This is a genomic window from Mesorhizobium sp. M7A.F.Ca.US.010.02.1.1 (assembly GCF_004023085.1).
Lineage (GTDB): Bacteria > Pseudomonadota > Alphaproteobacteria > Rhizobiales > Rhizobiaceae > Mesorhizobium.
In genome coordinates this window covers 1-45906 of the sequence record NZ_RZRV01000046.1, presented here as the reverse complement: position 1 = coordinate 45906, position 45906 = coordinate 1, and the positions used below count along the sequence as shown (strand labels likewise).

The window sequence follows — 45906 nt, the reverse complement described above, 5'->3', positions numbered from 1 at the left end:
CTTGTGGGGAGGGGCTAGGGGTGGGGGTATAGCGCTGACGTGGCAAATGAAAAACAATCATACTTTCAGCCCCGCTGCCGCGTAGCGCTCGGCCAGACGGTAGAGCTGGTCGCGCCCGGGCAGATAGGGATCTGGCCATTTGACGCCACGGTCGCCGAGCGTGACGGCGGCATGTAGCGTCCAGTAGGGATCGGCGAGATGCGGCCGTGCCAGCGCCACCAGATCGGCGCGGCCGGCCATCAGGATCGAGTTGACATGGTCCGGCTCGTAGATGTTGCCGACCGCCATGGTGGCCATGCCGACCTCGTTGCGGATGCGGTCGGAAAACGGCGTCTGGAACATGCGGCCATAGACCGGCTTCGCCAGTGCCGAGGTCTGGCCGGCCGAGACGTCGCAAATGTCGACGCCGGCCTCATGCAGCAGCCGGGCGATCTCGACCGCATCGGCTGGCGTCACACCTTCGATGCCGACCCAGTCATTGGCCGAAATGCGCATCGAGATCGGTTTTTCCGCCGGCCAGGCGGCGCGCACCGCGCGGAAGATTTCGAGGGGATAGCGCATGCGGTTCTCCAGCGAACCGCCATAGGCATCCGTGCGCCGGTTGGTGACCGGGGTGATGAAGGACGACAAGAGATAGCCGTGCGCGGCGTGGATCTCGAGCATGTCGAAGCCGCAGCGACCGGCCATTTCCGCCGAAGCCACGAATTCGTCACGCACCCGGTCCATGTCGGCACGGTCCATCGCCCTCGGCACCTGGTTCTCAGGCGACCAGGCAACGGCCGAGGCCGCCATGATAGGCCAGTTGCCGGAGGTCAGCGGCACGTCGGTGCCCTCCCAGCCAAGCCGGGTCGAGCCCTTGGCGCCGGAATGGCCGATCTGGGCGCAGATCTTCGCTTCGGTCTCGGTGTGGACGAAGTCGACCAGCCGCTTCCACGCCACCTCATGTTCGGGCGCGTAGAAACCGGGACAACCGGGCGTGATCCGCCCTTCCGGACTGACGCAGGTCATCTCGATATAGATGAGCCCGGCGCCGCCCTTGGCCCGCTCGGCATAGTGGGTGAAATGCCAGTCGGTCGGACAGCCGTCGACGGCCTTGTACTGCGCCATCGGCGAGACGACGACGCGGTTCTGCAGCCTCATGTCGCGCAGCTTGAACGGGGCGAACATCGGCGCGCGGCGCAGGCTGTTGCCGCCGGCGCCTGCCTGGCGCTGGAACCATTCTTCCGCGCTTTCAAGCCATTCGGCATCGCGCAGCCGCAAATTCTCGTGGCTGATGCGCTGCGAGCGGGTCAATAGCGAATAGTTGAACTGCACCGGATCGAGGCCGAGATAGCGCTCGACCTCCTCGAACCATTCCAGCGAATTGCGCGCCGCCGATTGCAGCTTCAGCACCTCGGTGCGGCGGGCATCCTCATATCTACGGAAGGCGGCGTCCAGGTCCGGCTCGGTTTCGACATATTCGGCCAGCGCCACAGCACTTTCCAGTGCCAGCTTGGTGCCGGAGCCGATCGAGAAATGCGCGGATGCCGCCGCATCGCCCATCAGTGCCAGATTCTTGTAGGACCAGCGCTCGCACAGCACGCGCGGAAAATTGATCCAGGCGGAACCACGGATGTGGTTGGCGTTGGTCATCAGCGCGTGGCCGCCGAGATGTTTTTCGAAGATCCGCTCACAAACGGCGATCGATTCCTGCTGCGACATCGCACCGAAGCCGAAGGCAGCCCAGGTCTGTTCGCTGCACTCGACGATGAACGTCGCGGTGTCGCTGTCGAACTGGTAGGCGTGCGCCCACACCCAGCCATGCTCGGTCTTCTCGAAGATGAAGGTGAAGGCGTCGTCGAACTTCTGGTTGGTGCCGAGCCAGACGAACTTGCATTTGCGGGTGTCGATGTCGGGCTTGAAGATGTCGACGAAACTGTTGCGCGCCCTGGAGTTCAGGCCGTCGGCCGCGACGACCAGATCATGCGTCGCCATGTAGGGCTTGGGATCTGCGATGTCGGTCTCGAACATCAGCTTGACGCCGAGTTCGCGCGCCCGGCGCTGCAGCAGGACCAGCAGCCGCTTGCGGCCGATGCCGCAGAAACCATGACCTGACGAGACCGTGCGCACGCCGTCATGGATGACGGCGATGTCGTCCCAGTAGGCAAAGTGCTTCTTGATCCAGACGGCGCTGACCGGGTCGTTTTTCGACAGATTGTCGAGCGTCTCGGCCGAAAGCACGACGCCCCAGCCGAACGTGTCGTCGGCGCGGTTGCGCTCGAACACCGTCACATCATGCGCGGCGTCCCTCAGCTTCATCGAAATGGCAAAGTAGAGGCCGGCTGGTCCGCCGCCGAGAACCGCAACCTTCATGTCTGCGATCTCCTCTTCGCTTGCTGGAGTTCAGTATCGCGCCGGCGACAAGATATTTCAAGCTTAAAGTTTTATATCAAAACGATTGTCCTGACATGGCGAAAGCGCGCCTGCGTGTGATCACGCAAGCGCGCTGCCGGATCAATTTTCCGGGTTCTTCGGGCTCCACAGCACCGTCTCGGCGTCCTTCTCATAGGCCATTCCGTCGGGATAACTGATCGCTTCCAGTTGCAGCCCCCACGGCGCCTGGAAATAGAGGATGGTCTGGCCGGCGGCCGGCCCTTCCTTGACCGGCAGCGGCCCCATCCGCGTCTTGACGCCCTTGCCTTCGAGATAGGCTTTGGCGGCAGCGACGTCGTCGACATAGAAGGCTATGTGGAAGCCGCCAATGTCGCTGTTCTTCGGCGTCAGGTCCTTCTGGTCCGGTGCTGTGTATTTGAACAGCTCTATGTTCGATCCATAGCCGCAGCGGACCATGGTGACCTCTTCGATCACCGCCTTCGGGTCGACGCCCAGGAGATCCTGCATGAAGGTGCCCTTGTCGTCGGCGAACGGACCGAACGACATCGCCTTCTTGCAGCCGACCACTTCGGTGAAGAAGTCGACCGCTTGCTTCATGTCGGGAACGGTGATGCCGGTGTGGTCGTGGCCGCGCATGCCCGGGATCGAATCCGCCGAGGCCATGCCGGCGCTGCCGAGCACCGCGGCGGCCAGCGTTGCAATTGCGATTTTGGTCTTCATGTCAGTCCTCTCCATTTGGCGGGACTTGGGTCTTTTGGTCGCACGCCCGAGGCCCGCTCTTCGGCGTGCGTATGCATTCATGTCGGCGCCTTGGCGGCGGAAGGAATGTCCAGCCAGCTCGCATCGATCTCGGGCAGCGGAATGGCCGCGATGAGATCGCGCGTGTAGGCCTGCTGCGGCTTGTCGAACAAGGCGTCGGTGGCGCTCGCTTCGACGATCACGCCTTCGCGCATGACGATCACTTGCCGGCACAGCCGCCGGATGACCGACAGATCGTGGCTGATGAAAGCGACGGTCAGCCCCATTTCCGCCGCCAGCTTTTCCAGCAGCGTCAGGATCTGCGCTTGCGTCGACACGTCGAGCCCTGAGACGATCTCGTCGGCCAGCACGAATTTCGGCGACAGCGCCAGCGCCCGCGCAATGCCGACGCGCTGGCGCTGGCCGCCCGACAATTCGTGGCGATAGCGGCTGGCGAAACTTTGCGGCAGGCCGACACGCTGCAGCGCCTCAGCGACGCGCGCCTTGAGATTGTCGCCGAGGCCATTTTGCTTGAGTGGCGCGGCGATAATGCTTGCAATGGTGCGGCGCGGGTTGAGCGACGACATCGGATCTTGGAAAATCATCTGCAGATTGCGGCGCAGTGGCCGCAGTTCCGCCTCCGGCAGATGCGTGATGTCGCGGCCCTCGAAAGTTATGCTGCCGGCGCTCGGTTCCAGCAACCGCACCAGAGCACGGCCGAGCGTCGATTTGCCGGATCCGGATTCGCCGACGATGCCGGTCACCGAGCCCCTGGGCAGGTCGAAATCCAGGCCCTTCAGGATTTCGACCAAGGGCGCGCGGCCGATCAGCGGCTTGCGCGTCATGTCGGGCAGCGCGACCTTCAGCCCGCGCACGGAGAACAACGGTTCAACCATGCGACCGCCTCCAGGCCTGGTCTGCGGCAGCGATCTCCGAAGCAAGCCCGGCCAGCACCGCCTCGTCCACCGGCTTCAGCGAGGCGAAAGGATCGGTGTAGCGTGGCGTCGCCGCCATCAGCGCTCGCGTGTAGGGATGCTGCGGTGCTGCGAAGAGGGCAGCCGTGTCGGCCTCCTCCACCACCTTGCCGGCATAAAGCACCGAGACCCTCTGGCTGATCTTGGCGACGACGCCGAGATCATGGGTGACGAACAGGATCGCCGTGCCATGCTCGCGCTGCAATTGCACGATCAGCCGCAGGATCTGCTTCTGCACGGTGACGTCGAGTGCCGTCGTTGGCTCGTCGGCGACGATCAGCCTTGGCTCGGCGGCGAAGGCGGCAGCGATCAGCACGCGCTGGCGCATACCGCCTGACAGTTCGTGCGGATAGCTTTTCAGCACACGGTCGGGATCGCGGATTTGTACCTCGTCCAGCAACTGGCGAATGCGGCTATCGGCCTTTTGCCCTGCCCAGCCGAGGATCCGCACCAATCGGTCGGTCATCTGCGAGTCGATGCGCCGCGACGGGTTGAGCGCTGTCAGCGGGTCCTGCGGGATCAGCGCCGTGCGTGCCCCGATCAGCGTGCGCCGTGCCTTGGGCGGAAGCTTGCCGAGGTCTTCGCCTTCAAGCCGCATGTCGCCTTCGACAATGCGCACACTCGAAGGCAGGACGCCGAGCACCGCCTTGCCGATCATCGTCTTGCCGGCGCCGCTTTCGCCGACCAGCGCGCGGACTTCACCGGGCTGGACCGCAAGCGACACCGATCGCAGCACGCGCTGGCCGTTGGGCAGCACCGCGCTCAGATCCCTGATGTCGAGACAGGCGCTCATCGCAGCACCGGATCGAAACGCGTCTTCAGCGCCTCGCCGAACTGGCTGAACGACAGCACGGTCACGATCAGCGTGATCAGCGGGAACACCAGCACCCACCATGCCTGATGGATCGACAGCCGGCCCTCGGCGATGATGCCGCCCCAGGTCGGATCGTCGGTCGAGATCGACAGATTGACGAAGGACAGGATCGCCTCGACGATGACGGCGATGCCCATTTCCAGCGACAGCAATGCGACGATCGACGGCACCACATTGGGCAGCACTTCGCGCAGCATGATGCCGATGCGGCCATAGCCGGCGATGCGGGCGTTCTCGACATAGTCCATGCGCGACTGACCCATCGTCTCGGCACGGATCACCCGGCAAAAACGCGTCCAGTCGATGATGGCGATGGCCAGGATGACGGAACTCAAGCCCGTGCCAAGCACCGCCACGAGCAATATGGCGAACAGCACCGGCGGAAACGCCATCCAGACATCGACGATGCGCGAGATGATGCGGTCGGCCCAACCGCCGAAATAGCCTGCGATCAGGCCGAGCGTCGAACCGACCAGGCACGCAGCGATGGCTGCGGAAAAGGCGACGATGAAGGCGATGCGGCCGCCGAAGATCAGCCTCGACAACAGATCGCGGCCGAGGCTGTCGGTGCCGAGCCAATAGCCGGGTTCGGCGCCATTCATCCAGAATGGCGGCAGCCGTTCCAGCATCAAATCCTGCGCCAGTGGGTCCTGCGGCCCGACCAGCGGTGCGAAGATCGCGGCCAGCAGCGCCAGCAGCAGCCAGCCGCCGGCAAGCCACAAACGTGGCGACACACCTCGCCTTTGAGCACGACCCTCATCCATGGCGTAGCCTCGGATTGAGCAGCGCGTACATCATGTCGACGCTGAGGTTGATCAGCACGAACAGCAGTGCGAAGACCAGTACGATGCCCTGGATCAGCGGCAGGTCGCGGTTGATGACCGCGTCGATCGCCATGTTGCCGAGGCCCTCATAGGAAAACAGCCGTTCGACGATGACCGTGCCGCCGATGAGGAAGGTGAACTGCACGCCAACCAGCGTCAGTGTCGGCAAAGCGGCATTCTTCAAGGCCTCGCGCAGGATGACCTGCGTTTCCGAGAAACCCTTCACCCGTGCCAGCACGACATAGTCGAGATCGAGCACTTCCTTCAGCGACTGTTTCAAGAGCTGCGAGATGATTGCCGCCAGCGGCAGCGCAAGCGCCACGGCCGGCATCAGCATGTGCTTCAGGAGATCCCAGGTGAGGTCGAGGCGCAGGCGCAACAGGCTCTCGAACAGATAGAACTGGGTGACGAAGGGCAGGTCCAGTTGTGGCGACACCCGGCCGGAAATGTCGAAGATCGGCACCAGAACGCCGAACAGAAGGATCAGCACCAGACCCCACAGGAAATCGGGAATGGACAGCGCCGCGCCACTGGCGATGTCGATGCCGGCCTCGACCGCCGTGCCGCGCTCGCGCGCGCCGATCACCGCCGTCGTGCCGCCGAGCGCCACCGCCATGATGAGCGCGACGATGGCAAGCTCCAGCGTCGCCGGCAGCCGGTTGAAGACGAGGCCGAGCACGTCTTGCCGCAGCGAGATCGAGGTACCGAAATCGCCCTTGGCCAGGCCGGAAAGCCAGATGAAGAATTGCTGGACGATGGTCTTGTCGAGCCCATAGAGCGCCCGCAGCCGGGCGATGTCGGCATCCGTCGCGCCGGGCGGCAGCATCATGGCGATCGGATCGCCGGGCGCGACGCGGATCACGACAAAGACGACGACGGCCACGCCGAACAGCGTGATCAGCATCGTCAGAAGGCGGATCAGGAATCTTTGCAGGAGCATGTAAATCTTTGCAGGAGCCTGTTGGCTCGTATCCCGGATAGAAATGCGCGCCGTCGCTATGGACGGCGCGCCGCAATTCCAGGCCGATATCAGGCCGGGGTCATCAGAGCCGGCAAAAGCGCGCCGGACACATGCTGCACCACATTGACACCCTTGGCATGCACGATCGGCTGCGCATACTGCATCAGCGGCAGCACATAGGCCTGCTCGGCGATGTATTTGTCGACCGCTTTCCAGCCGGCGATGCGCTTGGCCTCGTCCTTTTCGCCCCACAGCGGATTGATCATGTCGATCAAATCCTGGCTGTCCCACACCGAATGCGGGCTCGGGCCGTACATGGCAAAGCCGGTCGAGGTGGTCGGATCGCCGATGGCATTGCCCCAATTGTAGAAGGCCGCCGGCGCCAGCTTGTCGGCGGCGCGCAGTTCGTAGTGCTTGGCGATCTCGTAGACTTCGATCGTCGCCTCGATGCCAACCTTGCGCCACATGCCGACGATCGCCTGGACCATCTCATAGTCCTTGGGTTTGAAGCCCTTGGTCGTCTGGATGGTGAACTTGACCGGCTTTTCCGGCGAATAGCCGGAAGCGGCCAGCAATTCCTTGGCCTTTTCCGGATTGTGCTCGACCTTGATCGACGCGTCGTAGGATGCGTATTCCGGCGTTTCCAGCGTATCGATCGGCTGGCCGTAGCCGCGCAGCAGGCGATCGACCAGCAGCTTCTTGTCGATGGCCATCACGGCGGCCTGGCGGACGTTCTTGTCCAGCATCGCCTCGATGTCGTTGAAGAAGATCATGCCGATGTCGGAAACGTTCTTGCACGAGCCGGCCAGCCCGTCCTTGGCGATCAGCCGGTCATACTCCTCATAGGGGATTTCGAGCGTCACCTGCGAGGAGCCGGATTCGATCTCGGCGACGCGGCTTGCCGCATCGGCGACGAACTTGATCGTCACATTCTCGAAGGCCGGCTTGCCGCCCCAATAGTTCGGGTTTGCCTTGAGCCGCAGGAAGGCGTTGCGCTCGAACTTTTCCACCATGTAGGGGCCGGTGCCGATCGGCGCCTTCTCGAAACCTTCGGCGCCGACCTTTTCGTAGTAGGCTTTCGGCATGATGTATCCGGTCAGGAACGACATCCATTTGAAATAGACCGGGTCGAACTGCACGACGTCGCCGGTGATCTTGTTGCCGTCGATCTTGAAATTGTTGACGTTCTTCCAGACGAACTGGATAGGGTTGCCGGTCTTTTCGTCGCCTGCCCGCTGCAGCGACCAGACAACGTCCTCTGGCGTGAACGGCGAGCCGTCATGCCAGGTCACGCCTTCGCGCACCGTCATCGTGATCTTGGTGCGGTCGTCGTTCCAGCCCCATTCGGTCAGCAGGCCCGGCGCGAAGGACAAATCGGGCTTCTGCGGAATGAACTGGTCGAACACCGACTGGTAGAGGCCCTGGATCGTCGGGTTGACGGCCGAAGGGCCGGTGGTCGGATCCCAGGACGGCAAGTTGACATTGTAGGCGATGGTCAGTTCGCCGGCGGCTGCCTTGGCGATCTGCGGCAGGCCGACAGCGGCCACCCCGAGTGCCGCGGCGCTGTATCCCAGCAATTCCCGTCTGTTGATTGTCATGGTCGTTCCCCTTGTTGGTTTTGTTTCTGCGCGGCGTCTTCAGGCCATTGGTTCAGGCTTCTTGGGCAGCAGCGCCTTGCCCCTCGTAGCCTCAAGGAAATCTCCGGCTCCTACCTCCCGCCAAGCTGTTGTGCGAGCATGAAGCCCGACGCCGCACCTGTGCCGGCGCCCGGCCATGTCGCGGCTCCGGTGAGGTGCAGATGCGCCACCGGCGTGTTCCAGCCGGCATAGCCGCGCGCAGGGCGGAACAAGAAATTCTGCGCCAGATGATGGCTGCCGCAGACCTGGTCGCCACCGACGAGGTTCGGGTTCTCGCGCTCGAGATCGATGGGCGAGAAGACGGCGCGGTCGAGGATCTTGTTGCGCAGGCCGGGCGCATAGGTCTCGATGATGTCGAGCACACGCTCGGCATAGGTTTCCTTCACCTTGTCCCAATGGTCCGGTGCGATCTTGCCGGCGGCATCGCCCAGGATTTCGGCGGGCAACATGCGCACTTGCACCCACAGCACATGCTTTCCCTCAGGCGCTCGCGAGGGGTCGATCGCCGTCGGCTGGCCGACGACCAGCACCGGCTCGTCCGGCAGCATGCCCGCCATTGCCTGCTGATAGGTGCGCGACATGGCTTCGAGCGAGGGCGACAGATGCACATAGGCGAACTGCCGAAGCTCCGCTCCGGCACGCCAGTCCGGCAGATCGTCGAGCGCCAGATGGATCATCATCGTGCCCGGCGCGTGGCGGAACTTTTGCATCGCCGTGTCGAAGCCGGCGTTACCCGAACCATTGGGCAGCAGCTTGCCGGTCAGCGCCTTGGGCGCGACGCCGGCAATTACCGCTTTGGCGGCGGTATGCGTCTCGCCCGAAGCGAGCCGGACGCCGGTCGCCTTGCCGGCGGAGATCGTGATCTCGGCCACTTCGGCGCCGGTGACAATCTTGCCGCCGGCGGAGGTCACCATGCCCGACAGGGCGCGGATGATGGTGTCGGCGCCGCCCTTGCCCAGCACCATGCCAAAGCTCTGGTTGGCCATTGATTCCAGATAGGGGAACACCGCACCCCCGGCGATGTCGGGCGCGAAGTCGAGATGCATGCCCCAGGTGGCGAGCGTTGCCCTGATATGCAGCGACTCGAAATTTTCCTCCAGCCAGGCGCGGGGTGAGGACAGCAACAGCCGGCCTGTATCGAGCGCCCCAGACATGCCCTTCTTGCGCCACAGGTTCCACGCGATGCCGGCAAGCGCGCGGGCGCTCATCGGCGAGCCCAGCAGCCGGAACAGATGTTCGGCCTCCGCCGGGAAGGCGGCGACCAGCCTGCGCCATGTCGTGGCGTCAGTGGCGGAGAAGGCGGCCATGCGCGCAGTGGTCTTTTCCATATCGTTGCTGACGCCGAACCAGCGTCCGTCCGGGAACGCGCTGGCAAAACAGTCGGCAACGGGCGCGAACTCCAGCCCCTGCGCTTTCAATTCATTTGCATATTTCCGGTGGAAGGCCGAGCCGGCGAACAGGCTCAGATTCATCGCGCCGAAATCGTGGCGGAAGCCGGGAAGGGTGAATTCGCGCGTCTGGACGGCGCCGCCGATCGCTGCGTTACGCTCGAAAATCCCGGTTTTCCAGCCTTTGAGCGCCAAATGCGCGGCGCATGCCAGACTGTTGTGGCCCGCCCCGACAAAGATGGCGTCGAACTCGCTCACGCCTCGTCCCCATTTCCTTTATGCTTAAAGATAATTGCAGATGCATATGTTTTCGTCTAGTAGGATATTAAGGGCCGAGACGAGCCTTGATCATCACACGAAAGAGGGAACTTCAGACCATGGACACCCAAAAACTCCTCGGCGAAGTCGCCAGCCAGCTTCTTTCAGGCGCCATCAAGGTGGTCGACCTGTCGGCGCCACTCGGGCCGGACACGCCATTGATCAAGCTGCCGCCGGAATTGGCCGTCGACACGCCGAAGGTCGAGATCCACAACATCTCCCGTTACGACAAGAACGGTCCGTGGTGGGCCTGGAACTGGCTGAAGCTCGGCGAGCATTCGGGCACGCATTTCGATGCGCCGCAGCACTGGATCTCCGGCAAGGATTATCCGGACGGTGCCACCGACACCATTCCGGCGCAGAACTTCGTCGGCCCGGTCAATGTCATCGACTGCTCGAAGGAAGCCGCCGCCGACCCTGATTTCCTGCTCACTGTCGACCACATCAAGGCATGGGAAGCCAAGCATGGCGCGATCAATGCCGGCGAATGGGTGGTGATGCGCACCGACTGGTACAAGCGCAACGGCTCGGAAGCCGAGTTCCTCAACGCCAACGAGACCGGCCCGCACACGCCCGGCCCGACGGCCGAAGCCATCCAGTTCCTGATCAGCAAGGACATCAAGGGCTGGGGCTCGGAGACGATCGGCACGGATGCCGGCAAGGCCGGCGGCATGGAGCCGCCATTCCCGGCGCACACGCTGATGCACAAGGCCAACCGCTACGGTCTTGCCAGCCTTTGCAACCTCGACCAGCTGCCGCCGAAGGGCGCTATCCTGATCGCGGCGCCGCTGAAGATCGAACACGGCACCGGCAGCCCGATCCGCGCGCTGGCGCTGGTGTCGAAGGGCTAAGCGAAAGCGTTTGCCGTGACCCAGCCGGATCACATCATCGTCGGCAGCGGCATCAACGCGCTGGTCTGCGCGGCGATGCTCGGCGGCAAAGGGGCGCGTGTGCTCGTCCTGGAGCGCAACGACCGCATTGGCGGTTGCATGCGCACCGAGGAGATCACCGCGCCCGGCTTCATCCATGATGTGATGGCGACGACCTTCGTGCTGTTCATCACCTCGCCGGCCTTTGCGGCGCTGGGCGCCGACCTTGCACGGCACGGGCTGGAGTTCTGCCACACGGGCACGCCGACCGGCGTGCTGCGGCCGGACGGCAGCCACGCCGTGCTGCGCACCGACCGCGCTGCCAACGTCGCGGCCCTCAATGCGATCGCGGCAGGCGACGGTGACCGGCACGCGGATGATGTCGGCGGCATCGAGCGCAATGCCGGCCTGCTGTTCGGCTTGCTCGGCGGCAGCCTGTGGTCCTATCCGACCGCCAAGCTGCTGGCCGGCGATGGCTGGCGGCGCGGCCCGCGCGGTCTTGCCGCCTTTCTCGGCGAGGCACTGGTGCCGGCGCGCGGCTGGCTGGAAAACACCTACCGGTCCGAAACCATCCGCGCGCTGTGGGCGCCCTGGGTGCTGCATGCTGGATTAGGCCCTGAAGATGCATTCTCCGGCCAGATCGCTAGGGTTATCGCCTTCGCGCTTGAGGCGGCGGGCGCGCCGATCGTCAAGGGCGGGGCAAAAAACCTGCTGGCGGCCTTCGAGGCTTTGATCCGGGAACGCGGCGGCGACATCCGCACCGGCGCCGATGTCGCTTCGATCGTTCAAAGCAATGGCCGCGCGACCGGCGTGCGACTGGCCTCGGGCGAAACGGTCCATGCCAACAAGAGCGTCATCTGCTCAGTCACGCCGACGCAGCTCTACGGCAGGCTGCTTGGAGCCGACGCTCCCCAAGCCGATGTCGAGGCGACGCAGAAATACCGATACGGCAAGGGCAATTTCCAGATCCATTATGCTCTGAGCAAGCCGCCCGCGTGGCGCGGCGAAGGCCTGGACAAGGTGGCGCTGCTGCATCTGACGCCGGGACTGGATGGCGTCTCGAAAGCCTGCAACGAGGCGGCGCGCGGCATGTTGCCGGAGGTGCCGACCATCTGTGCCGGCCAGCCGCATGCGCTCGATCCGTCGCGCTGCCCCGAAGGCAAGGCGATCCTGTGGCTGCAACTGCCCGAGGCGCCTCGCCACATCAAGGGTGACGCAGCCGGCAAGCTGCAGGCACCGGCAGACGGGCAGTGGACCGTTGCGCTACGCGAAGCCTATGCCGATCGCGCCGAGGCCATCCTCGCCGGCCATATCGAGGGCTTCAAGGCCAGCGTGATCGCGCGCCGTGCCTATTCGCCGGCCGATCTCGAGGCGATGAACATCAACCTGGTCGGTGGCGACCCCTATGGCGGTTCCTCGACCATCGACCAGTCGTTCCTGTGGCGGCCGTTCAAGAGCAGCCGCAACCATCAGACCGGCATCAAGGGCCTCTACCATATCGGCGCCTCGACCCACCCGGGGGCCGGCCTTGGCGGCGGTTCCGGCTTTCTCCTTGCGGGGAGGCTGTGATGGAAGAGAAGGTCACCGAGAAGCGCCAGCGCATTTCGACCCTGGGGCAGATCGGCCTGCAGCAATTCGCGCCCTATCTGATGAACCGCATCATGGGCCGCTACAACGCCACCTTGCGCGACGATTTCCGCAAGCAGGGCCTGACCATTCCGCAGGTGCGCACGCTGGCCGTGCTGTCGGTCACCGACGGCATCACCGTCAACGACCTCTCGGTCTATACGGTCATCGAGCAGTCGACCTTGAGCCGGACGCTCGACTCGCTGGAGGGCCAAGGCCTCGTGCGGCGTGAGCAGGGCGTCACAGACAGCCGCATCCGCCATGTGTTCCTGACCGATGAGGGCCGCGCCGAGTTTACCCGCGCCTGGCCGGCCATGCATGACGCGTTCGAGGCGATGTTCGACGATATCGATGACGCCGAATATTCCGCACTCATCGCCACGCTTTTGAAGATGCTGAAGAACATTCGCAAGCACGACATCTAGACCTACGCGCCGCCAAACCCCGGGCGGTACCGGAAGGAGAAAAAAATGGCCGAACGCTCTTTTGCCAAGGAAGTCGAAAAGCTTCGGCTGGGTGCCGGCGAGGAATTTGCCGGCGAAGGCATCCTCGCCATCACTAAAGCGCTGCTGCAATGCGGCGTCGGCTATGTCGGCGGCTACCAGGGCGCGCCGATCAGCCATCTGATGGACGTGCTCGCCGACGCGCAGGACATTCTGGGCGAGCTCGGCGTGCATTTCGAGGCCAGCGCCTCCGAGGCCACCGCCACCGCCATGCTGGCCGCCTCGGTGCATTACCCGATCCGTGGTGCGGCGACCTTCAAGTCGACGGTCGGCACCAATGTCGCCTCCGACGCGTTGGCCAACCTCGCCTCCGGCGGCGTCACCGGCGGCGCGCTGATCATTGTCGGCGAGGACTATGGCGAAGGCTCCTCGATCATGCAGGAACGCAGCCATGCCTTCGCCATGAAAAGCCAGGTCTGGCTGCTCGACCCGCGCCCCAACCTGCCGTCGATCGTCAAGGCGGTGGAGGATGGTTTCGAACTGTCCGAGATTTCCAACACGCCGGTCATGCTGCAGGTGCGTATCCGTTGCTGCCACGTCCACGGCCATTTCATCGCCAAGGACAACAAGCGGCCGCCTATGACGGTCGCCGATGCGCTCGACGCACCGCGCCGCGACACCGGCCGCATCGTGCTGCCGCCTGCTTCCTTCCTGCATGAGAAGGAGAAGGTGCAGAAGCGCTGGCCGGCGGCGGTCGATTTCATCCGCAAGAACAAGATCAACGAATTCTTCGGGTCGGATCATGGCTCGGTCGGCATCGTCATGCAGGGCGGCATGTACAATTCGGTCATCCGCGCGCTGCAGCGGCTCGGCCTCGCCGACACCTATGGCGACACCGATGTGCCGCTCTATGTGCTCAACGCCGTCTATCCGCTGATCGATGACGAGTTCCTGTCGTTCTGCGAGGGCAAGCAGTCGGTGCTGGTCGTCGAGGAGGGCCAGCCCAACTATATCGAGCAGGCCTTCGCTTCGATGCTGCACAAGGCCGGGCGCGGCACCAGGCTGGTCGGCAAGGAACATCTGCCGATGGCCGGCGAATACACCGGCCAGGTCATGCTCGACGGCATCGGCGCCTTCCTGCGCGCCGAGGCGCCGCATCTGCTGCCCGGCGAAGTGCGGGCGCCCAACAAGGTCGGCGATGGCGTCGACGCAGCCGACCTGATCAACGTCGTTCCAGGACGACCGCCCGGTTTCTGCATCGGCTGCCCGGAACGGCCGATCTTTGCCGCGACAAAACTGGTCGAGCAGGAACTCGGCAAACATCACATCGCCTCCGACATCGGTTGCCACCTCTTCTCGATCATGCCGCCCTTCGAACTCGGCGCCACCACCATGGGCTACGGGCTGGGGCCCGCCTCGGCCTCGGCGTTCAATTCGCCGGATGCCAAGCGCCGCTCGATCTCCTTCGTCGGCGATGGCGGCTTCTGGCACAACGGCCTGACCTCCTCGATCGGCAATGCGGTGTTCAACAAGAACGACGGCGTCATCGTCATCGTCGACAATTTCTATTCGGCTGCGACCGGCGGGCAGGACATCCTGTCATCGCGCGCGGGCAACAAGACCAAGTCGACGAAGCACCCGATCACCGAGGCGGTGAAAGGCATGGGCGTCAAATGGTTGCGCCATGTCGACCGTACCTATGATGTGACCAGGATGCAGGACACGCTGCGTGAGGCGCTGACGACGGAAGAGAAAGGGCCGAAGGTCATTGTCGCCTCGTCCGAATGCATGCTCAACCGGCAGCGCCGCGAAAAGCCGCTGGTCGACAAGGCGATCAAGGGCGGGACCCGTGTCGTGAAACCGAAGTTCGGTGTCGACGAGGATATCTGCACCGGCGACCATGCCTGCATGCGTCTGTCCGGCTGCCCGTCGCTGTCGGTGAAGTCGCTCGACGACCCGTTGCGCGACGATCCGGTGGCGCATATCGACCAGAGCTGCGTCGGCTGCGGCAATTGCGGCGAGGTCGCCGATGCGGCGGTGCTGTGCCCGTCCTTCTATCGCGCCGACGTCGTGCACAATCCGAGCCGCTGGGATCGCTTCCTGGAAGCCGCGCGCCGTGCCACCATCAGCCTGTTGCAGCGCCGCCGCGAAAGCCGGCGCCTGACCTTCGCCGATGCTTGACGCCGTCCCCCCACTTCGCGCCCGCGCCGGCGCTCAGGATAGCGAGCGTGTCATCAAGCTCGCCGTGCTGGCGGTCGGCGGCCAGGGCGGTGGCGTGCTCGCCGACTGGATCACCGATGTCGCCGAGCGCAACGGCTTTGTTGCGCAATCGACCTCGGTCGCCGGCGTCGCCCAGCGTACTGGCGCCACCATTTACTATGTGGAGATGGCCCGCGACACCGGCCGGCTGCCGGTCTTCGCGCTGTCGCCGTCGCAGGGCGACGTCGACATCCTGATCGCCGCCGAATTGATGGAAGCCGGCCGTGCCATCATTCGCGGCTTCGTCACGCCCGAGCGGACGACGCTGATCGCCTCCTCGCACCGCATCGCCGCCGTGTCGGAAAAGATCGAGCCGGGCGATGGCCGGGCCTCGTCCTCCAAGGTTCATGCGACGGCGGAAGCAGCATCGAAGCGCTTCATCGCTTTCGACATGGAAAAGATCGCCGCCGACAATGGTTCGATGATCTCGGCCAGCCTGCTTGGCGCGCTGGCGGGGTCCGATGCGCTGCCCTTCACCCGCGAGAGCTACGAACAGGCGATCGGTGCCGGCGGCCGGGGCGTCAAGGCCAGCCTCGCTGCCTTCGGCGCTGCGTTTGACCGCGCGCGCGGCACGGCAGCACCGGCGCCGAAGCCGGCCGAGCCCGCGATAGTCGAATCTGCCCTGGGCACAGGACAGGTGAGTGGCCCGCAAAACCTGCTGCAGGGCTGGCAGACCTTGGCTGCCCGCATCGACCTGTTGCCGGTGGCCGTACGCGACATGGCACTTCGGGGCTTGAGAAAGGTCGTCGACTATCAGGACATCGCTTACGGGCGCGAGTATCTCGACTGGCTGGACGAGGCCGTCGCGTTGGACGGGCCGGATCGCGGCTATGGCCTGTCGATCGCTGCCGCCAAGCATCTGGCCAACGCGCTATGCTACGACGACATGATCCGCGTCGCCGATCTCAAGACGCGCTCGACGCGCGACAAACGCGTGCGCCGTGAGGTCGGCGTCAAGGACGGCTCGATCCTGCAGGTGACCGAGTATTTCCATCCGCGCATCGAGGAATTCTGCGGCACGTTGCCGGCGGGTCTGGGCAGCTACATCGAAAGCCTGCCGAAGCTCGCCGCCTTTCTCGATCGTCGCATCAACCACGGCCGCCGCATCCGCACCGACAGTTTCGCCGGCTTTGCAGCGCTCTGGTTCATCGGCGGCCTGCGCCGGTGGCGCCGCAGCCTGCTGCGTCACAAGGTCGAGATCGCGCATCTCGATCGCTGGTACACGCTGGCGCTCGACCATGTGCCCCAGGATTATGCGCTGGCTGTCGAAATCCTCAACTGCCGCCGGTTGATCAAGGGCTACAGCGACACCCATGTTCGTGCCCAATCGAAATTCGACCGGGTGCTGTCGGCGCTCGATCTGGTCAAGGGCCGAGCGGACGCCGCCGACTGGATCCGCCGCCTGCGCGAGATGGCACTGAAGGACGAGAAGGGCGACATGCTCGACGGCGCGCTGAAGACCGTGGCGACGCTGGGGCCGGATACGATCTAGCGGGCGTCCACAGATTGGACCGGCACCAGCCCACGCAACGGCACCGCCTCCGGGAACAGATGCAACAGGCCTGAATCGACGCGCCGTCGCAAATGCGCATCCACTTCGGCCCGATCCTGACAACCATGGAACCTGCCGCCGCAATGGTCCCGCAGGCGCACGAGATCGGCCATGACAGGCGACATCGGCAGGCCGGCGGCGTCGAGCAGGCTTGCGCTGAGGAAGCCGACGTCGAGCGGCGCCAGGTCAGGCATCGGATGGCGCAAAGGATGGTTGAAGGTGGTGAGCGTGTAGAAGGTGCGGTAGGCAAGCGAGCCAGGGGTCGCCAAGGCGTCGTCCCCGGCGATCGCGTCGACGAACGGCTTGGTCGCCGACGACTGGTGATCGCCGAACTCGAGCACCACGGCGCCGCGTTCACCGGCATCCGCTTCCCTCTTGTCGAGGAAATGCTGGAAATCGCCGCGCGCTACCGCCATCCGGCGCAGATACTCATTGGCCTGGAAATCGCCCGAGAAAGGCTCACCCTCGACCTTCAGCTCGGGCTCCATCCGCCCCTCATAGGGTGAATGCGGAAACATGGTCTGGATTTCGAGGAACAGCGGCCGGCCGTCTTCCTTGCGGTGCCGGGCGATGAACGCCTCGGCTGCGCGATAGTAGAAGTTGTCGCGCAGATGATAGAAGGGCGCGGCAATGTCCTTGATGTCGAGCACGGTCTCGAAACCGATCGATTGCAGGAACGGCCCTTCATTGACGAATGAAAAGTCCATCGGCGTCATCACGACAGTTCGATAGCCGCAGCGCGCCAGCACCTCTGGCAAGGCTCCGGCGACCTTGTCCTGCAGGGTGATGGTCAGATAGGGGCTTCGCCAGCCGAAATCGGTGGCCGACAGGCCGGTCATCGGCGACAGATTGGTGATCCAGGTGCCGCCGCCAAATGTCTCGACCTGCATCGGATGCGGCGTGCCGGCTTTGGGTGCGAATCTCTGCAGGAATCCCGCGCCATTGCCGACCTGCGGAAAATAGCCGGGATCGGATTGGCTTTCGCTGAGCACGAAAAAGACGTCGGGAAGATCAGCCCGGTCGCCGCAATCGACCGTGTCGGCAAAAGGCGGCTGTGGCGCGACGGCTTGCAGCCGCTTTTCGAAGCCCGATTCAACAACGAGGTTGTGCAAATCCAGCAGCGAAACGAAGAAGGCCGACATGTGCCGGCCCTGCATGTAGTAGAAATAACGGTCCTTCGAGGCCTCGGCCGGAAAGGTCAGCGGCACCAGAACGACGAGCGCCGCCATGACCAGGACGCGTGCCGATACCGGCCAGCCGATTTTTCGATCGATCCGGAACAGAAGCACCGCCGCCGTAATGCCGAGCACCAGGGCAACAACGACCGGCGCGATCAGATGGAGGTAGGAGCCGAGCAGGAAGCGGTACACTTCCGGATCCTTCGACACGAAGACCGTGTCGTAGAAGTGCAGCGAAAACCCCTTCATCCTGAATTTGATCGCTGACACCACTGTGATGAAAGCGATGCCCATCCAGGCGAGATAGACGGAAAAGACAAGGCGCCCCGAAGCCAGGAAGAGAAGTCCGGCAAGGGCAGCCACCAGCGCCAGCGAGAACGGCACCGACAGCCATTCGTGCTCGGCCCGTCCGGCGGCGAAGACACCGGCTAGGCTGACCACGACCAGCGTCAGCGGATGACAGAGCACCCGCCCAAGGATTTGAAGCTGAGCCACAGATTTTCCCATGAATATGCCTGAGCATAGTTTCGGGAAACTCTTCGATTATTCGTGGGCTGAGAACAAATGTATAGTGAATTTAACCTTAATTCCGGGGATCGCGCTGTCCGCAACGGCGGGACCAGGTTTCACAAGCGCCTGGCCCTACCGTGCTTCGATCAGTAGTGGTGCCAGCGATGCCAGCGATGGTGCGGATGCCAGACGTGGACCGGAGCGTGCCAGTAGTGGTAGCGCGGGCGCACGATGACGACGCCGCTCGGCACGCAACGTCCCCATCTGTTCGGATGCCAGCCGATGCCGCAGCCCCAGCGGACATGCTCGACCGATGCCTGGGCGGCCGGCTGGGCAACGGACACGATGGGCATTGCGCTGGACGCGGTGGCTGTCACGACCGTTCCGCTGAGGGCCAGCATAGCGGCTGCTGCGTAGTTTTTCAGGCGACTCATAATTGGACTCCGAGTGCTTTCGAGTTTGAAGATGGCCGCCCTGCATGGTGCGATCGGGCAGGCTTGTCCCTTCGCATCGTTAAACGGCGTCTCCGGCCTTTTCCGTCGGTCGTCATGGCGATTTTTTCGGCGCAACGGCGGCGCGGCGTTCCATATGGCGCAGCAATGCCTGTGCCAGCACGCTCCGGTTTTCGTGTGACGTGTTCGCCGCGAAGTCGACAATGGCCTGTTCAAGCCGGCTGCGCACCGTCACATCGGCATTGCGTGCCCGCTCCAGCGCGGCGGACAAGGCGGCCTTGTCCATGACAGGCTGCTGCAACAGGTCCGCTGCCTCCTGCCTCGCCTGCTGGCCATCTAGAATGATCTGCCGGGACTCCACGCGAACCTGGCGCAGCGCCAGGCGGAACGCCTTGCGGTCCTGGTTGGGAAGCTGTCGGCCAGCCGATTCCAGCGAGACACCCGCGCCCGCTTTGGCATTTCTCAGCCAGACCGCACCGCCGGCAAATGCGCCTGCAAGAAAGACGTTCAGCACCACGGAAGCAATGACCAGACCACGGATCCAGCGCGGGCTCATAGGTTTTCCTCACCGTTCTCGGCATCCGGGCCGGCATCGCCAAACGCCGTCACATTGGCATCCAGCACATAATGGTCCGGCTGGACCTCCGGCGTGACGATGGTCACCAGGGCCAGTCCTGCCACGGCACCGGCCAGACCAATGCCGGCAAGTCCAAGTCCCAGCCACCAGAACCACTGACGCCGGCGCTGGCCGAGGTGCCGGCCGGCAGCCTGCAGAATGCTGCTATGCAGTACCTTGTCCGGGGCGTCGACGCGGTAGCTGTCGAGCAGCGCGTCAAGTGTCCCGGCCTGCCTCAAGATGGCCTTGCCCGCGCCGCTCGCGGCAAAGGCCGTGCCGGCCATTCGCTCAGCCTCGGGCCATCGCCGCAAGTCGCCGCCATAGGCCTGGGCCAAGGCGGCAAAGCGCCTGGCATCCATTTCGTTTCTGGACCCTTCAGCCATGTGTCTCCTCCTTGCCCGTAGGCGCCGAGCGCCAGGCGGCACCAGCAAGGCGCAATGGCCGTAGTGCGTTGGTGCTTGCCCGGTGCTTACTCATCGGCGCCATCCCCCGTCAGGATCGCCTGCAGCGACCGCCGGCCGCGCGCAAGCAGGCTCTCCAGGGCATCGACGCTGATCTGCAAGGTCGCTGCCGCCTCGATATTGGACATCTCCTGATAATAGACCAGAACGATCGCTTCGCGCTGACGCGGCGCTATGGCTTGCAGTGCCCGTTCGACCCGAAGCGCGTCCTCTTGGCGAGGGGCGTCGGGAAGTGCCGCAGGGTCGACCACGTCCGGCAGGTCGCCGGTCACCCACTCGCGCCTGCGACGCAGCCGGTCGTAGCAAAGGTTGAGCGTCACCCGGTGGATCCAGCTGTCGAAGCGCGCATTGCCGCGCCGCCAGCTCGCGGCATGGCGCCAGATCCGCACGAAGGTTTCCTGCGCGACATCCTCGGCCTCCGCCGCATCGCCGAGCATGCGCACGGCAAGCGCCAGTATACGTGGCAGCTTGCGCGCGACGAGCGTTTGCACGGCTGCGGGCTCGCCGGCGCCAACACGGCGAACCAGCTCCTCGTCCGGATCCGCAGCCATCAGTCTGCGCACTCCCGATGTTCATCGCGCGTCATTGCCTCTTGGTCATTGTTCCTGCTTGGGAGCGGTTTTGTGGCCCGGCAGTTCGTCGGCCGTTAAAATGCCGTCGGCATTCTTGTCCAGCCGGGCGAAGCGCCTGGCGAAGAATGCATCGAGTTCGGCGCGATCGATGAAGCCGTCATGGTTGGAATCGATCCGCGCGAAGGATTTGGCGGCGTCGCCTTTGGCGTTGCGCTTCGTCTGAAAGGCCTCCCACTCCAGCAGGCTGATCTTGCCGTCGCCGTCGGTATCGGCCGCCATGATCGCCTTCTCGCGCCGCTTCTGGAATTTGGCCAGCGTGATGTCGGACCTGGTCCCCGAAGCGCCTGGCGCGGCAAGTGGCGCGGCCGTTGGCGGTGCAGGCGGCGTCGCTGCCTGGGCGAAAGCCGCAACGGTCTGCAAACTCAAGGCAACGACTGATATCGAACGACTGATCATGTTGTGCGTCTCCAGGTTGGCGCGACGCAGACGGCTTGTGCCGCAATCGCGCTTCAACCGTTAAACGCCGCGACCCGGAAAATCCGTCGGTCGCGCGTGCTGATCCGTTCATGCCCGGACAACAGAGGGTGCCCATCCCGACCTGATCGGGATGGAAGAAACTCTAGTCCGACTGGTCGGCCGCAATCAGTTGTTCGGGCTTGAACCCGGCATGTTGCGGGGTCCACACCTCGCCCTCGCGATTGAACCAGTGGCACAGATACATGCCCGAGGCTGCGCCATCGCTGATCGTCATCCTGGGGCCTCCGGATTTCAGCCTGACGACGTCTCCGGTCTTGAAATTGTTGGGCATTTTTTGACCTCCCATGCTGAGGCCATGAGTTTCACACCAAACCGGGGTCTCGACAATGGCAGATCTGCCAGGCCGGCGTCGCAGTCCTTTGCACCAGCTGCGAAGGGGCAGACGACAAAACGGAGGAGGAATGGTGCCGCTTGCGTGACTCGAACACGCGACCCCCGCATTACGAATGCGGTGCTCTACCAACTGAGCTAAAGCGGCCCGGGAAGCCAAGGCCTCCAAGATGCGGCGGTGATAGACGCAACCGGGCGCGAATTCAAGATGCGACTTGGCAATTCCTGCGTCGGCGTCATGGCACCCTCGAAAGCCGGCCGCCGCCGCCTTGTCCGCGAGTCAATCGCCAAGGGAATACGGCGCACGGTGCGTGCGCTCCCTGTGCGCGAAAATCGGCGAAGCATGCTGATTTTGTTGCCGGAACAGCGCCGGAATGGACTTTGCACACCTCTGCGAGGCAGAATACGCCGCTCGCCCGTTGATTGATTGGTCGCCTGCGGCTAACGATCACGGCAAGGTTGGCAAAGACAGAGGGACCTGCTTGGACGCGATCGAAAAAGCGATCCGGAACGCCTTGGAGAAAGGCAATGCCGAGGACCGCGCGTTCCGCGAGAGAGTCTATCGCTCGGCTTTTGCCGCGCTCGATCGCGCGCTCCAGGCCAATCCCGGTGTGACCGTTGAGGTCGCCATCAAGCGCCGCAAGGCAATCCAGGCGAAAATCACCGAAATCGAATCCGAGTTCCTGCCGGCGGTGCCGGATGCCGGCCCGCAGGGCGATGCACCGGCGGTCGAACTCGGAGCGGACCCGGCGCCCGCGGTCGAAACCGGCCGACAGGCATCGTCCCCCGATGTCGTCGTCGACGGACCCGTGCAATCCGCTGCCGATGCGCCGCGCTCCCGCGTCCTGCCCGTCGTTCCCGATATCATGCCGGACGCCACGCTTCCCGATGCTCCGGCCATCGACATGTCGGTTCCGGCCTCGGCCGGTGCGACGACGGAAGTGGCGCCCGACCGCGATGAACGGCGCATAAGGGGGCGTCGCCTGCCGCTGACCGCCATCTTCCTGACCGTGACACTGCTCGCCGCGGTTGGCATCGGCCTGTTCTTCGCCGTGCAGACCGGCGTGTTCAAGACATCCGCGCAACTCGACACCGCCCCGCCGCAGGCACCGCCGACCGTCGAGGACGACGATTTCACACCGGCCGACGGCGGTCCGGCAAAACCCGGCGCCGCGGACCAGGCGCGCGACTGGATCAATGTGTTTTCGCCGGCCGATGCATCCCATGTCAGCGCGCCGTCCGACGCCAGGGCCGAGGTGATGAAGGACGATACCGGTTCGTTCCTGCGCATCCGTTCCGGCGCGTCCGGTTCGGCGATCAGCTTCGACGTCGGACAAGGCGTGCTGGAGAAACTGGCCGGCAAACATGCCGTGTTCGACATCATCGCCCGCTCCGAGGAAGGCAAGGAGACGCAGATTTCGGTCGACTGCAATTTCGGCGAACTCGGCGATTGCGGCCGCAAGCGCTATGCGGTCGGCCAGCAGCAGAACGAATATCTGTTCGATGTGCAGTTTCCGGACAAGCGTCCGGGCTCGGCCGGCACCATTGCCATCAATTCCGACTTCGACAAGCAGGGCAAGGCCGCGGACATCTACGAAATCCGCGTTTCGATCGAGCCGTAAGAGCGCCGAACGGTCTAGCGGTCGAGCAGCGCCTGCAGCGTCTCGATGCGGTCGGCCTCGTTGGCCGGCTTGTCCCAGCGCAGCCGCGAAATGCGGGGAAAGCGCATGGCGACGCCGGATTTGTGCCGGGTCGAGCGGTTCAGCCCTTCGAAGGCGACTTCCAGCACCAGGCCGTTGTCGCGGTCGGCCCGCACCGAGCGCACCGGCCCGAAACGCTCGATCGTGTTGTCGCGGACATATTTGTCGATCTGCTTCAACTCCTCGTCGGTGAAGCCGAAATAGGCCTTGCCGACCGGCACCAGTTCCTCCTCGCCTTCGGCACCTGTCCAGACACCGAACGTATAGTCGGAATAGAAGCTCGAGCGTTTGCCGTGGCCGCGCTGGGCATACATCAGCACCGCGTCCACCGTGTGCGGATCGCGCTTCCATTTGAACCACGGGCCTTTCGGGCGGCCGGCGACATAGGCTGAGTCCCAGCGCTTGAGCATGACGCCTTCGATAATCGGATGCGGTGGCACCCGGCGCAGTTCCTCCAGCGTTTGCCAATCCGTGAAGTCGACGAATGGCGAAATATCGAAACGGCTCGGGTCGAGCGTCCCGACAAACGCTTCCAGCCGGCCGCGCCGCTCGCGAAACGACAGCGCGCGCAGATCCTCGCCGCCGACCTGGAGCAGATCGTAGCAGCGCATGAAGGCCGGGTATTGCTGCTGCATCTTCGGTGTCACCGTCTTGCGGTTCAGCCGCTGCTGCAGATCCGAGAACGTTCCCGTCGCCTGCCGGGGATCGCCGACAAGCAGTTCGCCGTCCAGCGTTGCGGAAAAATGCATGGCATCGGCGAGGTCCGGAAAGGCACCCGAAACGTCATCGCCGGTGCGCGAATAGAGCCGGCGGATGCCGCCCTCGGCCACCGCCTGGACACGGATGCCGTCCCATTTCCATTCGGCGGCATAATCAGCCGGATCGAGCTTTTCGAGATCGCCGTCACCGACCGGGTTCGACAGCATCACCGGGCGAAACAATGCCAACGCCGTGTTCCTGGGCTTTTCGGCCTTGCCCTCCAGCCACGCGAACAGCGCTGTGTAAGGCGGCGACAGCCCGTGCCAGAGCTCTTCGATCTCGGCGACTTCGACCTTGCCGAAATCCGCCAGCGCCTGTTTGGCCAGACGCGCCGACACGCCGATGCGCAGCCCGCCGGTGACCAGCTTGATGATGGCAAAGCGCGCCGAGATGCCGGCACTGTCGAGCAGCCCTGCCAGCACCTTCGGCCCGTCGGAGCGGCTTGCCGCCTGCAGCCTGGCAACGACTTCGCCAAGCGTCGGCTCGCGGTTCGCGATGTTTCCGGGCGTTTGCGGCCAGACCAGCGACACCGTTTCGGCGAGATCGCCGACATAGTCGTAGGAATAGCCGAACAGCACCGGATCCATGCGTTCGGTGACCAGCATGCGCAGCATCGCCGGCTTGACCGCGGCAATGTGGAGATCGCCGGTGATGGCGGCCAGCGCCAGGCCGCGATCGGGATCCTCCACGGTGCGGAAATAGTCGGTCAGCAAGGTCAGCTTGCCGTTGCGCGACGGCGTCAGCACCAGGCGGTCGAGAAGTTCGGCGAAGCGGTTCATGGTGACACTACTGGATGGGCTTGGCACTTCGGCACACCCCCCTCTGTCCTGCCGGACATCTCCCCCGCAAGGGGGGAGATTGGCAGCTTCGATGCCAGCACTCTCCTTGCGCGGTTGGTGATTAGCGAAAGCGGCGGTGACATCTGATCTCCCCCCTTGCGGGGGAGATGGCCGGCAGGCCAGAGGGGGGTGTGAAGGATCGCGGCGCCGGTGATTGGTGGATCAGCAACTAGCATCAATCGCCCTCGTCCTCGTACCCCACCAGGTGCAGTGGTCGCGCCGCGATGCCTTCGAGCTCGCACCAGCGCACCAGCGCTTCCTCGCGGCCATGCGTCACCCAGATCTCCTCGGCTCCGGTCTCCTTGACGGTGGCGGTCAGCTCATCCCAGTCGGCATGGTCCGAGATGATCAGCGGCAGTTCGACGCCGCCTTGCTTGGCGCGCTGGCGAATGCGCATCCAGCCCGACGCAAAGCACGAGATCGGATCGGGAAAGCGCCGCGCCCAGCGGTCGGCGAAGGCCGATGGCGGGCCGACGACGATGGCGCCGGTAAAATCATCCTTGCCCCCGCTTTCGACGGTTGCCGGCTCCAGTTGCCCAAGGTCTATGCCTTGGCTCTGGTAATACTCACTGAGTTTGGCCAACGCGCCATGGATGTAGAGCGGCCTGTCGTAGCCGGCGTCGCGCAACAGCCGCATCACCCGTTGCGCCTTGCCCAGCGCATAGGCGCCCACCAGATGTGAGCGTTCGGGGAACTGAGCTGCCGATTTCAGCAGGCGGGCGATTTCTTCTGTGTCGGGGGGATGGCGAAACACCGGCAGGCCGAAGGTCGCTTCGGTGATGAACACATCGCACTGGATCGGCTCGAATGGCGCGCAGGTCGCGTCTCTCTGCCGCTTGTAGTCGCCGGAAGCGACGATGCGCGTGCCCTGATGCTCGACCAATATCTGCGCCGAGCCCAGCACATGGCCGGCTGGATGGAAGCTGACGCTGATGCCATTGAGTGCAATCGTCTCGCCGAGCTGTGCCGCTTGCGTCGTGCCAGCGAAATTCTCGCCGTAGCGCAGGCCCATAATGTCGAGCGTCTGCCGCGTCGCCAGCACCGAGCGGTGGCCGGAACGTGCGTGATCGGAATGGCCATGCGTGATCAGTGCCCGGTTGACCGGCCGCACCGGGTCGATGAAGAAATCGCCCGGCGGGCAATAGAGGCCCTCGGGCCGGGGATGAAGCAGGTCGCTGGCGCGCATGATCCCCAAGATAGGATATAATTCCGCGGCGGGAAGCCTGTTGTAACTCACTGCTGACTCCCGCATAGAGCACCGCCGGCTCGATCCGCCGGCAGGACCCATCGCCATGAAACCGCTTCAGGCCTCGTCCGGCGACTTGAACGCCGATCGTCGTGCCGATTATGCCGAGATGCTGCACGCGGATGGCGATCACGCAGCAGCGGCGGAATTGCTGCTCGGCGCGCTGGAAATGACACCGCAATGGGCCATGGGCTGGTTTCGCCTCGGTGAGATGCAGCAGGCGGCGGGCGCGGCGGATCTGGCTGCACAGGCCTGGACGATGTCGCTGCAGCTCGATCCATCGGATCGTCAAGGCGCTGCACTGAACCTGCAATTGATCGGCAAGGCGCCGGCGCTCGACGCGCTCCCCAGCGCCTTCGTCGAGACACTGTTCGACCATTATGCCGAGAGCTTCGACGAGTCCCTGGTCGGCAGGCTGGGGTACCGGCTGCCTGAGATGCTCGACCAAGCCATTCGAGCGGCAAGGCCGGGCCGCTTCGCGCTGGCGCTCGATCTTGGCTGCGGCACCGGCCTGACGGGACAGAGGCTGCGGCCGATCGCCGACCGGCTGGAGGGATATGACATTTCGGCCAGGATGCTGAGAAAGGCGCGGACCAAGGGCGTCTACGATTTCCTCGATAAGGCCGATCTGCGGGATTTTCCCTATGCCGGTCCGAAAGCCGATCTGGTGACGGTGGCCGATGTTTTCATCTATGTCGGCGCGTTGGGCGGCGTGGTGAAGACGATTGCCGGGCTGCTGGCCACGGATGGCCTGTTCGCATTTTCCGTGGAGACGCTGGCTGGCGACGGCGATTTCATGCTGCTGCCGTCGCGCCGCTATGCGCATGCGCAACACTATGTGCGCGAGGTCCTGGCCGCCAACGGGCTTTCGGTCCTGTCACTGGAACCAACCGTGATCCGGCAGGATCGCGGGGAACACGTCAACGGGCTGATCGTTGTGGCCGGGGCTCCGAACTCAGCCTAGCAAAGACCTGGCGACAGCCAGTTCGGCGGTGTCCGCCGTTTTGCCGGGCAGCGCGATAGGAATTTTTTCTTGACATCCTGCCCTCAGCTATGATACATTTTCGCCCATGGTGCTGATTTGTGCCAGTCACCCGCCGCACAGGCGGTTTTTCGTTTGATGCTCCGTCAGCCACGCGCCGGCCAAGGCTCCGAAGGAACCCTTTGCCCCGAACTCGCAGCCCTGCCGTTGTGGCAGGCAAGCTGCCGGCGAAGGGGTCTATCGCCACCTCGCAAACATTCTTGCTGTGAAAAAGTCCGATTTGCATGCGCGACTGATATTTGCGATCTGCTCGCATCAGGGTGGGATATCAGGAGGAGCATAGTCGATGCGCTGGAACATGATGATCTTGGCCTCTTGCCTGCTGACCGCCGGCTGCGTCGGCGGCACTTCGATGTCGGAACAGCAGGATGCGAACGTCCAGTCCTCCCTGCAATATGACAACGTGCCCTGCGACCAGTTGCTGGCGCAGCGCAACGGCTTGGCGCAGCAATACAACCTTCCGACGAAGGCCAAGCCGACCTTCTCCAATCCGGCGATGGGCTTCGGCCCGTTCACGCCTGACATGCGCTCCAAGGCCAAACGCGATACCGACAAGGCGAGCGGCGAGATCGATGCCATGAACCGGTCGATTGATCGCCGCGACTGTGAGCATCCGGACAAGCAGAAGAAATTGGCGCTGCCTGGTTAATACCCTGCCTCGCGGTCCACCAGATTGTTGAGCTTTTCGCCGCGCTCGAAGGCGTCCATCTGGCGCAGCATAATCGGCGCCAAATGGACAGGGTCGGAGGTCGCCGCCGCATGCGGCGTCACGAACACTTTTGGATGCCCCCACAGCGGACTGGTCTTCGGCAGCGGTTCGACCTCGAACACGTCGAGGCTTGCCTCCTTCAATGTGCCGTCATCCAGTGCCCGCAAAATGTCGGCATCCTTCTGCAGGCGGCCGCGTCCGGCATTGATCAGCACAGAGCCGCCGAGGCCGTTGCGTTTGCGCAATTCCTTCAGCACGCCATAGTTGATGATGCCCTTTGTCTCCGGCGTCAGCGGCAAAAGCACGACCAGGATGTCGGTTGCCTTGAGGAAGGGGATCAGTCCAGCCTCGCCGGAATAGGTCGCGACGCCTTCCATGGCCTTGTCGGTGCGCGACCAGCCATTGACGGCAAAGCCGAGCGACAAAAGCACCGAGGCCGCGGCGCGGCCGAGACTGCCGAGGCCCATGATGCCAACCGAAATGTCACCGGCCGGCCTTTGCTGCGGCTCGTGCCAGATCTTCTTCGGCTGCTGCGACCGGTAGAGCAGGCCTTGGCGGTGATGGTCGAGCACCCGCCAGACCACATATTCGGTCATGTACTGGGTCAGGTTGTCGGCGACGACCTTGACGATCGGCACATCGGGCAGGCCGGGATCGGCGAAGATATGGTCGACACCGGCGCCGATCGAAAAGATGGCGCGCAGATTGGGCAGCGACGCCAGAATGTTCGGCTTCTGCTTCCACACCACGGCATAGGTGATCGAGGGGTCGCTGGCGCCGTCGGGCTCCAGCACCACCTCGCGCTCGGCCGACAGGAGCTCGCGCCAGCGCTGCGGATGAAAGCCGGTGACGGCAAGCAGGATACGGCCTTTTTCCATTGCGGTCTTTTAGTCCCTCTCTACGCAAATCACTCGCTGACGATGCCGACCGGTGCCGTCTCGATCTTGAAGGCGGCCGAGATCAGCGCCCGAGTATAGTCGGTTTGCGGATTTTCAAAAATCTGCTGGGAAGGGCCGGCTTCGACGATCCTGCCATTGCGCATGACGATGACGTCGTTGGCCAGCGCCCGGATGACTTTCAAATCATGGCTGATGAAGAGATAGGCGAGGTCGTGCTTGGCCTGCAGGCTGCGCAGCAGGTCGACGACCTGCGCCTGCACGCTCATGTCGAGCGCCGATGTCGGCTCGTCCAGCATGACGAAGCGCGGATTGAGCACCATGGCGCGTGCGATGGCGACGCGCTGGCGCTGGCCGCCGGAAAACTCGTGCGGATAGCGGTTGCGTGTCGCCGGATCGAGCCCGACCTCCTTCAGCACGGCGGCCACCTTGTCGTCGCGCTCGTCGGGCGACAGCTTCGGCTCGTGGATCTTGAGGCCTTCCTCGATGATCTCGGCGATCGACATGCGCGGGCTGAGCGAGCCGAACGGATCCTGGAAGACGATCTGCAATTCGCGCCTGAGCGGCCGCATGGCGTTGAAGGACAGCTGGTTGATGTCGCGCCCGTTGAACTGGATCGTTCCGGTCGACGAGATCATTCTTGCCAGCGCCAGGCCGAGCGTCGTCTTGCCGGAGCCGGATTCGCCGACCACGCCCAGCGTCTGGCCGGCGCGCACGGTGACATCGATGCCGTCCACAGCCTTCACATTGTCGACGGTGCGGCGGAAGAAGCCCTGCTTGATCGGGAACCAGACCTTTATGTCCTTGCCGGTCATGACAGGCTTGGCGGCGGCATTGGCGGCCGGCGGCTTGCCCTTCGGCTCGGCCGCCAGCAGATGCCGCGTATAGGCATGCTGCGGATTGGCGAAGATCTGCTTGGTCGGCCCGGTCTCGACGATCTTGCCCTTGGTCATCACGCAGACGCGGTCGGCAATCTTGCGCACGATGCCGAGATCATGGGTGATGAACAGCATCGACATGCCCTTGCGGCTTTTCAAGCCGGCCAGCAGCTCAAGGATCTGCGCCTGCACGGTGACGTCGAGCGCCGTTGTCGGTTCGTCGGCGATCAAAAGTTCGGGCTCGTTGGCCAGCGCCATGGCGATCATCACGCGCTGGCGCTGGCCGCCGGACAATTGGTGCGGATAGGCATCGAGGCGCTTGTGCGGATCGCGGATGCCGACCTCGTTGAGCAGGGCCAGTGTGCGTTCCTTGGCCGGGCGGTCGGCCATGCCCTGGTGCAGCTTCAGGATCTCGACGATCTGCTGCTCGATCGTGTGCAGCGGATTGAGCGAGGTCATCGGCTCCTGGAAGATCATGGTGATCTTGTTGCCGCGCACCTGCCGCAACTGCTTTTCGCTCATCGCCAGCAGGTCGGCGCCCTGGAACACGATCTTTCCCGAGGGGTGGCTGGCGCTTGGATAGGGCAGCAGCTTCAGCACCGAAAGCGCCGAGACCGATTTGCCGGAACCGGATTCGCCGACCAGCGCCACCGTCTCGCCCTTGGCGATGTCGAACGAGATGTGGTCGACAGCCGTCGACTGGCCGCCTCCCTGGCTGAAGGCGACGCTGAGGTCCTGTACGCTGAGCAAGGGGGCTTCGCTCATCTGAACGTCTTGCGCGGATCGAAGGCGTCGCGCGTCGCCTCGCCGACGAAGACCAGCAGCGACAGCATCAGCGAGATGACGACGAAACCGGAAATGCCGAGCCACGGCGCATTGAGGTTGCGCTGCGCCTGCTTGAGCAGTTCGCCGAGCGAGGCGGAGCCGGGCGGCAGGCCGAAACCAAGGTAGTCGAGCGAGGTCAGCGTCGAGATCGAGCCTGAGAGCAGGAAGGGCATGAAGGTCAATGTCGCCACCATGGCGTTGGGCAGCAGGTGCCGGAACATGATGGTGCGGTTGGGCACGCCGAGCGCGCGGGCCGCGTTGACATATTCGAAATTGCGGGCGCGCAGGAATTCGGCCCGCACCACACCGACCAGCGCCACCCACGAGAACAGCAGCATCAGGCCGAGCAGGATGAAGAAGCCCGGCGGCAGGATGGCGGCGACGATGAGCAGGAGGTAGAGCACCGGGATGGCAGACCAGATTTCGATGAAACGCTGGAACAAGAGATCCGTCCAGCCGCCGAAATAGCCTTGCACGGCGCCGGCCGCGACGCCGATCAAGGCCGAGCCGGCGGTCAGGATCAGGCCGAACAGCACCGAAATGCGGAAGCCGTAGATGACGCGCGCCAGCACGTCGCGCGCCTGGTCGTCGGTGCCCAGCCAATTCCAGTTGCCGACGATACAGGCGGGGTCGGCGGCACCCTGCGGATACTGGTTGCAGCGCTTCGTGGCGTCATACTGCCAGGACGGCTTGGCCGGTGCTGCTTCCGGAATGGCGTTGTTGACGGTCTGATAGGAGTAGCGCACCGGTGGCCAGATCATCCAGCCATTGGCATTGATCTCGTCCTGGATGACCGGGTCGCGATAATCGGTGACGGCATAGAAACCACCGAATTTTTCCTCGGGGTAGGCGACCAGGACGGGAAACAGGATCTCGCCCTTGTAGGAAGCGATGATCGGCTTGTCGTTGGCGATGAACTCGGAAAACAGCGACAGCACGAACAGGACGAGGAAGATCCACAGCGACCAGTAGCCGCGCCGGTTGGCTTTGAAATTCTGCAGGCGGCGCTTGTTGAGCGGCGACAGAAACGGCCGCTTTATCCGCGCGGGTGCCGCGTCCACGGGGACTGTAGCCTCCGACATCAAACGTCTCTCCGCTCGAAATCGATGCGCGGATCGACCCAGGTGTAGAGCAGGTCGGACAACAGACCGACGAACAGCCCGAGCAGCGAGAAGATGTAGAGGTTGGCGAACACCACCGGATAGTCGCGCTCGACCACCGACCGGAAACCGAGCAGGCCGAGGCCATCGAGGGAGAAGATGTTCTCGATCAGCAGCGAGCCGGTGAAGAAGGCCGAGATGAAGGCGCCGGGAAAGCCGGCGATGACGATCAGCATGGCGTTGCGGAAAACATGGCCGTAGAGCACCTGCCGTTCCGACAGGCCCTTGGCGCGCGCCGTCACCACATACTGCTTGCGGATTTCTTCGAGGAACGAGTTCTTGGTCAGCAGCGTCGTCGTGGCGAAGGCAGACAGCACCAGCGCGGTCAGCGGCAAGGTCATATGCCAGAAATAGTCGACGATCTTTCCCCACCAGGACAATTGATCCCAATTGTCCGAGGTCAGGCCGCGCAGCGGAAACCAGTCCCAGAACGACCCGCCGGCAAACAGCACCATCAGCATGATGCCGAACAGGAAGCCCGGAATGGCATAGCCGACGATGACAACGCCGCTCGTCCAGACGTCGAAGGGGGTTCCATCCTTGACCGCCTTGCGGATGCCGAGCGGGATCGAGATCAGGTAGGACAACAGCGTGATCCACAGCCCGATCGAGATCGACACCGGCATCTTTTCCAGGATCAGGTCGAGCACCGAAATGTCGCGGAAATAGCTGTCGCCGAAATCGAAGCGGGCATAGTTCCACAGCATCATGCCGAAGCGCTCGAGCGGCGGCTTGTCGAAGCCGAACTGTTTCTCCAGCTTCTTGATGAATTCCGGATCGAGCCCCTGTGCACCGCGATATTTCGAACTGACGTCACCGGCGGCATCGAAATTGCCGCCAGCACCCGCGTCGCCGCCACCACCGCCGAGGCGGTCGCTGCCGCCCTGATTGGTCAGCCGGGCGATGACCTGTTCGACCGGGCCGCCGGGGGCGAACTGGATAACGGCGAAGGATATTGCCATGATGCCGAACAGCGTCGGGATCATCAAAAGGATGCGACGCAGGATATAGGCGCCCATCAGGCCTTCTGCCCTCGTTGAGCGAACATCTCAGCCTTTGCCAATTCTTGCCGCCTTGCCCTTATCGAACCACCACAGCGTCTCGACCGGAAAGCCGAAATCGGGCTTCTGTTCGACAAAGCCGAACATGTCCCAATAGGCGACGCGGTGATTCGCCAGATAGTATGTTGGAATCCAGTCGAGGCGCGCGCGCAAGACCCGGTCGAGCGCTCTGAGCGCCGTGACGAGTTCTATACGGTCTTTCGCCTTGCCGGCTGCCGCGATCAGGGCGTCGATGGCCTTGCTTTCGGTGCCCGGATAGTTGCGTTGCCCCGGGATTTTCGCCATCCGGGAATCATAGAGCATCTGCAGGCTGTCGTCGGTCGGCGTCGCCCCGATCGACCAATGCAGCAAGGCAAGGTCGAAGTCGTAATTGCTGTGCCGCTGCTCATACTGCGCCGAATCGATTTGCCGGATCGATGCGTCGATCCCGATCGCCTTCATATTCTCGGACCACGGGGTGTAGATGCGAACGATGCCGTCGTCCTCCGCCAGCATTTCGACCCGCAGTCGCTCACCCTTGTCGTCGACGACGAAACTGCCATCGCGTTTCCAGCCGGCTTGCGCGAGCAATCTCGAAGCCTCGCCCAGCAGCTTGCGGTCATGGCCCGAACCGTCGGACAGGGGCTGTGTTACCGCTTCACCGAAAACCTCTGGCGGCAACTCGGCCCGGAACGGCTCCAGCAGGGCCAATTCCTCAGGCGAGGGCAGGCCTTCGGCCTTGTAATCCGATCGTTCGAAGTTCGATTGAGAACGCTCGTAGGAGCCGTAAAACAAGGCCCGCTTCATCCATTCGAAATCGAAGCACCGGGCGATCGCCCGCCGCACCCGCTCATCGCGGAATTGCGGACGGCGCTGATTCAGCGCGACGCTCTGCATGTCCGGCGTCTTCTCACCGGGAAATTCCCGTTTGACGACCTTGCCGTCCTTCAGCGCCGGAAAGTCGTAGCCGGTAGCCCATACCCGTGAGGTGAATTCCTCGCGAAAATGCGTGTCGCCTTTCTTGAAGGCCTCGAATGCCGCTTGCCGGTCAAGATAGAAGTCGATGCGGATGCGGTCGAAATTGTAGAGGCCGCGGTTCACTGGCAGATCGCGGCCCCAATAGTCGGCCACGCGGTCATATTCGACAGTCTGTCCGGCCGCCACGCGTCCAATCTTGTAGGGACCCGAGCCAAGCGGCGGTGTCATGGTCGAAGCATCGAAATCATTGGCCGTATAAAAGGCCTTGGAGACGATAGGCATTCCCACGATCGCAAGGATGTTTTGCGCCGACTGCTTGCCGTTGAGGGTGAGATCGACGGTAGCGGGATCGACCGCAACCGCGTCGGTCATGTACCGCAACGCCTGGGAAAGGTTCGGATGGCCCTTGTCTTTGTAGAGCTTCAGCGAGAAGACAACGTCCTGCGCGGTCAGCGGCGAGCCGTCGTGGAAACGCGCTTGCGGCCGCAGCACGAAGCGGAAACCGTTGCGGTCCGGCGACAGGGTAACGGTTTCGGCAAGCAGGCCATAGGCCGCATCGGGCTCATCGAGCGCGCTTGTCATCAGGGAATCGAAACAAAGTTCGGTACGCGGCGGCGCCTCCCCCTTCAACACCAGTGAGTTCAATGTGTTGAAGGTCAGGAAGCTCTGATTGAGGGTCGAGTTCGGCGGCGCGAAATTCATCTGGCCACCCTTTGGGGCGTCCGGATTGACGTAGTCGAAATGCGCGAAACCGAGCTTGTATTTGAGGTCGCCGAAGGCCGACAGGCCGTGCAGCTTGGTGCCGGTCGCAGTGTCGGCGAAGGCCTTGCCGGGCAGCAAGGCGGCGGCTGCCGCGGCACTGCCCAGGGCGAGAAAGTCGCGGCGGGCAAGGGCCGCCATCAATTGCCACCCTTGTATTTGGCCGCCAGCGCCTTCTCCTTGTCCGGGTCGATCCACCAAGAGTCCAAATCGACGCCGAGATAGGTTGGCTGTTTTTCAGGCATTGCGAACTTGTTCCAGTATGCGGCCCGAACTTTCCCCAGGTGCCATTGCGGCACCATGTAGAAGTTCCAAAGCAACACTCGGTCAAGGGCATGGGTCGCAGCCATCAGGTCGTCTCGGTCCGTTGCAAAGATGACGCGGTCGATCAGTGCGTCGACGACAGGATTCTTGATGCCGGCCAAATTTCGTGATCCGGCCCTGTCCGCAGCTGTGGAACTGAAAAAGTCGCGCTGTTCGTTGCCGGGTGAGTTGGATTGCTGAAAACCTGCGAGCGCCAGCATATCGAAGTCGAAAGCGCGAGTACGGTTGGTGTATTGGCTGTCATCGACAATGCGCAGCGTTGCATCGATGCCCAGCCGCCGCAAATTGTCGATGAAAGGCGAGGCGACCCGCTCGTCAACGGGATCGTTGCCGAGGAACTCGATCTTGAACACTTCGCCGGTCTTCGCATTCACCAGCTTTCCGGCCTGATTGACCCAGCCGGCTTGCTTGAAAAGCTCGTAGGCCTTGCGCAAATTCTCGCGACCCGATTGTGGCGTGTCGTAGACCGGCAGCTTGAATTCCTGCTTGAACAGTTCAGGTGGCAACTTGTCTCGAAACGGCTGGAGTATCTCCAACTCCTTGCCCTGTGGCAGGCCGGTCGAGGCCAGATCGCCGCCTTCGAAATAGCTGTCTGTGCGCGTATAGGCGCCGAAGAAAATGGTTCGGTTCATGCTCTCGAAATCATACGCGTAGGTGAGTGCCTGGCGTACGCGTACATCCTGGAACAGCGGGCGGCGCGTATTTATCAAATAGGACTGCATGGGTTCCGGTGAGGTTGTGGGGAACTCCTTTTTGATGACATCTCCGGATTTGATCGCCGGAAAGGTGTATTCGACCGCCCAACGCTGGGCGCGTGTCTCGGCGCGGAAGTCTTCGAACCCCCCTTTGGTGAAGGCCTGCCAACCGGCGTTGTCGTCAAGGAAATAGCTGAAACGCTGCCTGTCGAAATTCTCGCGGCCGATCTTCACTGGCAGTTTGGCGCCCCAATAGTCCGGCACACGCTGCCAGACGATTTCGGAACCCGGCTTGAAACTCGCGATCTTGTAGGCCGCTGACCCCAGCGGCGGCTCCAGAGTCGTCTTGGTGATGTCGCGCTTCTTGCCGCTGGCGTCGTTGCCCTCCCACCAATGCTTTGGCAGAACGACGAGATCGCCGAGAATCTTCGGCAGTTCCCTGTTGCCTTTCTGATTAAAGTGGAACTCGACCTCGCGATCGGAGACCGCGACCGCGTCCGTGACGTTCTCAAAATAGCGGTTATACAACGGGCTGTTGGCCTTCAGCACCTGGAACGACCAGATCACGTCGTCGACAGTGATCGGCTGGCCGTCGTGCCATTTGGCGCGCGGGTCGAGGCGGTAGGTCGCGGAGGAATAGTCGGCCGGATACTTGTAGGCATCGGCGATCAGTGGGTGGCTGGTGCTGCCTTCGTCGGTCGCCTGCTCCATCAGCGTGTCGTAGAGTAGGCCGCCGCCGAATCCCACGAGGCCGGCCGCCGGCGATCCCTGCACGATATAAGGATTGAAGTTGTCGTAGGTGCCGATCACCACCCGGTTCAGCGTGCCGCCCTTGGGCGCGTCGGGGTTGACGTAGTCGTAGTGCTGGAAATTGGCGCCGTATTTGGACTCGCCGATCAGCGATGACGTGGTGCGCCATTCATCGGCGAGGGCAGCCTGCAATCCCGCCGCCAGAAGGGCTGCCGCCAGCAACGACTTGAGAAGCGTTCGGCCAACCGTCATGCACTATCCTCTTCGCAATGCCCGTTCATCGGCAATCTAGATGATTTGGCGCCCGTGAAAACCGCCATGCGCGGCTTTGTCGCCGCCTATGCGGTTTTCCCAACAAAAAAGCCGGGCTGAACCCGGCTTTTTCAAGGTCGTCGAGATGATATCTGACTATTGGGCAGGCGCCGGTGCGGGTGCGGCCGGAGCCGGGGCGGCAGGAGCGGCCGGTTTCGCGGGCGCGGCACCATCAGCCGGCTTTGCCGGAGCGGCTGCATCGGCAGGCTTGGCGCCTGCATCGGCGGCGGCACCCGGTGCCGGCAGCGGCTTGGGATTGTCGGACAGCGTGCGCAGATAGGCGATGACGTTGGCGCGGTCTTCTTCCTTCGGCAGGCCGGCAAAGCCCATCGCCGTGCCTTTAACGTCCTTCTTGGGCGACGTGATGAAGTGGTTGAGGTTATCGTAGGTCCACTTCTCTGTGCCGCCCTTGGAATATTCCTTCATGCCCGCCGAATAGGCGAAGCCCTCGTGAGAGGCGACCGGACGGTCGACGATGTCCCACAGATCGGGGCCGACCTTGTTAGGACCGCCCTTTTCGCCGGAATGGCAGGCCTGGCACTTCTTGAAGATGGCAGCGCCCTGTTCGGCATTTGCATTGGCCAGAAGATCTGCGATCGGCTTTTCGGCTGCGGCAGGAGCGGCCGGGCCGCCTTCGGCGGGCTCCGCGGCCTCGATGGCGAAGCCGGGCTTTTCCGGCGCAGGCGAGGCAAACAGCGCATCGGACACAATGCCGACCGAGAAGACGACGAAAACGGTTCCGAGCAATCCGGCGAGCAGTTTGTTGACTTCGTTGGAATCCATACGCCCCTTGCTCCCTTTTCCGGCGGACAGAACCGTCCACTCCGTCCGTCGGTATCGTGACCCGTCCTGCCAGGGCGGTCAAATCGGGCGGAAACTAGGTCTTTTGCTGCGGCGTTGCAACACCTATAAGGGCGCTTCCAGTGAGACCTTTTGCCACTTTCCCTGTCCTCTTTCGAGACGCCTTGCACCCGAAATGTCCACGCTGATCCTGATCCCGGCCCGCATGGCCTCGACCCGCCTGCCGGGCAAGCCGCTGGCCGACATCGCAGGCGCCCCGATGATCGTCCATGTCGCCCGCCGCGCCGCCGAAGCCGGCCTTGGCCGGGTGGTGGTGGCGACCGACACGCAAAGCGTGGCGCAAGCGATGCGCGCGCACGGGTTCGAGGCCGTGATGACGCGCACGGATCACGAATCCGGCTCCGACCGCATCCACGAGGCGCTGATCGCGCTCGACCCCGGGCGCAAGGTCGAAACCATCGTCAATGTGCAAGGCGACCTGCCGACCATCGATCCGCAGATTATCGCCGCGTCGCTCAGGCCTTTCGAGGACAGTGCGGTGGACATCGCCACGCTCGGCGTCGAGATCGTCCGCGACGAGGAAAAGACCAATCCCAATGTCGTCAAGATCGTCGGTTCGCCGCTTTCCGGCAGCAGGCTGAGGGCGCTCTATTTCACCCGTGCCACGGCGCCTTGGGGCGAGGGGCCGCTCTATCATCATGTCGGCCTCTACGCCTATCGCCGCGAAGCACTTGAGCGTTTCGTCGCGCTGAAGCCGTCGCCGCTCGAACGGCGCGAGCGGCTGGAACAGTTGCGGGCGCTGGAAGCCGGCATGCGCATCGACGCCGAGATCGTCCAGTCGCTGCCGCTCGGCGTCGACACGCCGGAAGACCTCGAACGCGCCAGACAGATCCTTTCAACCTGAGATATCGGCATGCCTGAAAAGACCAACAGAATATCCTTCCAGGGCGAGCCGGGCGCCAATTCCGACACCGCCTCCCGCAACGTCTATCCATCGATGGAGCCGTTGCCGTGCCCGACCTTCGAGGATGCGTTCAACGCGGTCGAGACCGGCAAGGCCGATCTCGCCATGATCCCGATCGAGAACACCATTGCCGGGCGCGTCGCCGATATCCATCATCTCTTGCCGGAATCGAAGCTGCACATCATCGGCGAATATTTCCTGCCGATCCATTTCCAGCTGATGGTGCTGCCGGGCGTCAGGCGCGACGAGATCAAGACGGTGCACAGCCACATCCACGCGCTTGGCCAGTGCCGCAAATACATCCGCAAGAACGGCTGGAAGGCGATCGTCGCCGGCGATACGGCTGGTGCAGCCAAGATGGTCTCCGAGGTCAAGGACCGCACCATGGCGGCGCTGTCGCCGGCGCTGGCAGCGACCCTCTACGGGCTCGACATCATCGAGCAAAACGTCGAGGACACCGACAGCAACGTCACCCGCTTTGTCGTCCTGACCAAGAACAAGCAATGGGCCGAGCGCCCATCACCCGACGTCAAGATGATGACGACCTTCATCTTTCGCGTCCGCAACGTGCCGGCCGCGCTCTACAAGGCGATGGGCGGTTTTGCCACCAACGGCATCAACATGACCAAGCTGGAGAGCTACCAGTTGGGCGCTTTCACGGCGACGCTGTTTTATGCCGACATCGAGGGCCATCCCGACGACCCGCTGGTCAAGCTTGCGCTGGACGAGCTCCGTTTCTTCTCCCGCGAAGTGCGGATTCTGGGCGTCTATCCGGCCAGTGAGTCGCGTGAGCAGTGGAAGGTTGCGGACTGATCGCTACTGGGCATGATCTTGTCCAAAAACCGGTTTCCACTTTTCGGGACCATGCCCTAAATCACCGCGCCCAGCGGCACGTAGTCGATCTCCATGAAGGCCTCGACCTCCGGCACCCAGCGGTCGCGCACGAAGGCGACATGGTCCGGATGGTCGTTGTACCTGTTGTAGGCGGCCTGGTCGGCGAACTCCATCGAGAAGCCGAAATGATAGTCGTTCTTGGGGCTGATCTGCCGCAATTGCTCGAAATGCGTGACGCCTCTGATCGCGGTTAGGATTTTCTTGGCGTCGACCAGGAACCGCTTTTCCTCCAGCGAATGCGGCGGATGCTTCAGCGTGAAAACGACGGTGTGACGGATCATGTCCTGCTCCTGCAATGTCTTTCGGTGTTCGCTGCCATCATTCTGAATCGACCCAGGCGCGGATGAGGTGATGCGCAATGGCGCCTTTCGGCGGCGTGACCAGATTGTCCTTGTGCGTCCTTTCCAGCATCAGGCGCACCTCGTCGCGAAAAAACCAGCGGCAGTCCTCAAGCTCGTTGAGGTCGGCCTGGATATCGTCATTGAGCGGCTCGCCGAAGCAGCCGATCATCAGCGAATAGGGGAACGGCCAGGGCTGGCTGGCGTGGTAGACGACGCGGCCAAGCCGGATACCGGCCTCTTCCAGCGTCTCGCGGCGCACCGCCGCCTCGATCGTCTCGCCCGGCTCGATGAAGCCGGCAAGGGCCGAGTACATGCCCGGCGCGAAATGCCGGCCGCGTCCGAGCAGGCATTTTTCCCGCGTCGCCGTCAGCATGATCGCCACCGGGTCGGTGCGCGGAAAATGCTCGGTGCCGCAATTCGGGCAATGGCGCTTGTAGCCGCCGGCCCGCATCTGTGATTCTGTACCGCATTTGCTGCAGAAACGATGGCTGGCATGCCAGGCAAGCAGGGCCGCCCCTTGCGCCATCGCGCCAGCCGCCGCCTCGTCGATCAGCCCTTGCATGTAGACCGAGCGGTAGTCGATGGCCTTGACTGTTTCCGGAAGCTGTTCGGGTTCGACGCCGGCGGGCACGGCCAGCACCGGTCCTAGTTCGGAAAAGCCGAGCAGGATGCCTTGCGCCAGGGAAACCTTGAAGGGCTCGCTCTCGGTGGCGCCGAACCAGGGATCGAGAGCGCCGCTATCGCCGAGCTTCAAATAGAGCCGGCCGCCATGCATCAGAAGCAGCCGCGTCGCCGGATCGGCCAGCGCCTTGTCGACCGAATCGTCGGCGCGGTTCTCGGACTGCCGGTCGATCATGTTGCCGGCAAAGCCGACGAACTGGCTCGGCTCGCGCAAAGGCGCGTCAAACAGGCGGAAGCTCATGGGGACTCTGGGATACGTTGAGGGATGGACACGGGAACGCTTATAGCGCCGCCTGGATCGTTTCGGCAAACCGTCGCAAGTCGGAACGTTGATAGGGCTCTCGCAGACCATGTCCCCACACAGGGCCTGGCCAGCCGGGATCGCCTTCCGAACGCGCGATGACATGGATGTGCAACTGGCGCACGATGTTGCCGAGCGCGCCGGTGTTGATCTTGGTGCAGCCGGTCGCCTTCTTCAGCGCCTGCGCCACCATATTGGTCTCGAAGGTCAGCATCGTCTGGTCGAGCGGCGTCATGTCATGGATTTCCTCCGCGCCGGGCCGCTGCGGCACCAGCAGCAGCCATGGCCAGCGGCGGTCGTTCATCACCCGCAATTCGCACAGCCCAAGCCACATCAACTGTTCGCTGTCCGCCTCCAGCCGTGCGTCCAGCGTGAATCCGGCCTCCAGGCCCGGCAGCATCGGCGTTTCCCTTGCTTTTCTTGGTTTGCTCAACACATGAAGGCTAGAGCGGCGGCAAGGGGGCTGCAAGCGAATCATTGCGCCCCTCACGCATTGGTGCGCCAATTCCATATTTTGCGATTTCTTCGGCGGACTTGCATTTCGTCGCGCAATTGCCGATATGGAAAGCGGGAGGTTGGTGGTGGACGATCCACTCGCCAACCGGGTCAGGTCCGGAAGGAAGCAGCCCTAACGAGCCCGGAACGGGTCATTGTTCCAGCCTCCCACCTCATCGGCCCCTCTCGCGACATTGACGACGCATTGCAGCGCGGGCGAGACTATGCGCAGGAATCGGCCGCCTTCGGGCGCGGCCATTTGGAGCTTTACGGGCGTATGAGCGAAGCCGGAAATTCGGGACCAAAAAGCCTGGAGATAGGCAAGGCCGCCGCCTATCGCGTGCTGGCGCGCAAGTACCGTCCTTCGAACTTCTCCGAGCTGGTCGGCCAGGAGCCGATGGTGCGCACCCTCACCAATGCCTTTGCCACCGGCCGCATCGCCCAGGCCTGGATGCTGACCGGGGTGCGCGGCGTCGGCAAGACCACGACGGCGCGCATCCTCGCGCGGGCCCTGAATTATAAAACCGCTGATATCGACCAGCCTTCGGTCGACCTCGCGGTGCTCGGCGAGCATTGCCAGGCGATCATGGAGGGCCGCCATGTCGACGTCATCGAGATGGACGCCGCCTCGCATACCGGCATCGACGACATCAGGGATATCATCGAGCGCGTGCGCTATGCGCCGGTCTCGGCCCGTTACAAGGTCTATATCATCGACGAAGTTCACATGCTGTCGACGCAGGCCTTCAACGGCCTGCTGAAGACGCTGGAAGAGCCGCCGCCGCACGTCAAATTCATCTTCGCCACCACCGAAATCCGCAAGGTCCCGATCACTGTCCTGTCGCGCTGCCAGCGCTTCGACCTGAGGCGCATCGACGCCGGCGCGCTGGTCGCGCATCTCGGCTCGATCTCGGCCCAGGAAGGCATTGCGGTCGACGACGACGCGCTGGCGATGATCGCGCGCGCCGCCGAAGGCTCGGCCCGTGATTCGCTCTCCATCCTCGACCAGGCGATTGCCCATGGCGCCGGCACTGTCGGTGCCGCGGCTGTGCGGGCGATGCTGGGACTTGCCGACCGCGCCCGCATCGTCGATCTGTTCGAACATGTGATGAAGGGTGATGTGGCAGCCGCCCTTGGCGAATTCCGTGCGCAGTATGACACCGGCGCCGATCCGGCCGCCGTGCTGACCGACCTTGCCGAATTCAACCATCTCGTCACCCGGCTGCGTTTCGTGCCGACGGCCATCGAGGATGCCTCGCTGTCGGAGGACGAGCGGCAGCGCGGCGCCGATTTCGCAAGGACGCTGTCGGTCAGGGTGCTGTCGCGGACATGGCAGATGCTGCTCAAGGGCATTCCCGAAGTGCAGTCCTCCAACCGGCCGGTCAGTGCCGCCGAAATGGTGCTGATCCGGCTGGCGCATGCCGCCGACCTGCCGACGCTGGACGAGGCGTTGAGATCGCTCGAGGGCGGAGCGTCGGTCCAAAGCGGCGCGCCGCGCCCGAATGGCGCGCCTGCAAGTTCCGGCAACGGCGGTGGCGCCGGCGCGGTGGCGCAGACGCGCATGCCCGCCGGTCCTGGCGGTGCGCAGACCATGCGGCTGGTCGAAGCCTCGCCTGCTGCCGTTGCCTACGTCGCTCCTCCGGAGCCGGCCATGGAATCGGCGCCGCTGAAATCGCTGGCCGACATCATTGCGCTCGCCGATGCGCAGCGTGACATCGCCTTCAAGGTGCTGGTCAAGAGCTGCATCCGGTTTGTGCGCATCGAGCCCGGCCGCATCGACGTCGGCCTGACCGGCGATGCGCCCAAGATGCTGCTCAACGACCTGACGACGAAATTGCGCGCCTGGACCGGCCGCAGCTGGCTGGTCTCGCTGTCGAAGGAAGAGGGCGGCCAGACGCTCGCCGAAATGGAATCGGCCAAGCGCGAGACGGCTTTTCTCGATGCCAAGAGCGACCCGACCGTGGCCGCTATCCTGGCGCGCTTTCCCGGCGCCAAGATCATCGACGTGCGCATTCCAGACGCGCCGGAAGCCGAAACGACAGAGGCTGAAGTGCCGGTCGAGCCGCCGGCTGACGACGATGAACCCTGATCCAGCCACGAATCCGCAAAGGACCCGACCATGAAAGATCTTCTCGGCCTGATGGGCAAGGCGAAGGAAATGCAGGCCAAGTTCCAGGCCATGCAGGACGAGATCGCCACGCTGGAAGCGTCCGGCCAGGCCGGCGGCGGCCTGGTCAATGTGACGCTGACCGGAAAATTCGAGATGAAGTCGCTGAAGATCGATCCGTCTCTGTTCAAGGAAGACGATGTCGAGATCCTGGAAGACCTGGTGCTGGCCGCTCACAACGACGCCAAGACCAAGGTCGAGCAGATCATGCAGGAAAAGACCAAGGCGCTGACCGCAGGTCTGCCGATCCCGCCGGGAATGAAACTGCCCTTCTAGCATTCGGCGTGCGCGCCCATCATCGACATGACCGAAGAGCCCTCCGAAAGACTGATCGAGCAGCGTATCCGCAACAGGATCTACGAGATCCTGGAAATCCTGGCCGATTGTGACGACGGCGTCGATCTCGTCGGCATCAAGGGTTATTTCTATCTGTTCGAGGATTTCGTCCATCGCCCTTCGATCGAAGCCGGCACATCGGCGCTTTCGAAGGACGAGCGCGCGATCGTGCTGGAGATCGCCGAATTCCTGGAGGCGGCAAGCGAGACAAATCCGGACTTCACCAAGGCTGAGTTCATTGACAGCGACTGGCCGGGAAAGATCGCCCCGACGGCCAGGGAGGCGCGGACGCTGTTCCTCCGGCGCGGCCTGTTTTCGGAGAAGGTCGAGGAGCTTGAGCCTGGCCAGCGGCCGTGATTGCGGCCGGGCTGCAGACCGGTTCCAGGAGAAATTAACAGCGTTTGCCCGGGAAAAGCGCGTAGTGCTTTCCCTTGGGGCAATTGCGGCGAAACAAAGAGAGAGAGGTCATCGCCTTTGTGAAATGATGGGTGCGATCTATCTGGAAAACCAGGAAATTGTGCCAATTTGGCAACAGCGCGTTGTTAATAACGTTTTGGCCATCATTTTGCCCGAAAGTGTCTCATTCTTGCCGCAGCTTGGGGGCGGGCACGAAGTGAGAGGGTTACCTGTTGATTTCTACGCGATGGAAGACGCCGCTGTTGCTCGGCGCCGTCATTTCACCCCTGTTTTTGGCTGCCTGTAGCCAGACCACTTCACACGGCATGTCCGTCGCCAGCCTGACCGACGCCATCACGCCGGGTTTCCTGAGCTCCCGGGCGTACAGCCACACGCCGAAGGACAAGGAATGCCTGGAACGGGCGATGTTCTTTGAATCCAACCGCTCGAGCCGCGACGGCATGATCGCGGTCGGCACGGTGGTGATGAACCGGCTGCGCTCCGGCAAGCACGGCAGCACCATCTGCGCGGTGGTGGGCGAGCGCGGGCAGTTTGCCCCCGGCGTCATGACAAGGCCGATGAATTCACGCGCAATGCCCGATGTCGAGGAAGCCGCCGACGCGGTGCTGAAGGGGGAGCGCAAGTCCAAGCTCAAGAACACCATGTTCTTCCACACCGCCGGCCTACGCTTCCCCTACAAGAACATGCACTACACCATGGTTGCCGGCGGCAATGCCTTTTACGAGAAGCGCGGCCGCAACTGGCAGCCGCTGCCGGACGAGCCGCAGGTCGCCATTGCCTCGGCGGCGCCGCAGAAGCCAGCGGAGCCGGTGACGATGGTCGCGTCCGCCGAGCCGGTGCGTCCGGCCAAGCCGGCCACCGTCCGGTCCGCTCCTGCCCAACAGACCTATATGACCGCGGCCGCCGCGCCGGCCGCGAAATCTGCGCGTGTCTCGGCGGAGCCGACGGTGGTGGCGATGCAGGAGCCGATGGAGGAACCGGATGCCGCCCGTTTTGGCGGAACCTTGAACACAAGGACGAGGGTCATCTCCTCGGTCGAGGAAGCGCCGCAAGAGGCGTCTATGGGTTTCCAGTCGACGCCTGAGAACACCGACGCTGTCGGCGCGATGATCGTCAGCCAGGGCCGGCCGCTCGAAACCAACTGATCTGCTCTCCATGATCCCATGGGCCCCGCCCATTTTGGTCCGCCAAGGCCAATATGGCGGTCATGCGTATGCGGATGTTCCAAAGCGCTCTGAAAAATCCTAGATCAGAGCGATGTCGAAGCGAATCGCCGGTCCCGAGATCGAACGTCTGATCCAGCTCCTGGCCAAGGTGCCGGGGCTGGGTCCCCGTTCGGCCAGGCGTGCCGCCCTTCATCTGATCAAGAAGAAGGAGCAGCTTCTGTCGCCGCTGGCCGCCGCCATGGCCGAGGCGGCCGACAAGGTGCGCATCTGCTCGACCTGCGGCAATGTCGATACATCGGACCCTTGCATGATCTGCACCGATCCGCGCCGAGATGCCGGCACCATCATTGTCGTCGAGGACGTCTCCGACCTGTGGGCGCTGGAGCGCGCGGCGGCGATGAATGTGCGTTACCACGTTCTCGGCGGCACGCTGTCCCCGCTCGACGGCATCGGCCCCGAGCAGCTCAACATGCGCTCGCTGATCGACCGCGTCGCCGGTGGCGAGGTCAAGGAGATCATCCTCGCCGTCAATGCTACGGTGGAGGGCCAGACGACCGCGCATTACCTCACCGATCAGCTGTCCGGCTTCGATATCAAGGTGACACGACTGGCGCATGGCGTGCCTGTCGGCGGCGAACTCGACTATCTCGACGAGGGCACGCTGGCCGCGGCGCTGCGCTCGCGGACGGCGTTTTGACAAAGTTGCGGCAGAGGATGCGGATCATGATTGTTGCGCATCCGTCGAGGCTGGTGCCAAGCACCCCCCTCTGTCCTGCCGGACATCTCCCCCGCAAGGGGGGAGATCGGATGTCATCTTTGTTTTCGCAAATCGCCGACATTGCAACAAGAGCGCCGCCGATGAAGCGGCCAATCTCCCCCCTTGCGGGGGAGATGTCCGGCAGGACAGAGGGGGGTGTGAAGGAACGCAAACCTCTCAGA

At 63.4% G+C, this 45906-nt stretch carries 43 protein-coding genes, 1 tRNA gene and 1 other RNA gene; 17 read left to right on the top strand and 28 right to left on the bottom strand.

Annotation, left to right across the window (positions count from 1 at the left end; translation table 11 throughout):
* Positions 1 to 57: 57 nt before the first annotated feature.
* The 8 genes from EOA19_RS30160 to EOA19_RS30125 form a co-directional block, all read right to left on the bottom strand.
* Positions 58 to 2352, bottom strand: a complete 2295-nt coding sequence (locus EOA19_RS30160; protein ID WP_128305668.1) for a bifunctional salicylyl-CoA 5-hydroxylase/oxidoreductase — start codon at positions 2350 to 2352, stop codon at positions 58 to 60.
* Between the two features lie 141 nt (positions 2353 to 2493).
* Positions 2494 to 3093 carry a VOC family protein gene (locus EOA19_RS30155; protein ID WP_128305667.1) on the bottom strand — a complete coding sequence of 200 codons (600 nt, stop codon included), beginning with the start codon at positions 3091 to 3093 and terminating at the stop codon, positions 2494 to 2496.
* A gap of 77 nt (positions 3094 to 3170) precedes the next feature.
* Positions 3171 to 4007: an ATP-binding cassette domain-containing protein gene (locus tag EOA19_RS30150; RefSeq protein WP_128305666.1), complete on the bottom strand. Its 837-nt coding sequence runs from the start codon at positions 4005 to 4007 to the stop codon at positions 3171 to 3173.
* Positions 4000 to 4878: an ABC transporter ATP-binding protein gene (locus EOA19_RS30145; protein WP_128305665.1), complete on the bottom strand. Its 879-nt coding sequence runs from the start codon at positions 4876 to 4878 to the stop codon at positions 4000 to 4002. Before EOA19_RS30145 ends, EOA19_RS30150 begins: the two co-directional genes overlap by 8 nt.
* Positions 4875 to 5723, bottom strand: coding sequence for an ABC transporter permease (locus tag EOA19_RS30140; RefSeq protein WP_128305664.1), 849 nt, complete (start codon positions 5721 to 5723; stop codon positions 4875 to 4877). The genes EOA19_RS30145 and EOA19_RS30140 overlap by 4 nt, the downstream gene beginning before the upstream one ends.
* Complete coding sequence (locus EOA19_RS30135) at positions 5716 to 6723, bottom strand: ABC transporter permease (RefSeq protein WP_128305663.1); 1008 nt, start codon at positions 6721 to 6723, stop codon at positions 5716 to 5718. Before EOA19_RS30135 ends, EOA19_RS30140 begins: the two co-directional genes overlap by 8 nt.
* Before the next feature lie 89 nt (positions 6724 to 6812).
* Complete coding sequence (locus tag EOA19_RS30130) at positions 6813 to 8342, bottom strand: ABC transporter substrate-binding protein (RefSeq protein WP_128305662.1); 1530 nt, start codon at positions 8340 to 8342, stop codon at positions 6813 to 6815.
* A gap of 110 nt (positions 8343 to 8452) precedes the next feature.
* Positions 8453 to 10027 carry an NAD(P)/FAD-dependent oxidoreductase gene (locus EOA19_RS30125; protein WP_128305661.1) on the bottom strand — a complete coding sequence of 525 codons (1575 nt, stop codon included), beginning with the start codon at positions 10025 to 10027 and terminating at the stop codon, positions 8453 to 8455.
* A gap of 119 nt (positions 10028 to 10146) precedes the next feature.
* Between EOA19_RS30125 and EOA19_RS30120 the strand changes: the two genes are divergently transcribed.
* From EOA19_RS30120 to EOA19_RS30100, 5 genes are read left to right on the top strand one after another with little or no spacing between them, the layout of a single operon-like run.
* On the top strand, positions 10147 to 10938 hold the full coding sequence (locus EOA19_RS30120) for a cyclase family protein (protein WP_128305660.1): 792 nt from the start codon (positions 10147 to 10149) through the stop codon (positions 10936 to 10938).
* Positions 10939 to 10953: 15 nt separating this feature from the next.
* The gene (locus EOA19_RS30115) at positions 10954 to 12525 is read left to right on the top strand and encodes an NAD(P)/FAD-dependent oxidoreductase (protein ID WP_128305659.1); all 1572 of its coding nucleotides are present in this window, start codon (positions 10954 to 10956) and stop codon (positions 12523 to 12525) included.
* Positions 12525 to 13007, top strand: a complete 483-nt coding sequence (locus EOA19_RS30110; RefSeq protein ID WP_127270494.1) for a MarR family transcriptional regulator — start codon at positions 12525 to 12527, stop codon at positions 13005 to 13007. The genes EOA19_RS30115 and EOA19_RS30110 overlap by 1 nt, the downstream gene beginning before the upstream one ends.
* A gap of 45 nt (positions 13008 to 13052) precedes the next feature.
* A complete protein-coding gene (locus EOA19_RS30105; protein WP_023811463.1) occupies positions 13053 to 15206 on the top strand; it encodes an indolepyruvate ferredoxin oxidoreductase subunit alpha in 2154 nt (717 codons plus the stop codon).
* Complete coding sequence (locus EOA19_RS30100; RefSeq protein ID WP_023811462.1) at positions 15199 to 16776, top strand: indolepyruvate oxidoreductase subunit beta family protein; 1578 nt, start codon at positions 15199 to 15201, stop codon at positions 16774 to 16776. The genes EOA19_RS30105 and EOA19_RS30100 overlap by 8 nt, the downstream gene beginning before the upstream one ends.
* Here the strand turns inward: EOA19_RS30100 and EOA19_RS30095 are convergent.
* The 8 genes from EOA19_RS30095 to EOA19_RS30060 all read right to left on the bottom strand — a co-directional run bounded on the left by EOA19_RS30095 (position 16773) and on the right by EOA19_RS30060 (position 21640).
* Positions 16773 to 18509, bottom strand: coding sequence for a sulfatase-like hydrolase/transferase (locus EOA19_RS30095; protein WP_245486372.1), 1737 nt, complete (start codon positions 18507 to 18509; stop codon positions 16773 to 16775). The two genes, EOA19_RS30100 and EOA19_RS30095, sit on opposite strands and share 4 nt — an antisense overlap.
* A gap of 161 nt (positions 18510 to 18670) precedes the next feature.
* Positions 18671 to 18958 carry a hypothetical protein gene (locus tag EOA19_RS30090; protein ID WP_023811460.1) on the bottom strand — a complete coding sequence of 96 codons (288 nt, stop codon included), beginning with the start codon at positions 18956 to 18958 and terminating at the stop codon, positions 18671 to 18673.
* Positions 18959 to 19070: 112 nt separating this feature from the next.
* On the bottom strand, positions 19071 to 19532 hold the full coding sequence (locus tag EOA19_RS30085; protein ID WP_023811459.1) for a periplasmic heavy metal sensor: 462 nt from the start codon (positions 19530 to 19532) through the stop codon (positions 19071 to 19073).
* Complete coding sequence (locus tag EOA19_RS30080; protein ID WP_023811458.1) at positions 19529 to 19975, bottom strand: hypothetical protein; 447 nt, start codon at positions 19973 to 19975, stop codon at positions 19529 to 19531. The genes EOA19_RS30085 and EOA19_RS30080 overlap by 4 nt, the downstream gene beginning before the upstream one ends.
* Positions 19976 to 20061: 86 nt before the next feature.
* Positions 20062 to 20604, bottom strand: a complete 543-nt coding sequence (locus tag EOA19_RS30075; protein WP_023811457.1) for an RNA polymerase sigma factor — start codon at positions 20602 to 20604, stop codon at positions 20062 to 20064.
* Positions 20605 to 20649: 45 nt separating this feature from the next.
* Positions 20650 to 21081, bottom strand: coding sequence for an acid-shock protein (locus EOA19_RS30070; protein ID WP_023811456.1), 432 nt, complete (start codon positions 21079 to 21081; stop codon positions 20650 to 20652).
* 163 nt (positions 21082 to 21244) lie between these two features.
* A complete protein-coding gene (locus tag EOA19_RS30065; RefSeq protein ID WP_023811455.1) occupies positions 21245 to 21433 on the bottom strand; it encodes a DUF2158 domain-containing protein in 189 nt (62 codons plus the stop codon).
* 131 nt (positions 21434 to 21564) lie between these two features.
* A tRNA-Thr gene (locus tag EOA19_RS30060) sits at positions 21565 to 21640 on the bottom strand.
* 334 nt (positions 21641 to 21974) lie between these two features.
* Between EOA19_RS30060 and EOA19_RS30055 the strand changes: the two genes are divergently transcribed.
* A complete protein-coding gene (locus EOA19_RS30055) occupies positions 21975 to 23114 on the top strand; it encodes a hypothetical protein (protein ID WP_164893077.1) in 1140 nt (379 codons plus the stop codon).
* Between the two features lie 14 nt (positions 23115 to 23128).
* Here the strand turns inward: EOA19_RS30055 and EOA19_RS30050 are convergent, their stop codons facing one another.
* Together EOA19_RS30050 and EOA19_RS30040 are read right to left on the bottom strand one after the other, a co-directional pair.
* On the bottom strand, positions 23129 to 24730 hold the full coding sequence (locus EOA19_RS30050; RefSeq protein WP_128305656.1) for a cisplatin damage response ATP-dependent DNA ligase: 1602 nt from the start codon (positions 24728 to 24730) through the stop codon (positions 23129 to 23131).
* Positions 24731 to 24965: 235 nt separating this feature from the next.
* The gene (locus EOA19_RS30040; RefSeq protein WP_128305655.1) at positions 24966 to 25976 is read right to left on the bottom strand and encodes a ligase-associated DNA damage response exonuclease; all 1011 of its coding nucleotides are present in this window, start codon (positions 25974 to 25976) and stop codon (positions 24966 to 24968) included.
* A 106-nt stretch (positions 25977 to 26082) separates the two neighbouring features.
* Between EOA19_RS30040 and EOA19_RS30035 the strand changes: the two genes are divergently transcribed.
* Together EOA19_RS30035 and EOA19_RS30030 are read left to right on the top strand one after the other, a co-directional pair.
* Positions 26083 to 27000: a methyltransferase domain-containing protein gene (locus EOA19_RS30035; protein ID WP_023811450.1), complete on the top strand. Its 918-nt coding sequence runs from the start codon at positions 26083 to 26085 to the stop codon at positions 26998 to 27000.
* A 364-nt stretch (positions 27001 to 27364) separates the two neighbouring features.
* The gene (locus tag EOA19_RS30030; RefSeq protein ID WP_128305654.1) at positions 27365 to 27727 is read left to right on the top strand and encodes a hypothetical protein; all 363 of its coding nucleotides are present in this window, start codon (positions 27365 to 27367) and stop codon (positions 27725 to 27727) included.
* Here the strand turns inward: EOA19_RS30030 and EOA19_RS30025 are convergent.
* The 7 genes from EOA19_RS30025 to EOA19_RS29995 form a co-directional block, all read right to left on the bottom strand.
* Positions 27724 to 28665, bottom strand: coding sequence for a glyoxylate/hydroxypyruvate reductase A (locus EOA19_RS30025; RefSeq protein WP_128305653.1), 942 nt, complete (start codon positions 28663 to 28665; stop codon positions 27724 to 27726). The genes EOA19_RS30030 and EOA19_RS30025 overlap by 4 nt on opposite strands.
* A 29-nt stretch (positions 28666 to 28694) precedes the next feature.
* On the bottom strand, positions 28695 to 30326 hold the full coding sequence (locus tag EOA19_RS30020; RefSeq protein ID WP_128305652.1) for an ABC transporter ATP-binding protein: 1632 nt from the start codon (positions 30324 to 30326) through the stop codon (positions 28695 to 28697).
* The gene (locus tag EOA19_RS30015; protein ID WP_127411440.1) at positions 30323 to 31468 is read right to left on the bottom strand and encodes an ABC transporter permease; all 1146 of its coding nucleotides are present in this window, start codon (positions 31466 to 31468) and stop codon (positions 30323 to 30325) included. The genes EOA19_RS30020 and EOA19_RS30015 overlap by 4 nt, the downstream gene beginning before the upstream one ends.
* Positions 31468 to 32565, bottom strand: a complete 1098-nt coding sequence (locus tag EOA19_RS30010) for a microcin C ABC transporter permease YejB (RefSeq protein WP_013527941.1) — start codon at positions 32563 to 32565, stop codon at positions 31468 to 31470. Before EOA19_RS30010 ends, EOA19_RS30015 begins: the two co-directional genes overlap by 1 nt.
* A 30-nt stretch (positions 32566 to 32595) precedes the next feature.
* Positions 32596 to 34464 (bottom strand): extracellular solute-binding protein, encoded by a 1869-nt coding sequence (locus tag EOA19_RS30005; protein WP_128305651.1) that lies wholly within the window; start codon positions 34462 to 34464, stop codon positions 32596 to 32598.
* A complete protein-coding gene (locus EOA19_RS30000; RefSeq protein WP_023811444.1) occupies positions 34464 to 36344 on the bottom strand; it encodes an extracellular solute-binding protein in 1881 nt (626 codons plus the stop codon). Before EOA19_RS30000 ends, EOA19_RS30005 begins: the two co-directional genes overlap by 1 nt.
* A gap of 156 nt (positions 36345 to 36500) precedes the next feature.
* Complete coding sequence (locus EOA19_RS29995) at positions 36501 to 37187, bottom strand: cytochrome c family protein (RefSeq protein ID WP_128305650.1); 687 nt, start codon at positions 37185 to 37187, stop codon at positions 36501 to 36503.
* Positions 37188 to 37380: 193 nt separating this feature from the next.
* Here EOA19_RS29995 and EOA19_RS29990 point away from each other — a divergent pair, with 193 nt between their 5' ends.
* Together EOA19_RS29990 and EOA19_RS29985 are read left to right on the top strand one after the other, a co-directional pair.
* On the top strand, positions 37381 to 38109 hold the full coding sequence (locus EOA19_RS29990) for a 3-deoxy-manno-octulosonate cytidylyltransferase (protein WP_128305649.1): 729 nt from the start codon (positions 37381 to 37383) through the stop codon (positions 38107 to 38109).
* A 9-nt stretch (positions 38110 to 38118) separates the two neighbouring features.
* The gene (locus tag EOA19_RS29985; RefSeq protein ID WP_127293982.1) at positions 38119 to 38982 is read left to right on the top strand and encodes a prephenate dehydratase; all 864 of its coding nucleotides are present in this window, start codon (positions 38119 to 38121) and stop codon (positions 38980 to 38982) included.
* A gap of 56 nt (positions 38983 to 39038) precedes the next feature.
* Here the strand turns inward: EOA19_RS29985 and EOA19_RS29980 are convergent, their stop codons facing one another.
* From EOA19_RS29980 to EOA19_RS29970, 3 genes are read right to left on the bottom strand one after another with little or no spacing between them, the layout of a single operon-like run.
* Positions 39039 to 39344 (bottom strand): Dabb family protein, encoded by a 306-nt coding sequence (locus tag EOA19_RS29980; RefSeq protein WP_127293984.1) that lies wholly within the window; start codon positions 39342 to 39344, stop codon positions 39039 to 39041.
* Between the two features lie 37 nt (positions 39345 to 39381).
* The gene (nudC, locus tag EOA19_RS29975; protein WP_128305648.1) at positions 39382 to 40326 is read right to left on the bottom strand and encodes an NAD(+) diphosphatase; all 945 of its coding nucleotides are present in this window, start codon (positions 40324 to 40326) and stop codon (positions 39382 to 39384) included.
* 40 nt (positions 40327 to 40366) lie between these two features.
* A complete protein-coding gene (locus tag EOA19_RS29970; protein ID WP_128305647.1) occupies positions 40367 to 40786 on the bottom strand; it encodes an HIT family protein in 420 nt (139 codons plus the stop codon).
* 170 nt (positions 40787 to 40956) lie between these two features.
* Here EOA19_RS29970 and ffs point away from each other — a divergent pair.
* From ffs to recR, 7 genes are all read left to right on the top strand, one after another.
* Positions 40957 to 41053: signal recognition particle sRNA small type (gene ffs, locus EOA19_RS29965), an RNA gene on the top strand.
* Positions 41054 to 41158: 105 nt separating this feature from the next.
* The gene (locus EOA19_RS29960; RefSeq protein WP_128305646.1) at positions 41159 to 42970 is read left to right on the top strand and encodes a DNA polymerase III subunit gamma/tau; all 1812 of its coding nucleotides are present in this window, start codon (positions 41159 to 41161) and stop codon (positions 42968 to 42970) included.
* A 30-nt stretch (positions 42971 to 43000) separates the two neighbouring features.
* On the top strand, positions 43001 to 43324 hold the full coding sequence (locus EOA19_RS29955; protein WP_013527931.1) for a YbaB/EbfC family nucleoid-associated protein: 324 nt from the start codon (positions 43001 to 43003) through the stop codon (positions 43322 to 43324).
* A 27-nt stretch (positions 43325 to 43351) separates the two neighbouring features.
* A complete protein-coding gene (locus EOA19_RS29950) occupies positions 43352 to 43741 on the top strand; it encodes a hypothetical protein (protein ID WP_127293990.1) in 390 nt (129 codons plus the stop codon).
* Positions 43719 to 44087: a hypothetical protein gene (locus EOA19_RS29945; protein WP_128305645.1), complete on the top strand. Its 369-nt coding sequence runs from the start codon at positions 43719 to 43721 to the stop codon at positions 44085 to 44087. Before EOA19_RS29950 ends, EOA19_RS29945 begins: the two co-directional genes overlap by 23 nt.
* Positions 44014 to 44946 (top strand): cell wall hydrolase, encoded by a 933-nt coding sequence (locus tag EOA19_RS29940; protein WP_128305644.1) that lies wholly within the window; start codon positions 44014 to 44016, stop codon positions 44944 to 44946. The genes EOA19_RS29945 and EOA19_RS29940 overlap by 74 nt, the downstream gene beginning before the upstream one ends.
* Before the next feature lie 112 nt (positions 44947 to 45058).
* Positions 45059 to 45664 carry a recombination mediator RecR gene (gene recR, locus EOA19_RS29935; protein WP_128305643.1) on the top strand — a complete coding sequence of 202 codons (606 nt, stop codon included), beginning with the start codon at positions 45059 to 45061 and terminating at the stop codon, positions 45662 to 45664.
* Positions 45665 to 45906: the final 242 nt, after the last annotated feature.

Excerpts from the sequence above, each read along its gene's own strand:
- EOA19_RS30130 (WP_128305662.1), bottom strand. The coding sequence starts at position 8,342 with ATGACAATCAACAGACGGGAATTGCTGGGATACAGCGCCGCGGCACTC.
- EOA19_RS30100 (WP_023811462.1), top strand. The coding sequence starts at position 15,199 with ATGCTTGACGCCGTCCCCCCACTTCGCGCCCGCGCCGGCGCTCAGGAT.
- EOA19_RS29990 (WP_128305649.1), top strand. The coding sequence starts at position 37,381 with ATGTCCACGCTGATCCTGATCCCGGCCCGCATGGCCTCGACCCGCCTG.
- EOA19_RS30120 (WP_128305660.1), top strand. The coding sequence starts at position 10,147 with ATGGACACCCAAAAACTCCTCGGCGAAGTCGCCAGCCAGCTTCTTTCA.
- EOA19_RS30005 (WP_128305651.1), bottom strand. The coding sequence starts at position 34,464 with ATGGCGGCCCTTGCCCGCCGCGACTTTCTCGCCCTGGGCAGTGCCGCG.
- EOA19_RS30035 (WP_023811450.1), top strand. The coding sequence starts at position 26,083 with ATGAAACCGCTTCAGGCCTCGTCCGGCGACTTGAACGCCGATCGTCGT.
- EOA19_RS30030 (WP_128305654.1), top strand. The coding sequence starts at position 27,365 with ATGCGCTGGAACATGATGATCTTGGCCTCTTGCCTGCTGACCGCCGGC.
- EOA19_RS29960 (WP_128305646.1), top strand. The coding sequence starts at position 41,159 with ATGAGCGAAGCCGGAAATTCGGGACCAAAAAGCCTGGAGATAGGCAAG.
- EOA19_RS30145 (WP_128305665.1), bottom strand. The coding sequence starts at position 4,878 with ATGAGCGCCTGTCTCGACATCAGGGATCTGAGCGCGGTGCTGCCCAAC.
- EOA19_RS29980 (WP_127293984.1), bottom strand. The coding sequence starts at position 39,344 with ATGATCCGTCACACCGTCGTTTTCACGCTGAAGCATCCGCCGCATTCG.
- EOA19_RS30135 (WP_128305663.1), bottom strand. The coding sequence starts at position 6,723 with ATGCTCCTGCAAAGATTCCTGATCCGCCTTCTGACGATGCTGATCACG.
- EOA19_RS30080 (WP_023811458.1), bottom strand. The coding sequence starts at position 19,975 with ATGGCTGAAGGGTCCAGAAACGAAATGGATGCCAGGCGCTTTGCCGCC.
- EOA19_RS30050 (WP_128305656.1), bottom strand. The coding sequence starts at position 24,730 with ATGAACCGCTTCGCCGAACTTCTCGACCGCCTGGTGCTGACGCCGTCG.
- recR (WP_128305643.1), top strand. The coding sequence starts at position 45,059 with ATGTCGAAGCGAATCGCCGGTCCCGAGATCGAACGTCTGATCCAGCTC.
- EOA19_RS30065 (WP_023811455.1), bottom strand. The coding sequence starts at position 21,433 with ATGCCCAACAATTTCAAGACCGGAGACGTCGTCAGGCTGAAATCCGGA.
- EOA19_RS29970 (WP_128305647.1), bottom strand. The coding sequence starts at position 40,786 with ATGCTGCCGGGCCTGGAGGCCGGATTCACGCTGGACGCACGGCTGGAG.
- EOA19_RS29950 (WP_127293990.1), top strand. The coding sequence starts at position 43,352 with ATGACCGAAGAGCCCTCCGAAAGACTGATCGAGCAGCGTATCCGCAAC.
- EOA19_RS30155 (WP_128305667.1), bottom strand. The coding sequence starts at position 3,093 with ATGAAGACCAAAATCGCAATTGCAACGCTGGCCGCCGCGGTGCTCGGC.
- nudC (WP_128305648.1), bottom strand. The coding sequence starts at position 40,326 with ATGAGCTTCCGCCTGTTTGACGCGCCTTTGCGCGAGCCGAGCCAGTTC.
- EOA19_RS30020 (WP_128305652.1), bottom strand. The coding sequence starts at position 30,326 with ATGAGCGAAGCCCCCTTGCTCAGCGTACAGGACCTCAGCGTCGCCTTC.
- EOA19_RS30105 (WP_023811463.1), top strand. The coding sequence starts at position 13,053 with ATGGCCGAACGCTCTTTTGCCAAGGAAGTCGAAAAGCTTCGGCTGGGT.
- EOA19_RS30025 (WP_128305653.1), bottom strand. The coding sequence starts at position 28,665 with ATGGAAAAAGGCCGTATCCTGCTTGCCGTCACCGGCTTTCATCCGCAG.
- EOA19_RS30160 (WP_128305668.1), bottom strand. The coding sequence starts at position 2,352 with ATGAAGGTTGCGGTTCTCGGCGGCGGACCAGCCGGCCTCTACTTTGCC.
- EOA19_RS29995 (WP_128305650.1), bottom strand. The coding sequence starts at position 37,187 with ATGGATTCCAACGAAGTCAACAAACTGCTCGCCGGATTGCTCGGAACC.
- EOA19_RS30015 (WP_127411440.1), bottom strand. The coding sequence starts at position 31,468 with ATGTCGGAGGCTACAGTCCCCGTGGACGCGGCACCCGCGCGGATAAAG.
- EOA19_RS29955 (WP_013527931.1), top strand. The coding sequence starts at position 43,001 with ATGAAAGATCTTCTCGGCCTGATGGGCAAGGCGAAGGAAATGCAGGCC.
- EOA19_RS30000 (WP_023811444.1), bottom strand. The coding sequence starts at position 36,344 with ATGACGGTTGGCCGAACGCTTCTCAAGTCGTTGCTGGCGGCAGCCCTT.
- EOA19_RS30085 (WP_023811459.1), bottom strand. The coding sequence starts at position 19,532 with ATGAGCCCGCGCTGGATCCGTGGTCTGGTCATTGCTTCCGTGGTGCTG.
- EOA19_RS29985 (WP_127293982.1), top strand. The coding sequence starts at position 38,119 with ATGCCTGAAAAGACCAACAGAATATCCTTCCAGGGCGAGCCGGGCGCC.
- EOA19_RS30075 (WP_023811457.1), bottom strand. The coding sequence starts at position 20,604 with ATGGCTGCGGATCCGGACGAGGAGCTGGTTCGCCGTGTTGGCGCCGGC.
- EOA19_RS30090 (WP_023811460.1), bottom strand. The coding sequence starts at position 18,958 with ATGAGTCGCCTGAAAAACTACGCAGCAGCCGCTATGCTGGCCCTCAGC.
- EOA19_RS30070 (WP_023811456.1), bottom strand. The coding sequence starts at position 21,081 with ATGATCAGTCGTTCGATATCAGTCGTTGCCTTGAGTTTGCAGACCGTT.
- EOA19_RS30110 (WP_127270494.1), top strand. The coding sequence starts at position 12,525 with ATGGAAGAGAAGGTCACCGAGAAGCGCCAGCGCATTTCGACCCTGGGG.
- EOA19_RS30140 (WP_128305664.1), bottom strand. The coding sequence starts at position 5,723 with ATGGATGAGGGTCGTGCTCAAAGGCGAGGTGTGTCGCCACGTTTGTGG.
- EOA19_RS30040 (WP_128305655.1), bottom strand. The coding sequence starts at position 25,976 with ATGCGCGCCAGCGACCTGCTTCATCCCCGGCCCGAGGGCCTCTATTGC.
- EOA19_RS30150 (WP_128305666.1), bottom strand. The coding sequence starts at position 4,007 with ATGGTTGAACCGTTGTTCTCCGTGCGCGGGCTGAAGGTCGCGCTGCCC.
- EOA19_RS30010 (WP_013527941.1), bottom strand. The coding sequence starts at position 32,565 with ATGGGCGCCTATATCCTGCGTCGCATCCTTTTGATGATCCCGACGCTG.